The sequence below is a fragment of the Pseudomonas sp. GW821-FHT09E04 genome, assembly GCF_059416185.1.
Map to the genome: position 1 here is coordinate 996,386 of NZ_JBWKOR010000002.1, position 57,671 is coordinate 1,054,056.

Genomic DNA, 57,671 nt, shown 5'->3' on the forward strand with positions numbered 1-57,671 from the left:
TCTGTTCGTTACTGCCTCGATGATGGCGTCTGCTTCGTTTGCCGCTGACAAGCCTGCCAGCCTTTGCGATACCAATATCCAGACCATCAACAATGCCAAGGGGCAGCTGTCATCGTCGCCCGAATTGAGTCAGCGTGCCGAGGCCAGTGTGCAGAAGGCACAGGCGCTCAAGGCCCAGGGCAAGATCGACGATTGCGTTGCAGAAACCCAGCAAACCATTCTGGAACTGCGCAAATCCACCGGCACCAACAATTGATCGAAGCCGCGGCCAACCTTCGGGTTGGCCTTGACGGTCGATTGGCGTACACTGCACAGGCTTGCTGCTCTTCGAGATGTACAGAGCACCAGGCTCGGGGCCGTTTAGGATTCGACGCCGGTTGCGAAACTTTAGGTGCATGCCGACTTGGTAACAGAAGTCGTAAATCCACTGTTGCAACTACTTATAGTTGCCAATGACGACCAATACGGTGCTGCTCTCGCTGCTTAATTGCAGCTGACATGCACTCCTGGTACCTTCGGGTCCAGCAATCATCAGGGGATGTCTGTAAACCCAAAATGATTGTCATATAGAACAGAATCGCCGTGCAGTACGTTGTGGACGAAGCGGCTAAAACTTACACAACTCGCCCAAAGCACCCTGCCCGTCGGGTCGCTGAGGGTTAACTTAATAGACACGGCTACGCATGTAGTACCGACAGCGGAGTACTGGCGGACGGGGGTTCAAATCCCCCCGGCTCCACCAAATAAGCGTTAAAAATTAGGCACTTAGCGAATAGCTACAGTGCCTTTTTTGTGCCTTTCTGGGCTGTTTTGGCTGTTTTATGCCAGCTCTAGACAGCGTGTCTGCCCGCGAAGGCCATCTGTGGCTGTCGCCTTTCCAGTGCGCACCTGATTTTGTTAGGGTCGCTCTTATCGTGGCAGTCAGCACCGTAATCGCGGTTTCGTAGGAAGCCCTTCTCCATGGCAGGGATAAAAACTGCCACAACAACAGTGATCTCCGAGTTCATACCTATTTGGGAGAGCCGGCCACCTGGATTGTGACTCACTCTTCCGCGAAGTAATCACTGTCCAGCTGCTTCACTTCGTACACCTGCTTAACGCTCACACCCAGGTTGTTCTCTACCATCAACCGCGCCAGCTCAACACCATCGATCAGCACTACTTTGATATCCAGGCCCTGCGCTGCAGAACGGGCACCATCGGAAAAATCCGAAGTAGTGATAAACACGCCTTTCCGCGCCCGCTGACGAGTCAGGGCGCCGATGAACTTGTCGATCTCCGGGCGATGTACCGTGTTGGTCCAGCGTTTGGCTTGCAGGTAGATCACGTCGAGGCCGAGCTTGTCCTCCTTGATAATGCCGTCGATGCCGTCATCGTTGGTCGCCTGGGTCGCCTTACCAGCTTCCTTGCGCGAACCGCCGTACCCAATGGCAATCATCAGATCGACCACCAACTGCTCAAAGAAACTGGGTGTCGCTGCCCGGACCTGCGCCAGCAACTCGTCTGCGAGGGACTGCACAAGCGCCTGATGCGCCTCGGCCAACTGCTCGTCCGGCGTAGTTTCGGCAGTCTCAATGCCCAACTCGGCAGGTGCGTCAGGTGTTTGCGGCTTGGCGGTATGAAAGTTCGCGAACTCGGGAAACTGCTTCAGCCAGCTCACAGTGATGCGCTCGGGGCCACTGACCAAAGCGTCCCGGCCACGCGCAGTGATCTGCACCATGCCCTTGGAGGGAATGCACAGCAGCCCAGCCTTATTCAAGTAGGTGCGAGCCCAGCCCACACGGTTGTTGATCACCGTCTGATGGCCGGAGGGCAGCCGCTCCTTACGCTCGTCCTCGGTCAACTGAAAATGGTTGGCCACCCGCTCACGCAACTCATTGAGAGACAGCGATGCACCGTTCTGCACGGTAGCCAGCACCGGTCGCATGACGCTTTGAAAATCCGGAATTGCCATCATCACTCCCCAACATTATTGGCCGCTTAGATGCCGCGCGAGCCGCTCTTATCGAGCCCGGCCACCGTCTTCAGCATCTTCAAAATCACCAGCGCAAACGCACGGCTCTTGGTCTCGTTATCCAGTACCTCCAGCGACAGCTTCTCGTGGTCGGTCATGGCATCCAACACTGTATCGAGGACGCGCTTGGGGAAAAGACCGTGCATCACTTGCTCAACCGAGTGGTTGTTCACTTGAGCCATCACGTCTTCTTGGCGGCTGATGCGCTGGGCGATACCGGTGAGGAACTGCAGTTGGTCGTCGTCCCCCACCTCGGCACCGAAGATATCGTTCAGCGCCTCGATGATTTCCGACAGGAGCTTTTTCTCCGGGTCGTGGGGCTTACCGCTGCCTACATCGCTGCCGGGCTTGAGGGTGTATTCACCGTGTTCTTCGCTCAGCCGCAATTGATGCTCGGCGCGCTTGCTCAGGCGGTAGTGGCTCAGCTGCAGTTCGCCCACGTCCACGTCGTCTTGTTGCAGACGATCCACGCGTAGCAGCGGGTGTAGGTGCTTGGCGTACACACACAGCTGCTCTAGCTCGCGGTCCTCATAAGGCACGATCTGGGAGAGGAACTCGTACAGGCGCACAAAGCTCTGCAGGTTCTTGCGGAACAGGTCGAGCTGATCAACCTGCTCGCCAGCCTCTTTCAGCGCGTGCTCGGCCTTTTTCAGGCCGGCGCTGTCGCCGTTGGCTTCGGCGGTGCGCTTGTAATCCAGCGCCTGCTCGCGCGATTCGATCGAGAAAGCATAACGCTTGGCAAAGCGCTCTCTAGCCGGGGCGCAGTAGTAGCTGAGCTTGCTGGCCGCCGCCTTGGGGTCGAAGAAGGCCATGGCGAACGCTTCGACCTCCTGCCAGTGATAAATTCCCTCTGCATCCAGCGTCTTCTGCAGGTCATAAATGATCTGCGGATCAGTCACATCGGTCAGTTCGGCCTTGGTGTGGTAAGGCAAGAAGGCGTCAAGAATGTCCTGCGGCTCGTTGAAAAAGTCGAGGATGAAGGTTTGCTTGCTATCACCGAAAGTGCGGTTCAGCCGCGACAAGGTTTGTACACAGTCCACGCCTTGCAGCTTCTTGTCCACGTACATGGCGCACAGCTTGGGCTGATCGAAGCCGGTCTGGTACTTGTTAGCGGCGATCATCACGTTGAAGTCTTGGGTGTCGAAGGCGTCCGCCAAGTCCCGGCCATTGAGGCCAGCGTTGAGCAGGTTACTGTTTTCCGTCACTTCTTCGGGGATCACCTCATCCGGTAACACGCTACCGGAGAACGCCACCAGCGGGTGCACATCGCTGTAACCCATCTGCTGCACGTAAGCCTTCATCGCCAACTGGTAGCGCACGGCTTCCTGGCGGCTAGTAGTCACCACCATCGCCTTTGCCTGCCCCCCCAGCAGGCCACGGATATTGGCGCGGAAGTGCTCGACGATCACTTCGACCTTTTGGCTAATGTTGTACGGGTGCAGGCGCACCCAGCGTGCCAGCTTGATGCGCGCCTTTTTGCTGTCCACTTCGTCGTCTTCGCCATCCGGGTGGGCGATCTTCCAGGCGGTGCTGTAGGTGGTGTAGTTGCGCAGCACGTCGAGGATAAAACCTTCCTCAATAGCTTGGCGCATGGAGTACAGGTGAAACGCCTCCGGCTTATTGCTTGAGCTGGCTGGCAGCGTCGGGTCGGCCGGGCGCCCGAATAGCTCCAAGGTCTTGGCCTTGGGCGTGGCGGTAAAGGCGTAGTAGCTGATGCGCTCATTCGGTTGACGCGCCTGCACGGCGGCGTCGAGCAGCTCTTCGGCGCTGACTTCTTCCCCTTCCAGGGCATCGCTGCCAAGAATCTGCTTCAGCTTGCTGGCCGATGAGCCGGTTTGCGAGGAATGCGCCTCGTCGGCGATTACCGCATAGCGCCCGCTGGCGAGCTTGGGGTACTTATCCAGCGCGTCGAACAACGCCGGGAACGTCTGAATCGTGACGATGATGATGCGCGTCTGCTCGGCCAGTGCTTCGGCCAGTTGTTCGGATTTACTCTGGTTGCTGGTTTCACGATTGATCTGCTTGACCACGCCTTGGGCATGCTCGAACTGGTAGATGGTGTCCTGCAGCTGCTTATCCAACACGGTGCGGTCGGTAATCACGATCACCGAGTTGAACAACCGTTGGCCGGCATCGTCGTACAGCGAGGCCAGTTGATGCGCCGTCCAGGCGATGGAGTTGGACTTGCCCGAGCCGGCGCTGTGCTGGATCAAATAGCGCTTGCCCGGCCCTTCGGTGCGGGTGGTATCGATTAGCTTATTGACCACTTCCCATTGGTGATAACGCGGGAAGATCATCGTCTCCTTGGTCACCAGCGTTCCATCGAAGCTTTCACTGGTTTTCTTGTCCAAGTGCAGAAAGCGAACCAACACTTTTAGCCAAGCATCCGGCTGCAGCAGGCGTTGCCATAAGTAGCTAGTGGAGTATTGGCTGTCGTCCTCAGGTATCGGATTGCCCGCGCCGCCTTCCTCGCTGCCGAGATTAAACGGTAGGAAGAAGGTGTCTTTACCTGCCAGCTTGGTGGTCATCGCCACCTCGTTCTGACCTACGGCAAAGTGCACCAGCGCGCCGCGCTTGAAGGTCAGCAGCGGCTCGGGCTTGCGCGTGAGCGGGTCTTTGACCGGGCGGTCTTGGCGGTACTGGCGCTTGGCGTTTTCCACCGACTGCTTGAAGTCGCTTTTCAGCTCCAGCGTGGCGGTGGGGATGCCGTTGACGAACAGCACCAGATCCAGCCGTGGGTTGTAGCTTTGCCCACTGCTGCCAGCCTCACGCGCATGTGGCGAGTAGGACACCTCCGGCACCACGCGCAGGCGGTTGCATTGGTAGCGTTTGAGGGTGTCCGGGTTCATGCCGTGGTCGGGCTGGAAGCTGCACAGCTCCACCTTCACCGCCGGCAGCTTGAAGCCATGGCGCAGCACATCCAGGGTGCCGCTCTGCTCCAGCTCGCGCACCAGTTTTTGTACCAGCACATCGTCCGGGTTGTTCGGGTTGGCCTTGGCGAACTTGTCCCAACGCTCAGGCCAAGCGTCTTTGAAGTAGCCCAGCACGTCTTCGGTATACAGCGCGGTGCGCCGGTCGTAGCCGCTGGCGGTGCCGACTAGCCAGCCTTGGGCTGCCAAGGCGTGGATAATGTCTTGCTGAAACTGAGCTTCCTTGCTGTCCGCCATTACACGGCCTCTTCTGCTAATTCAGGGGACGGCGCGCTGACCGGTGACTGCCAGCCGCGTACGTCGATTTTGCCGGTGACTGCGGCGGAGATTAGGGCGGAGCGGCGTTCTTTTAAGAGCTCCATTGTGCGCCATGCTTCGCTAGACAATTGGCGTGCAGCTACGCACTGCAACTGAAGAAAATCAGCAATAAGTGCTTGCTCTTCAAGTGGAGGGAAAACGCCAACAACCTTTGTAAGATTTTGAATTGACAAGCGAGGCAAGCCCGCGCCTTTCACAAAACCGTCTACTTGCTGGGAAACTACCCAAGACTGGCACAGGAAGTCGAGATATGTTGCCAGTAATTCCTCTCTGTTGGGCCTGATAATAATCAGTGAAGACGCAACGACAAAATCTGGCGAATTTTCACCGACTACAATAGTCCGGCCTATAGTCCCATCCTTGCTAAATAGAACATCACCGGTCGCTGGCTGGCAGCCTGTTTTTACTAGGTACTCATAACTGGCAGCAGAAGTTCGAAGACAACCATCAAAGTCTATGCCTTCGTCTGATACATCTCTGGTGGAGACAAAGCAATAAACCCCGCTTTCCGTCTCAGGAGAAATATGTGCACCATCAGTAATCAGATCACACCGACGTTTAATTTGAGTGATTTCCCAATGTGCCGGTACCTCTCCCAGCCACTCCACACCGGAGTCTTTCCTCGGCACCGTTGGGTCGAGGCCTTTAGTGATGGCTTGGGAGATAACGGCTTGGCGCTTTTCCTTGAGCAGTTCAATCAAGCGCTGCTGCTCTTCTATCAGCGCGTCGATGCGCGCGGTTTCGTGGTCGAGGAAGAGAGCAATTTGGGTTTGCTCGGCTGTTGTAGGAAGCCAAGCAATACCACCGCGAAGAATTTCCTGAGTAACACTGAATACCTTGACCCCTTTTACGCCCATACGTAACTGGGTTCTGAATGCATATGACTCTAGGCAATAGGCAAGAAACCGTGAACTTACGTCCGAATCCAAGCTATAGATAATCGTGTGATAGCCCGCAAAAAGAGGCTCCAAGCCTGACACATGAGTGAAATTGCCGACGCCATCAAGGTCCTCCGAGGTATCGGCAAACACAAAATCGCCATAGCTAATACAAGATGATTGCTCTGTTTCCAGATACTCTGCAGGCACGCATTTTAGAGCCTGCATGTCCTGGTTCACCTCGAAAGGATACAAGGAGTGAACTTCACCATAGTTCAGACAAGGGATACCTGTATCAGTTAAATCTGCCTTTGTTATCGTCAACCCCTTTCTAAAGCGACCGAGATACCTGAGTGGTTTAACACCCCAATGTTCAGGTACAACCCCTAGCCACTCGACCCCAGAATCCCTGTAGTCCAAATACGCTGAAAACGTCATGCCGACAGCCCCTCAATCATCTGCTTGATACGGTCGGTGCATGCTTTCAGGTCGCTATCGATCTCGGCCAACGGGCGCGGTGGTTGAAACACATAGAAATGGCGGTTAAAGGGAATCTCGAAACCGACAATGCCGACCTCACTATCCTGCGCATCGGTTTTGCTCTCGTCGATCCAGGCATCCGGCACATGTGGAATAACTTCGCGCTGAAAGTAGTCGTACACCGATTCGCCCAGCGGCACATTCTCGTTGTCGCGCAGGCCAGCGTTTGCTTCCGGCTGCCCCTTGGTCATGCAGATATCCGCCTCAGGGTCGCGCTCGCTCAGGGCGCTCATCAGGGCTTTTAGCTCCGGCGTGCTGAGGCTGACGCTGTGCGCGGTGAGGGCTTTCTTTAGCAGCTTACTGAACTGCTCGCGATTGCGGTGCAGCACGCTGGCGTCCATCGCTTGCAGGGCAGCCAGCAGGTGCTGCTGAGCAGCGCTGTCGAGTTTCTGCAGGGCTTTTTCTTCCAGCACTTTAGCGATGCGTTCGGCGCTCGTTTGGAAGTTCAGGCGCAGCGGGCGTTCGACGGTGATGCGGCGGTAGCCAAAGGCGTCGATGGGGAAGATTTTGCTCTGTGCGGTTTGCTCGAAGCTGCCATACAGACGCACCAAATCGCTGATTTGATCCTCGGTGATGTATTGGCGTTTGCTGCCCAGCGACTTGCGCATTTTGGCGTAGTGCTGGCTGCCGTCGATCAACTGCACCTTGCCCTGGCGCGCAGCGGTCTTGTGGTTGCTGAGTATCCACACATAGGTGGCGATACCGGTGTTGTAGAACATGTCGGTCGGCAACGCGACGATGGCTTCGACCAGATCGTTCTGCAGCAGGTAGCGGCGAATCTCCGACTCACCCGAACCCGCCCCGCCGGTAAACATCGGCGAGCCGTTGAGGATGATGCCGATGCGCGAGCCACCGTCGCGTGGGTCACGCATCTTGCTGACCAAGTGCAGGAGGAACAGCAGCGAGCCATCGGACACACGCGGCAAGCCCGGCCCGAAGCGGCCGTTGAAGCCCTTCTCACTGTGCTCGTCGGCGATCTGCTTCTGTACCTTCTTCCACTCAACGCCAAACGGAGGGTTGCTGAGCATAAAGTCAAAGCGGTGTTCGGGACCGGACAATTGGTCGTAGGAAAGGGTATTGCCCAGCTTGATGCTGGTCACGTCCTGGCCCTTGATCAGCATGTCAGCCTTGCAGATGGCGAAAGACTCCGGATTGAGCTCTTGGCCATGCAGCGACACAGTGACTTTCTCGCTAATCGACTGGATGTATTCGTCGCCTTCGGAGAGGAAGCCGCCAGTGCCGGCAGTTGGGTCGTAGATGGTTACAATGTTGTTGGGCTTGAGCTTTTCGTCCTGCCCGGTGATCACCAGGGAGGTCGTCAGGTGCACGATATCGCGCGGAGTAAAGTGCTCCCCTGCGGTTTCGTTGGAGCTTTCGGCAAACTTGCGGATCAGCTCTTCGAAGATGATGCCCATGCCAAAGTTGCTGATGCGCTCAGGGCTTAGATCTGTCGCTGCAAATCGCTGGACCACCTGATACAGCAAGTCCGCCGAAGAGAGCTGTTGCACGAAGTCTTCAAAGTGGAAGTGCTCAAAGATCTCGCGTGCGTCCTTGCTGAAGGACTGCACATAGCTCATCACATCATCGGCAGTCTGAGTGTCGGACAGCGTACCCAAAGTCAGCTTGGAGGTATTGAAGAACTGCTGCCCGGCAGCCCGAAGCAACAGTCGTTCGCGCACCAGATCAGGCCGGCCTTCCTGCTCACATGACACACTGATCACCGTTTCCTTGGTGGGCTCCAGCACGCACTCCATCCGCCGTAACAGAGTGAACGGCAGGATGATACGACCGTACTGGGACTGCTTGAAGTCACCGCGCAGCAGGTCGGCAATCGACCAGAGAAAAGCGGCCGTCTGGGAATGGTTTTCCGTGTTCACTCAAAGATTCCTTGGAGTACAGGCAAAAAGGGGAGTTTAACTTTGCGGGCCGACCTAATGTTACGGCTTGGAACTCATGGGCGCCCTGAATGCCGCGCACATTAAGCCGCGGAGCGCCCAGTGCCAACACTGGATGTGCGAACAGGTAAACAATCCACTCAATTACCACTGGCGCGCCCGCCCTAGCTCGCAGGCTCTTGCGGATTAGCACGTTCGGAGAGGAGTGCATCTGTACCCATAATTGACATATCGACGAGCGGTGATACTTGGCAAATCGGACATCACTGCGCTTTCAGCACAGCCTCAAAGTCCGAAGCCTGAAGCTCCGAAGCACCACTCAACATATCTCGCGCCAACGCTCGTCGCTTACTCAGTAACTCATCCAGCGTCGCCTCAAATGTCGGCATCGCCGCATCGCGAACCGTTGGGTAGTACACATACACATCCTTCTGCTGCCCAATCCGAAAGGCCCGATCGGTCGCCTGATCTTCCTTTGCCGGGTTCCAGCAACGCGTGAAGTGAATGACGTGGTTGGCGGCCTGCACATTCACCCCGAACCCGACGGCGATAGTGGACAGGATGATGACGGCGAAACCTGGCAGCTCCTGAAATTGGTCGATCAGCCTCTGCCGGCTATTAGCGCTTTGACTGCTGGTACTGGTATCACCATTGATCACGGTCGTCCGAAAGCCAAAATGCTGCTGAATCGCGTGCTGCAACTCCCGCTGAATATCTCGCAATTCGGTAAAGACGATGACCTTATCGCCGTTGCCGGCTCTTTTGATGGACTCGAGCGTCTGCATCAACCACTGCAGCTTCGGCGAGTTGTCACGCAACCGCGTATCTGGCTGAACGCTGTAAGGATGGGCACAAATCAGCTTGAGCTTGTGCAGCAACCCAAGCATGCCGGAGGTCTTTTGATCGAGCTGTTCTTCGATCTGCTGCTTCTGGCTGTATGCCGATATTTCGGACAGGTACAGATTGCGTTGCAAAGCATGCATGCCAAGTGAACGACATGCTACGTCTTCGATTTTGGCCGGCAGGTCCTTGGCAATATCTTGCTTGGTTCGGCGCAAAGTCTGCGGATCGATAAGCCCACGCAGGCGCTCCAAGGCAATCGTGTCACGCTCCAACGCGGCTTCGATTGGGCGCTGATATTCACGACCGAACTGATTTAACCCCCCCAGAAAACCTGGCTGAATGAAATCGAACAGACACCAGAGATCGATCAGGGTGTTCTCGACAGGTGTACCGGTGCACGCCACTCGAAACCGTGCCGGGATGGCTTTGATCGCCTGAGTCACCAGTGCAGCAGGGTTCTTCAGCTTCTGAGCTTCGTCACACACGACGATGGACCATTGCTGGCGCGCCAGGGAAAACTCCTGGTCACGCAGTGTCTCGTAAGTCGTCAAAACGATTCTGGCATCGCCCATCCAACCTGGGCGCAACAGATTCTTGATGCCTTTGGTTTTCAAGTCCGCAGGGATTTCTTCTTTCTTGAACTTCACTGCACTCAAGGCTGGGCCATACAGCTTCAACACAGGCAGCGCGTCAGCAAAGAAGAACCGGTGAAGCTCACGCTCCCAGTTATCGAGCAATGAGACCGGAGCGACGATCAGTGTTGGCTGATCCTGTGGGTACTGCTCCAGGTACCAGACCAGAAAGGTGAGCAGTTGGATCGTTTTCCCAAGTCCCATGTCATCAGCGAGCAAGCAACCCGACACGTCCGTGGGGGACAAGCGGAACAAATGCTGCAACCACGCCACGCCTTGAAGCTGATGCTCGCGCAGGACAACCTCAGGCTTGAGCAAGACAGGCAACTCTGGCGTTGCATCCAAAGCGGCGCGTAACACTGCTTGACGCACTTGAACGTAGGTCGGCTCATCAATGTTGTGGCCGATTTGCAGTACGGCGCGCCCAACTTTTTCCAGTTGCTCGCCCTGACCGTTCTCGACAGGTGCGATCTTCTTCGACCAAGCATCAAACAGTTGCTCGGCAGCGGCAATCGAGAGTGGCGTCTCGGACTCTGGCAAAAAGACCGTTTCATCACCGGCCGCTTGAGCTTCGTCCAGCCTCTGCTCAAACGCTTCAAATTGAGTGCGGTCAGAAGGATCCCAACGCCCAAGGATGTCTGCATCGATGCCAAGCGCCGCTACATCCTTCGGCAACCAGTTCTCGGTCGCCTCTTTGACCAGGAAAGGCGAAGTAATTCTTTCCGCTTCTCCAATGCCAGTTACACGGTCGCCGTAGAGAGACAGATCTAGGACCGAGTCAAACTCAATACCGGCGGCTTCGTTTTGCCAACGTTTAAGCAGGTCATTGATGCCTGCCAACTGGCGCAAATCAAAATCGCTGAGTTCGAGTTCATAGCCCTGCCAGAAGCCAGCAGGCATGCCCGCGGCCAGCTTCAGTTGCAGCTGATGAACAAGCGGCGCGAGCTCATGGGCGGCTTTGAACTCAACCTCGATGGGGGCTTGCGGGGTTGGCGAGATCGGTTCGAGCGTGAGTTTTACCTGCTCGATGCGCTGCCCTGCTTCATCAAGCTCGGGCTCCAGATGAAAGCGGTGAAAGAAAATACCAGCCTCGGCGAGCTCGTCTTCATATGTCTCGGCATCCAGCACGTGCGCGGCACTTTCACCGAGTGTGCTGTAGGGGTTACGGACGAATGAAAGGGCATTGTCGCCAGCGACCCGACGTCCGGGCAACGAGCGCACGTAGTCCAATATTGATTTGACTTCAGGCTCAATCAGGACGTGGGTCAGCGATCCATCATCACCAGTTACCCGATATCGGTCCTGAACCTGCTTGGCACCATCAAAACTCTCAAGCCAGTTGTCCGGCTGGCCTTCGAAGCTTGGTTGCAGCTCGATAACCGGTGTGTCGCCCAGGGTCGACTTTCGCGGGTTAAGTCGAAGCTTTTCGGGTTTGATGACGACGGTCTTGTCCAGAAAGCCATCCATGCCAGCGCCAGCCTTGCGCGCCAGCTTCCTGATGCTGGCCCAGCCGATCTGGTTGGTCACCTCACCTGGCTCAATTTGCTGTGCCAGGTAAAGCTGTCGTACTGCACCGGTCAGCTTCCAGGAAGCCTCAGGCAGAATCTCCGTGTTTCCCTGATACTGAACGATGGCCCCCGTTCGCTGCACCTGCACATTGGCATTGGACTGCGGATCTCGCCAGCCATTGATAGAGACTTTGAAATCATCAGAGGCAAGGCTGCCCTGACTGCTCAATTGAGGGATGAGGGCTGTCTGTGGCGGCAATCCCAGTAGCGGCAGGCTTGTTACGTGCTCTGGCTCATCCAGCAGCCGGTAGAGCTCATCCCATGTCAGCAGCCAGCGATCACTCAGTTGGGAGACGAACTCCTCTTCTTCCAGCTGATCAAGATAACTCGCCAACGACCAGGATTCCGTGCTCTCCGCCAGGCTTAGGGGATAACAGATGCCCTGCTCCTCAATGGAAAAATCCGGCTCAAAATTTTCTACCGCCGAATTCGGCTGCAGGCCAATGCCTTTGAGGAAACGCTTGAGCATTACTGCCTCCAGAACCGTAGTGGCTGGTTATTGACGGGCCTGAAGCCCAGGCGTTGCAGCGCAGTTACGGCGGCCAGGTCATGGTCATCAAGCTGGACCTGAATTGCTCCGCCGCGCTCGCGCTGATCATAGACCTTGTGTTTGACCGACTTCAGGGCGTCACGGACTTGTTCTTCTAAAGGCAATGGTTTGGCTGAACCTGCTGCTGCGGTCTGGCTCTGCACACGGATACCTAATTGCTCTAGGGCATAATCGAATTTGCTGAGCCAGCCCTCTATGCGATTCGGGCGGCTAGGTGCAGGCGAATGCCGCATTCGATCCAGTGCACGGTTAGGCTGCTTCAGCTCACTCGCCAATTCGAGTTGTAACTTGTCTGGATTGAAAGGCGACTTGTCTGCTTCATACACATAGCAGGCATTACCCGTGCCGGAGAACTCCACAAAAAAGTAGTTCCCGATCTGCATGATGACGGCGTTGTTGTGACCGGGACCGCCTACCAGCCGGCTAAGGCGCCCTTTGTTCTTCTCTCGGAAGTGGACGAAGTCTCGTCCGCTGTCATGCCAGGCATCCGACCCCATGACAATCCGGGTATAATTCATCTGATTGGCAAAACGTAGCCAATAATGCAGACGTGATTGATCGACCTCTGCTTCGCCTTTGAGCAGATTGAAGAAGTGCTCCAGGTCCTCCTTCGCAAACCACGCCACGACCATCGCACAGACATCTTTTTCAACATACTGCAGCCAGCTATTTTGCCTCGAGCGGATCTGTGGGCTGCCCCAATTGTCGAGCGCGAGCTGTTTGAGCAGCGACGATGGCTTCTCTCGATAAGCTGCCAAGTGGTAACGCGACAGGCATGCACTCAGAATGTCGTTCATGTACCGTGAGTGCTGCCGGCCAATGTCGACCAGGTCGGCCAAGCGCTCAGAAAACTCGGCATCATCCAGCATGAAAATTCGAGAAATCAGTACGCTGAAGATCTTGCGCCATAGCCAACTGTTGTCAGGGATCTGCGCAATCGTCTGCAATGCCGAAAGGTCGCTGATCTCGCCCTTGAACATCTGGTCACCCAGCTTGGCACCTGCCTGCTCGGAGAAAAGCTCCTGATGTTGCTGAACGATCTGCACCCACTCCTTCTCGCGCTTCTGCTGGTCCCTGACGCATTCGAAACCTAGCTGAACGTCTTCGCGCAACAGACACCAATTGGCGTTCTGAGCAGGCGTAGCGGCGTCATACCCAAAGTAGCTGAAACACAGCGCCAGCCAATCCCGGCGGTTCAGCCTTCGCCTTTCAATACGCTGATGGACTTCTTCGTGCACCCGGGCGTAAAGCTGCTCATCGTCCAGTATCGGCCCGACTCGCTCACTCTTGTCTGAAAGGCCGGCGAACACCAAGCGCCATTCCGAGGCGTTGAGTGGCAGTACATCGCGAAACTTGCGTATCGCAGCACGACGCTTTTCTTCGGGTGGCGGCAAAGCCTTTTCAGCGCGCTCGAATCGCTCGTAAAGATCGACTCCAGCAGCTGCCAGACGGGGGAATCGCTCCAACAGTTCAGGAGCCTGCCCCGTGCGATGTGCTGACAGACTGTGGCTAATTGCGGCGGAAAGCCTCGCGATTGAGCTGGTCATCGATTCATCGCCAACTGACATTTTTCCAGATCAGTGTTAGAGAAGACCGGCACATCTGGCTTGAGATTGCCTTCCTTCTCCTTTAAGCCAAAGAACTGCATACGCAATTCCACTCGCCGGCTTTCTTCCTTGGTGTCCTTGGCATTGTTGAAGGACACTCCACCCGCCAGAAACATCGATCTGATCTGCTGTTGGTGCTCAGGCGACAAACCGACCTGGAGCGGGCTGCGACTATCGAGAAGGCTGCACATCACCCACTCCGAACGCTGCAAAGAAAGGTGCAAGTTGTAAAGGTAGGAACCGTCAGTGTCGGTCGATCCCTCGATCACAACCTGTTTGAACCACTTACGCCCCTCTTCACTGTTAGCCGCGTCCAGAATCATCGGCACGACCTCCTGAAGCGCCGATTGTCCATCGTTGCTCAGCGCATACTGGTTATGCCCAAAGCGGCCAGCATCACCGAAGCTGATCCGGTTGTCCTTGCAGTCTACGACGATGGTCTTGCTGGCAGTCTTCGCCTTGAGGCTGAGGTGCTCGCAAATCTGACTGATGTCCTTGCTACGCTGCTTCTCCCCCTGTTCCGCCTGGTTGATACGCTGCGTCACAGAACTCAACGCCGCCACCATGACCACGAGAAACAGAATCATCATTGCGGTCATCAAATCAGCGAAAGAGATCCAGAAAGGCTTCTCTCCCTCGTCTTTTGAACGGGCAGCCGAAGGCATTTGTTTACCAAACATCGACTAGCCTCCGTTACCGCTTGATGCGTTCCATGATGTCGCCGAAGTCTTCTAGACTTTCCTTGACCCCTTCCACTCCGCCAGCAAGGCTCTTGACTGCTTTATCGAGCTCGGTATCAAGACTTCCCAGGGTTTGTCTCAATACCCGATCCATGCCATCACCAAACTCCTTGAAGCCGTTACCCAGCACACCACTGATGTTTTCGAGGTATTCATACACTTCACGGTTAAGTGCCTGCATCCGCTCGCTCTGAACCTTCAGGTCCTGGAGATATTGGCTGCGACCGCTGGCTTCCCCTTCGGCACTGGCAACCACCCCTTCGATGACCGCGAGCGTTTTCGCTAACGCTTCACGATTGTTCCGGTAGTCCGCGACAACGGTATTCAGCTCACGCGACGCCTGTGCAAGTTCAGCCCCTGCGCCCTGAACTGTCCCCATCAGTCCCGCAGTCGACTCACTGGCTCGCGCAACGCTTTGTCCAGCAGTTTCAAACCGTTCAGCCGCCGCCCGCATCTTGTCCGCCCCCATCTGCATACTATGCAGATGCTGCTCTGTCTGGGCACTCAACGCATTGACGGTGTCCTGGGCCGATTTCTGTTGCTCGGAAACTGTTTGCAGCAACGCCTTGACCTGCTCATCGAGGCCACCAACCAGGTCGCGGGTACCTTGGTGCAGATCAGCCTGTGCGGCACGGGTGGATTGATCCATCTGCTGCTGACCATGCTCCAGTTGCTTGAAGACTGCCGAGAGCTGCTCACCCAGCACCTCAACGGAGCCCGCAATCTTGGCCATGGTTTCCTGTTGGCCTTGGCCGATGCTCTGTTTGATCGACTCGACAAAAGCCTGGAGATTCTCAGCCATTGCCTGTTGGCGAGCCTCGCTTTGAGCGAACAGCTTCTCCAATTGATCAGCCATTCGAGCGCCAGCCCCTTCCCCTTCGTTGCCGATACGGGCAACCGAAGCCTGAAGATTGGCGAGCATTTCGTTCATTCCCGCTTGCATGGAGTTTTGTCCGGCCTGCATGTCGGACAGAAGCTGGGCAATCATGGTCGCACTACTTTGATTCGATGATTCGCTAGCCGACCGCATATCCTGAATCAGCGTCGAGAAACCTTGCTGCATCGATTGCATGGCAGTAACCGACTGGCCCATCAACTCGTGCAGGCCATTGAACTGTTGGCCGAACGTACCTTCAAGCTTGTTCATGAAAGCAACCAGTACATCCTGAAGCAGGTTCTGTACCTGCCCGGACTGATCGCCACTGGCGGCTTGCACCGCCCCCGCGATAGCTTCAAGCGGCGACTTGAGGCTGTTCTCGATTGCGCCGCTCACCTGATCGGCCAACAGCTGCCCAGAGTCACGGTACGTCGTCGACAAGGTATCTGCCAATTTGAGGCTTTCACGGACCTGAGTATCAACGAGGTTCTGCAACATTTCCCGCAGATCGGTAACCAGGCTGTCCTTCAACTGACGGGTTTGTACCGAGCTTTCAGCGCTTGATCGCACCAGCTCGGCCAGGTATTCCTCACCGACACCACTGTCAAAAAGCCCGTCGATTGTTTCATTGAATGCCTCAAGCAGCTTGTAGCAGTGCCCCAAGCGCCACTTTTCAGTAAGAGTGACGGCGATAGAGGCCATGATTGAAATGAAAGAGCCGATGAAAGCGAACAGCACATCTTTCAACAGCTTATCGACGCTGGCGTTAACCTGCTCAGGCGTGCTCGGGTCAAAGTGCTGAAGACCTAGCATCAAGCCGAAGAAAGTTCCGACAATCCCGATACCGGTCAGGATACCAGGCAGGTGTTTGTAGAATTCGGTCCCCAGCGGGGTATCAACCACACTTTGCGGTGAGAAGAAGTGTGCAGCACCGGCGGTGGCTCGCGATCGGACGAGTACCTGTTCACCCTCCTTGAGCTCGAACTGATCGTGTAGCGTTTCAGCATACTCGCGCCAGGAATGATCCAGTCTGCTGCCACTGAGCAGACGCTCCAGCTCAGCGCGCCGGAGAGGTGGAGCGAGAGTTTTCACGTTCCGCAAGCTAACAGTCAAACGTTTCAGCTGGGCACTAAGCTTGAATGACCTGCAGAAGTAACGAACAAAATACCAAGCGCAAAGAATGGAAACGAGACCAACAACCATTGTGGGTGCGATCAGCTGCTCAGAGCTTGCTGCACCCCATAGGTGCAACAACGTCGAAAAATCCATACCTTCCGCCTTCAATTAAGCATTTTTGATTTTCAGCAAGGCCGCATTGCCAGCAGTGATGCGCCAATGACCAATCCAGTTGGATCAATGACAGCACCTTGCCAGGCGTACGTTTCGGGGGTGCCACAAACTCGGAGTGAGTGGGCGTATTATGTGCAACCAAGAACCTTCCGTGGCCAAATGCTGGAGGATAATATCCTTATGACATCACCTTAGCCTGAGCCGTAACTGTCGTAAAGCTGAAAGCTGAACCCTAGTTTCGGCATCCTGAAGCGAAGCGATTTTTCAAGTTTACCTACTTAGCCTAGAGAGCAGCCGCCGAGGCGCATCTGATCGTGGTGAAAAAACTCAGGCAAGTGCAGCGCAGGCTGATGACCGACTGTGCCGCTAGTTCAACACGCCGATACCCTAGGACATTTCCCTCAACACGCGTCGACTTCCATGAACTAGCCCCCCCCCGCCCCACCCGGTTACCCTCCATATTCGCTACACACAGGTGAACGGCACTGACTCGCCGAAGCGCAAGGATCACCCCTCACATGGAGCCCGGTCATGAAAAAAGACACCCCCGATCCATCCGAAAATTCCCCGGTTGCCGAGTCCAAAACGATCTCGACTTCCGATCACCCCATTACTGTTTCCCGCAGGCGCAACTCCCGGCTCCTCCCGGTCGATCAGATCTTGAGCGTGCGTCCCGACGTCGACCTGATCACGCTGTTGACCCACGCCAGCCAGAATCTCGCGGCGCTCAATATGATGGCGCATGATCTCGTCCATCGACCGGATGAGGTGCAACGTGCGCGGATTGTCGCGATGCACCAATTGGCGGGGTTGGCGGAGATGCTGGTCAGCAGCGCCTTGAGCAAGCTAGATCCATTGCAGCAGGCGGCCGATTCGAAGCCAGTCCTCTGCCACTGACCCTCTTGAAAGAGCCGAAATCAGCAGAGCTAGCGTCGTGAGCGAAGGTGCAGCGAGATGAATTTTTCTTCACAGCCCCTTCACCATCAAACCTGTAAAGTCCGCTCGCTCATTCAAGAAACTACGGTTCGCCCGCTCTCCTGCGGGCTTTTTTTTGCCCCGGATTTGGCGGCGAAGCGATACACATACGTGTCCTGAACGCCGTGTTGCTCCGAATGCCGGGCCTGAGGATGAACCCTGATCAACGCGAAGCCAGCCGCTACTGCCAGGTGCTGACTGCGCAGGTTGGCGGAAGACGTAGTCAGGTAAAACGTGGCATCGGGAAATCGGCCCAGCACTTGAGTCAGCGCGGCACGCAGATAACCCTTTCCCGAGTGTTCAGTGTTGGCCCAATAACCAACGACGTAACGATGACGCCCCCGCGGTTTCAAGCCAATACAACCGATGATCGCCGCCCCGTCGGCAGCAACGATGAAAAACCTGCGCTCACCGGTTTCGCTGTCAAACTCATCACGAGCCTTGTGCAAGAACTCCAGCGCCTGCTCCTCGGTGGTATGCGCACGGGCCCAGGACAAAAACTCCGAATGCTCCGGGTAACTGACGTTCAGCGCTCGCTGAAACGCAAGGTTCAACGTCGGATCCGGGGATCTGACACGCAGTGACTCGCCCCCCGCCATTAACGCAAACTCCATCGCATCCTCCCTGAAAACGCCTTCGCGCACGACAAGCCAATACCTGACTGTGCAGCGAACGCCGCAAATTTATAGAACGAGTCAAACCACCCGCGATTTGTATTTTCCTGCCTACCGCGCAATTCTGTTGATCAATCCCGAGACCCGGAGCGTCCGATGCCGCTGTTGACCCTGCCCTGCCAACGCCTGACGCTCGCGGTACTCGACCCGGATCAGGCGCCTCTGGAAAGCGATTTCTATCAACGCAACCTGCGCCATCTCGCCCCGTGGTCACCGATTCGTACCACCGATTATTTCTCCACCGAACAGATTCGCCGACGCCTTGAAGTGCAGGCCAGCGCTTTCGATGCCGGGCTGGCCGTGCACCTCGCGCTGCTGACTCCGGATGGCCAGCAGATGATCGGCGCGTGCAATTTCAGCGGGATCATTCGTGGTGCGTTCCAGGCGTGTTATCTGGGTTATCACATCGATGCAGCCCATCAGGGCCAGGGTCTGATGCAGGAAGCGCTGGAATCCGCCATCGCCTACATGTTCGAGGCCCAGAACCTGCACCGGATCATGGCCAACTACATTCCCGGCAACGAACGCAGTGCACGGTTGCTGGAACGGCTGGGTTTCGAGCGCGAGGGTTATGCCAAGGCTTACCTGAACATTGCCGGGCGCTGGCAGGATCATGTGCTGACGGCGCTGGTCAATCCGGCATTCGAAGCACCGGATCAGCGCTGGTCGCGGCGTCTTGCGTGAGTTTCACAATTTGTTAAGCATTGGCGAAGTATGCTCACGCCTCTCGCCCCTTCCGGTTATCTGAAACCTATGTCGTCGCGTGCCGCCACTTCACTGTTCCTGCTTGCCGCCCTGCTGTTTTTCTTCGCGCTGGGTAACCATCAATTGCAAGGCTCCACCGAGGCCCGCGTCGCCGGCATCGCCATGGAGATGCACCTGGACGATGACTGGGTGACGCCCCGTCTGTTCGGCGAACCGTTTCTGGAAAAACCGCCGCTGAGTCTGTGGCTGGACGCCGGCGCCATGCGCGTGTTCGGTGTTTCTCCGTGGGCGGTGCGGCTGGCGTCGGCGGTGGCCGGCCTGCTCAGCGTGATGATCCTGTACGGCATGTTGCGGCGCTTCGAACGGCCGAAAGCGATCGCGTGGACAGCGGGCATTCTGCTGGCGACCATGGCCAGTTACTGGAGCAACGTGCGCGGGGTCGGCGAGGATGCGTTGCTCGCACTCGGCGTAACCATGGCGCTGCTGGCGTTCTTCCAAGCGCAACGAGCATCGACGATAGGCAATTCGCTGCTGTTTGCCGTCGGAATTGCCATCGCCACGTTGAGTAAAGGTGTACTCGGACTGGCGATGCCGGGGGTGGTGATATTCGCTTATCTGCTGGCCGACAACCTGATGGACAAGCGCTTCAAACTGACCGAGTGGTTGCGTCCCGGTTTGCTGACAGCGCTCGGGCTGATTCCGCTGCTGATCTGGCTCGCGGTGCTCTATCAGCATGGCGGCGTCCAGGCAGTCAGAGAAGTCTTGCTGACCAACAGCGTCGGGCGTTTCAGCGGATCCTTCGTCGAAGCCGGGCACTATGAGCCGTTTTACTACTACATCGCCAAACTGCCCGAAGCGTTCCTGCCCTGGAACATTCTGGTGTATCTGGGGCTGTGGCACTTCCGTAAACAATTGAAGGCCAATCGTTACCTGCTGTTTTTCAGCCTGTGGATCGTTGCGCAGTTCATCATGCTGACCCTGGCGTCGAGTAAACGCACGGTGTACCTGATGTCGATGACGCCAGCGGCGGCGGTGATCGCGGCGGAATATGCAGCCGTACTGTTCGAGAGGCTGAAGGACCGTAACAGCGGGTTTGTCGGACGGATCGCACGTCATCGTCAGACAATCGCGGCCGGCTTACTGACGGTTGTGATCGCCAGCTATCTCGGCGCCGCGCAATGGGCCCTGCCCAACGCGGACAAGGAATTGTCGTTCCTGCCACTGACCGAACACATCCAGTCGCTGCAAGCCAGCGGCCATCAGGTCGCGCTGTTCCAGGCCAACGAACGGGTCGGCGGCGCCAGCGTGTTCTACACCCAGAGCGTCCTCAAGGGGCTGGATACCGATGCGCAATTGAAGGATTTCCTCAGCGCCTCGCCTTCTAACATCGCGGTGATGTCAGGGGACAGCGAGCCCGCCGCCCCGCTGAAAGTCCTCAAGACCATGATGGTCGGGCGCCAGGCGTACTACTTCGTAGGCTATTAATGCCGTGACGCACAAACGAAAAACCCGCCGATGATGGCGGGTTTTTCATTTCAGTGACGACGCTTCAGAGAGAAACCTCAGGCTGTGTACTGAACACCTGTCGCTCACGCTTGCTCAACACCGGCAACTCCAGACGCGCCCGCCCATAAAACGCCAGAGCCGTCAGCAAACAGGCCAGCCAGACGAAGATCCCGGCCCAGAACGTGTGGGACATGTAGTGCCAGCCTTGCAGGACGCGTGTGGTGCCGTAGACGAAACCGAGCAACAGCGATCCCCACAACAAGGCGCTGGAGAAGCGCCACTGATAACGACGCGCGACAAAATACAGCGCCAGCATGGTGAACCCGCCGGACGCATGCCCACCCGGCCAGCAACGACCGTCACCGGCTTCATGGAACAGCTGGAAATTGCTGTACCACTCGATGTGAGCCATTTTGCCGCCGTACAGCGTCGTCTCGATCGGGCAGTAAACGCTGGTGTGGGCCTTGAGGAAGTGAATCACCCCGGTACACACCGCGAAGGCCACCACCACAAACAGAAAATCCCGGCGATGGTCAGCGGTAAAACGCAGCACCGGAGCCACTTTGCTGCGCTCCAGAAACCCGGCTAGGCCCGGGCGCTTCTGCGGATTGACCAACGGCCAGACCACCGACAGCATCGCGCCGATCAGGGCGATTTCAGCGGTCCAGTTCGGAATGATGCGAGCCCACTTGTGGGTCAGCTTTTCAAAGAAGTGAATCTTGTCGAGCGGGAAGGTATTCGTCAGCGGATCGAACAGCAGGTTGCTGAAGGCGATGTCGATGTTCGTCATGTCGAACATCAGGAACACCACCGCCGCACAAAACAGCGGGATGCCGAAGTTGTAAGCGTAAAAGCGAGAAGTCATCGGGTGGTCACCGTACGCCAGTCAGAGGCCTCGATGAAGCCGAGCATCTTTGGAGCCGCCAGGCTGGCAGCGGAAACGAACAGCGAAGAACCATAACCGAGGGTCGAGGCCGGCACCTTGAGGTCTTTTTCCAGCTGCGCCATGCATTCGCTGTGGGTGACCAGGATCAGGTTACGCCCCGGGACCTTGTGCGCCAGCGCGTCCTGCAACATGCGGCCCTTGCAGCTGATTAACCAGTCCTCACCGGTCGTCGCCCGGTTGAACATGTAACCGGCGGTCTGCACGGTGCGGGTCATCGGGCTGTTATAGATATCGGCATTGTTCAGGCCCAGGCGCTCGAATTGCGCACCGACGGCGACCGCGACACTGCGCGAACGATCGGTGATGCCGTCATTGCCGCTCAGGCACGGCGCCGGGGAGTGATCGCAGCGTTCGACATGGCGCACCAGCACGATCATGTCGCCCTTGGCCCAACCGGTCGCCAACGCCTGTGCGCCGGCCACATTGCCGTGGGCGAGGTCAGGCACCGCCGCCGGGGCGAGCAGCCACAGGGTCAGCGGAATTACCAGTGCCGACACGGCCAGAACAACCCCGGCGTTTCGAAAGCGGGCCAAACCACTCAGATCGATCGAGCGTTTGACGCCGAACAGACTCAGTCTCAATTCCACAAAAATTCGCCTCGCCAGCCTATATCACTGTCATTTGATGCGGCGAAGGTACAGACGCCCCCGTGGGCAGCCAGTGAAAGTCATGTGAAAAAAGTCTTGGGATCCTTTGTTACAAATTCCGTCGGACAAAATCCTTTCAGCTCCAGGATTTGCGGCCGATACAGTCCTGCTAACACCCTTGCTGGCTCAAAAAAACAACAATCTTCCAGCCTAACCGACGATCAAGAAGCACAACGTTTCTGGAGGAATTGTGATGAATAGCTGGTTCGGCAACATCAGCGTGAACCTCAAACTGGGGCTGGGATTCGGTCTCGTCCTGGCCCTGACCTGCATTCTGGCCCTGACGGGCTGGACCAGCCTGGGCGGCCTGATTGACCGCAGCAACTGGATGAGCGACATCACCCAGCTCAACTCTGGCCTGACCAAGCTGCGCGTGGTGCGCCTGCAATACATGCTGACCAACGGCGACGAAACCGCCGCGCAGAACGTGCAGACCACCCTCGACGGTTTCGCTGCGCAACAGCAAGCGCTGATCGGCAAATTCAAGAGCCCGGAAAACGTCAAGTTGCTCAAGGCGCAGGCGGCGACCATCGCCGAATACCAGACGTCCCTGAACAAAATGCGCAACGCCTACCGCACCGGTAACACGGCGCGCGACACCATGAGCGTCAATGCCGAGACCGCGTACGACCTGATCGAATCGATCAGCACCCGCGTCCAGCAGATGGCCATGAGTGAACAGCGTTTCGAGCAGTTCCAGGCCATTACCGCCGCCAAGGAAGCCTTCATCCTGGCGCGCTACGAAGTGCGCGGTTACACCGCCACCACCAACGCCGAAACCGAGCAGAAAGCCGTCGGTCAGCTGGACGTGGCCATTGCCAGCCTCAAGCAACTGAACGCGCATTTCGCCGACACCCAGCAAGACACCCTGCGTCAGCTGGAAACCGCGCTGACCAACTACCGCAGCGCGTTGCAGGCTTACAAGAATGCCAACACCGATGCGGTGCAGGCACGCAAGGAAATGACCGATCAGGGCGCCACCATCGTGACCCTGAGCGAGCAGATGTATCAGATCCAGCTCGACCGTCGTGACATGGAAAGCGCTCAGGCCCGCACCCTGCAACTGATCAGTACCCTGCTGGCGTTGCTGGTGGGCGTCATCGCTGCCTTCATCATCACCCGTCAGATCACCCGTCCGTTGCAGGAAACCATGGCCGTGGTGGAGCGCATCGCCAGCGGCGACCTGAGCCACAACGTGATCGTCACCCGCCGCGACGAACTCGGCGTGCTGCAACAAGGCATCGCGCGCATGGGCGTGACCCTGCGCGACCTGATCAGCGGCATCCGCGACGGCGTGACCCAGATCGCCAGCGCCGCCGAAGAGCTGTCGGCCGTCACCGAGCAAACCAGCGCCGGCGTCAACAGCCAGAAGATCGAGACCGATCAGGTCGCCACCGCCATGCACGAGATGACTGCCACCGTGCAGGAAGTCGCGCGCAACGCCGAAGAAGCCTCGCAAGCCGCAGCCGCCGCTGACGGCGAAGCCCGCGAGGGTGACAAAGTGGTTAACGAAGCCATCGCCCAGATCGAGCGTCTGGCCAGCGAAGTGGTGCGTTCCACCGAAGCCATGAGCGTGCTGCAACAGGAAAGCGACAAGATCGGCAGCGTCATGGACGTGATCAAGGCCGTGGCCGAACAGACCAACCTGCTGGCCCTCAACGCCGCCATCGAAGCCGCGCGTGCCGGTGAAGCCGGTCGTGGTTTTGCCGTGGTCGCCGACGAAGTCCGTGGCCTGGCCCAGCGCACCCAGAAATCCACCGAAGAAATCGAAGGCCTGGTGGCCGGTCTGCAGAACGGCACGCAACAGGTTTCCGCCGTGATGAACAACAGCCGCGCCCTGACCGACAGCAGCGTCGCCCTGACCCGCAAGGCCGGCTCGTCCCTGGAAAACATCACCCGCACGGTGTCGAATATCCAGTCGATGAACCAGCAGATCGCCGCAGCCGCCGAACAGCAAAGCGCCGTGGCCGAAGAAATCAGCCGCAGCATCATCAACGTCCGCGACGTGTCGGAACAGACTGCTGCGGCGAGTGACGAGACCGCCAAGTCCAGCGTTGAACTGGCGCGGTTGGGTGGGCAGTTGCAGCAGATGGTTAGCCATTTCCGCGTGTAAACCCTGCACACGAAAGCCGATGTACAAAGAAGGGCAGCTGAAAAGCTGCCCTTCTTTTTTATCCTGAAATTGCCATCTTCAAGATTTGAATGAAGCGTTTTGACCTGCCTGATCCAAAAACCACCCAACCAAATTCCCAGTGAGGTGAGGGAAGGAAAGGCAGCTAAGTAAAATCACTCACCGCGTCCCCCGCTGCCGCAACGCCGACGGCATGAAATACGAATCCTCCGGCACCGGTTGCGAGAAGTCGACGGTCGAGGCCTCTTCGTTATCCAGGTTCTGCACGTAGTACCGACGGGCCTGCAAGTCGTGGAAGACGTCGAGTGCGCTCCAGGTGGTGGGCAGGTCGTAGAAGTTTTTCAGGTAGGCCATCGACACGCGCCACAGCTCCCCTCGCCCGTCGTATTGATCCACCAGCGCGGCGCCCCAGCTGTCTTCGTCGAGGAACAGCACGCGTTTGGAGTAGATATGCCGTGCACCTGGTTTGAGTGTGCCTTCGACCACCCAGACCCGGTGCAGCTCGTAGCGGGTGTATTGCGGGTTGAGGTGGCCGGGGGTGAGCAGTTGGGCGTATTTCACGTCGGGGCTGCCGACTTTGTAGTTGTTGTAGGGAATGTAGATCTCTTGCTTGCCCTTGAGCTTCCAGTCGAAGCGGTCCGGCGAGCCGTTGAACAGGTCGGTGTCGTCTGCGGTGCGCAGGCCATCGGAGGAGGCGATCGGCGTGTCGTAGGCGAGGTTCGGTGCGCGGCGGACGCGGCGTTGGCCGGCGTCGTAGATCCAGGCCTGACGGGCGTCTTTGAGCTGGTCCAGTGTCTCGTGCACCAACGCTGCACCACCGGCGAGGCGGGCCGGGCTTTTCACGAAGGCGAGGTAGTAGAACAGGATGTTTTTCAGGTCGGCGAATTGACCGCCCGGGCGGTAGTAATTGAAGAAGCCCTCTTGCTGCGAGGTCACCAGCGCGAAGCTGCCGTTGCGCTGCACAGGTGCTTCGGAGGCGCGGCGGACCACGTAGATGCCGCGATAGCGAGTGATGTGATTCCACAGCACTTCGACACCATCCTTGGGTACCGGGAACGGTACGCCGCCATAGGCATCGGCGAACCCGCTGCCGCCCTCCAGCAACTTGGCCGAGGTCGCATTCTTCAGGGTGTTGTCATACAGCCACTGCGGCGCCGAACCGGATCGGCGCGAGGGATAGACCGGCATCTGGAAGGTGTCGGGGTAGCTGTTGAACAGCGCGATCTGGCCGGGGCTGAGGTGCGCCTTGTACTGGTCGAGATTGGCCTTGGTGATGGTGAACAGCGGTTTGTCCGCCGCGTACGGATCGGGGTGATGCTGGCCGGGCTTGTAGCCGGCCGGCGCCTGGGTGATGCCGCCAGTCCAGGCCGGGATGGTGCCGGCAGCGTTGCCGGCACGCTCGGCGCCCATGGGGGTCAACGAGGTTTTCAGTTGTTCGGCTTGCTGGGGCGAGATGGCGGCCAGCGTACTTGCAGCGGTCAAACTCAAAAGCAACGCCAGTGTGGTCTTGGTCAGTCGTGATGCAGGAAACATGTTCGTTCTCCGAATTCAAAAACCTGTGAGCTCACAAGAAATACTTGAGGTTGAAACCGACGTTGTCGCGGTCGCGAATGCCGTTGTTCTGCCCGCCACCCCAGAACTCGGTGTACTGCAGTTCGGCTTCGAGCTTGTTCTGGTAGTTGGCCTTGACCCCCAGCGTGTAGGCCTTGCGACCTTCGATGGCATTGCCGGCCTGGTAGCTGTTGCCCTTGAAATCGTCCTTGTAGACGACGTAGGGCGAGACGTTGATCCCGGCGTACACGTCGTTCCAGGTACCGTTGAACATCACCGTATAGCTGTAGGAATTGCGGTTGACCTGATCGTCGCGATCACCGCCGGACACGTACGAAGTGTTGCCGGTGCCGGCGTAGTAACGGGTGCTGCCATCGTAGGCGGTGTATTGCAGGCTGCTGCCGCGCAGATGCTCGGAGGCCAGTTCGAAGATGCCGAACATCGAGTCGAACGACAGCGTCGGGCCGAAGTTGTAGATGCTGCCCAGCGAAGTGTTGAACGCTTCCACCCGCTCGGCGTTGTTGATCTGGCTGTCGAGGGTGACCATTTGCCCGCCGACGTTGATGGTCTTGCCGGACACTGCTGCGGCAGCACCGTTGGCCAGATCGCCGATCAGGTCGTTGGTGGCCGCGATGCCGATGGGCAGGTTCGGTCGATAGGCCACTTCACCGAATACCGAGGCATTGCCCAGCGTGGTGTTGAAGCTGAAACCGTACATGCGGATGTCTTCGGCATAACGCCGATGGGCCTGGATGTTGCCCATCACATCGGCGGTCGCCAGACCGTTGGCGAGGGCCCCGGCCTGACTGCCGGCAACGCTGGAGAGCATGTTGGTCAGGGCATTCATGTCGATGCCCTTGTAGCCACCGAGGTCGGCGGCGATGGTCGGTTCCTTGGCGTGGTAGTTGACCATGTACAAGCCGAATTCGGTGCTGTTGAGCTCTTCGGCGATGTAGCGAAAGGCGAAGCCGAACTGACCGTCGTTGCGCGCGTTGTAGTCCTTGCCGATCGACGCCACCTTGAGGGTGTTGCCGTAGGCCGGGGTCACGCCGTTGGCGTAGAGGCCGGTGGATTTCAGCGCCGGGCCGAGCAACGGGTTGTTACCCAGTGCGCTGTACAGACCGATGACATTGCCAAACCCCGGCACCGGCGTATCAAGCGCGGTGCCGCTGAAGTTGTTGTAAGCGGTGTTGCCGCCGTCGGCGAACAGGTCGGTCTGCGAGTAGAAGGTGCCGACCGGATCGATGCGGGTTTCTTTCCAGTTGGTCTGGTAGAAGCTCTCCATCGTCAGGCTGTCGGTCAGGCCGATGTTGAAACTGACCGCCTCCACCGGCATCAGCACTTCCTTGACCTCGGCGCCGGGCAAGCGGTACTTGGCGGCGTCCACCGGGTTGGTGGTGTTGACCCCGCCGCGATAGAAAATCCCCTCGCCCCAGTTGAACACCTGACGCCCCACCCGCGCCGTGACCGGCATCGTCGCGACGTCCCAGCTGCCGTGGACGTAGGCGTCGAGCATCTCGATCCGGCTGCCGGCGATGTCGCGGGTCTGGCTGGTGAAACGGTCGTCCTGGGGATAACTCTGGCTCGGCTGCGACGGGCTGTTGTTGTGGTAGTAGTCGTTGCGCTTGTCCATCAACTGGGTGTCGTAGAACGCGGTGCCGCGCAGGAACATCCCGTAGTTCTGGTAGTTGGCTTCCAGCTCCGAAGTGATCTTGTACACCTCGGAAACCAGCCCGGTGTCGAAGTTGCGATTGCCGTCGTTGGTGTTGACGTCATCGTTGTTCTTGTCCCGGCCCTGCACCCGCCACAAGCGGCCATAGGACAAGGTCGTGTCGAGCGAGCCGGTGACCTGATTGTCCAGCACGCTGAACTCGGCGGCCTGCACCGCGTCGACTGCGCAGAGTTGCAGCAGCCCTGCCAAACCGACACCGGGGAGCGCTACGCCAGACAGGCGCAATCGAGTGTTGATCATCTGTTCCTCCTTCCCTGTTCTTATTGTTGTGTGTTGCCGCGATGCTTAGGGCGCCAGCCCCGCACGAACATAAATCCGGCTGTGGGCGCCGAAATGGCCGAGCAATTTGAGCAATTGCCGATTGAGTTCCGGGTGCTCGAAGGTCTCGCGCTGCAACTGATTGCCCGCGCTGAAATCGCTGGTGACCGGCGCCATTTCCAGCCACTGGCCGATGGCTTCATCGAAGGCGGCAGAGTCGTCGACGGACTCGGCGCTCACCACTTCGCGCAAGTAGTCCACGGAGTACGGCGGGTAATGCGCGTCCCCGGCGGCATCGGCGTAGGCGTCGATCATCGGATGCGGCTGACCGGCGCGCAGCACACGGCGCAGCCAGGTCGACTGGTATTTCTCGACCTCCATGTGGCGGGTCGCGACCCGTTCGATGGACGCCTGTTTGTCATCCGCAAAACCGGCCAGCGCCTTGCCCTCCAGCAGCAGAAGGCTCGGCAGTTCGACGCCCGGCAACGGCTTGGCGTGATACGGCTGGGTCAGGTCCTGAACGTGGTGCAGGCCCCAACCGAGAAAGCGATAACCCCAGTAAGGATGGCCGCTGGCAAACGCCAGTCGCGCCAGCCCCATGTATTGATACGCGCGCCAGTCCGGCCAGCTGCGCTCAAGAAATCCGGCAGCCGCATACACCACTGGGCTCTCATGAAAAAAGCCCATGTGGAACGGTGCCTGGGAGCTGTACTGGAAGCGCGCATCGCCAAACGGCTGCGGGCCGAAGCCATACAGCGCGGCGACTTCACCGGGGTTGTCGCTGAACAGATTGATGTCGTGGCCGTAATCCGGCTCATCGGCGGCGCTCGCCAGCACGGCCAGGGGCGCGACTTTTTCGTGATCGGCTACGCGAATGAAACGCTGGCGATTCCACGGTGAAAGCGTCTGCTCGACCATGACCTGATCGGCCTGCAGATGCTCGCGCTCCGGCAGGTCTTTGCCCGGCAGCGGCTGGATGACCATCGCCAGATGAATCTGCGGATTGATCCGCAGCGCGGTGAGGAAGTCGTGGCGCAGATTGTCGCTCGGCTCGACGGGCAACTTGAGGTTGTCGGGGCGCGGCGGGTATTGCTTGAAGTGTTCGCGGGCGAAGCCTTCCTGCTCATCGAGCAACGCGACGATGGCCGGGTATTGCTCGGAGAGAAACTGCTCCAGCGGTTCAACCTCGACGGGCGGCGCATCGCGCAACGCCGGCAGGTCCTGCAACGCCAGGTAGCTGCCTACCGTATGATTCGACCAGCCCCACGCCGTCGGGGCTATTGCGCAAAGCAGCAGGAGGGAGATCAGCTTCATTGCTTCTGGTTCTTGTTATGTGTGCCGTGGGGATCGAGCCTAACAACCGACCCCGCCCCTGACACTGTCCGATCTCACCAGAAAAGTTCTCCGATAGCGCCACATGCGCTGTTCTTTCAGGCCGGGTAACCGGTGATCTTGCGGATGCTCTGGTACAACGGTTTGAGCTGCCGATACATGCGCAGATAAACGTCCTTGTACAGTCGCTCGTAGACCTGCTGCGCCTCGGGTTGCGGCTGGAACACCGCGCCGACCCGGGTCATCGTCGCTATTGCCGTGGGGAAATCTGCGTGCAGCCCCAGCCCCACCGCGCAGCAAATCGCCGCGCCCAGACCGGACGCTTCATAGACGTGCGGACGCTCCGCCGGCAGACCGAAAATGTTCGCCGTGAGTTGCATCGCCGCATCACTTTGCGAGCCGCCGCCAGCAACACGTAAACGGGTGACGGAGATCTTCGAGCGCTTCTCGATTTTCTCCATGCCCTGACGCAACGCATACGCCAGACCTTCAAGGATCGCCCGGTAAATGTGCGCACGGGTATGCACGTCGCCGAAGCCGATCATCGCGCCTTTGGCCTCCACACCCGGCTCGCGAATCCCCGGCGACCAGTACGGTTGCAGCATCAACCCCATCGAGCCCGGCGGCACCGCATCGACCAGCGCATCGAACAGTTGTTCAGGCTCGATACCCTGCTCCTTGGCCTGCTGCATTTCCCGCAGGCCGAACTCGTTCTTGAACCAGCTGACCATCCAGTAGCCGCGATAAATCATCACCTCGCAGTTGTACTGATCCGGCACCGCCGACGGGTACGGCGGAATCAACGGGACGATTTCCAGATAGCGCGAGCGGGTGCTGGTGATCGTCGCCGTGGTGCCGTAAGACAGGCATACCGTGCCCGAGTCGACGACGCCGGAACCGAGCACTTCACAGGCCTTGTCGGCCCCCGCCGCGATCAGCGGAACGCCTTCGGGAATGCCGGTGTGGCGACTCGCTTCGGCGCTGATATGGCCGAGGGTTTCACCGGGTTTGTGCAAGGTCGGCAGTTGCTCGGGACGCACCGCCAGCGCCTGCCATTTCCAGTCACGCGGCGCGGCCCAGCGCAGGCGTTTGAAGTCGAACGGCAGGTAACCGACGCAACAGCCCACCGAGTCGACGAAGCGCCCGCACAGGCGATGCGTGAGAAACCCCGAGAGCAGCAGAAACTTGTCGGTCGCCGCCCACACGTCAGGCTGATGGCGAGCGATCCAGTTGGCTTCGGCCTGGGCGCGAAAGTAATCCACGGTGGCCTGCGCGCCGGCCAGTTTGAACAGCCAGCCCCACGGTCCCTTGATCCCGCCTTCGACTTCGCTCTGGCGCTGATCGAGCCAGAGAATCGCCGGGCGCAACGGTTTGCCCTGGGCATCGACGTTGATCACCGTGCCGCGCTGGGTGGTCAGGGAAACGCCGGCAATCTGCGAACGATCGATGCCGGTTTGCGCCCACACCTGCTGGCAGGCCTCGCCCAGTTTCGCCCAGTAATATTCCGGATCCTGCTCGGCCCAGCCCGGCTGCGTCGAGTAATAGGCCTGCAATTCAACCTTGCCCTTGCCGAGCAGATTGCCCTGCAAATCGAAGAGCAGCGCGCGCACGCTCTGGGTGCCATTGTCGATGGCCAGCAGGTAACGCTTGTTCGGGTGGTTGTCCATGGAGCTCTCTTCGAGGGGCATCACTGCGCGATTTCCGGCAGGCCGTGATGGCGTTGCCATAACGCCTGATAGCGTTGCTGTTCCTGTTGCCAGCGTTCGTCGTTCCAGCCCAGTCGCGGCTGGCAGAGTCGGCGAATGGCCGGGAAATACTCCGCGCCGCCATGGGGCAGCAACAGGCCGAGACGGGTTCGGCGCAGCAGCAGGTCATCCAGGTGCAGGACCATTTCCGCTTCGCAGGCGAAAGCCAGTTCCGCCCACAAGGTGTCGGTGGCGCCGACGGTGTCGTGGCCCAGTTCGGCGAGCAGTTGCGCCAGCCTCGGCAAATCACGGCCATGTCGCCCGGCCAGACGTCGCCACTGACCGGGGCTGAGGCCGGGGATTGTCAGTGGTGGCACGGCGGCAAATACCGGCGCGGCATCGTCATCGAAGGAACGGCCGAGCATGTCGGCGCACGCCTTGAGCACTTCGATGGCTTGCGGGCGGAACGTCGTGAGTTTGCCACCGGCCAACGTGACGCAGCCTGGTTCCTGCCACAGCACATGTTCACGGGTTTCGTTCGACGGTTTGTCTTGATGCTCACCCGCCGCACTGCCCACCACCGGGCGCACGCCCGACCAGGTTGAAAGCACGTCGGCTGCAACCACTTCAGCGCCGGGAAACTGCTGTCGGCAGGCGGCCAGCAAATAGTCGAGTTCTTCGCCGCTGATGCTCGCGCTCTGGTCCAGATTCTCGCGATGATCAAGGTCGGTGGTGCCGACCACTGTGGCGCCTTCCCAAGGGAAAACGAACACAGGACGCCGATCCTGCTCGTGCATAAACGTAAAGGCCTGCGCCACCGGCAAGCGCCAGCTCGGCAGCAGCAAATGACTGCCGCGCAACGGACGCAACTGGCGCGGAGCCTCGGGCGGACGCAAGCGTTCGGCCCAGGCTCCGGTGGCCACCGCCAGCACACCACATCGTAATTGCAGCGACGAGCCGGCCTCGCAATCTTCGACCTGAACCCCGCACACCCGCCCGTTTTCACGCAGCACATGTTCGACACGCACGCCGTTGAGCACCACCGCGCCGTCGGCCCGTGCTTCGCTCAACACGCGCATTACCAGTCGCGCGTCATCGGTCAGCGCATCGACAAAACAGGTGCCGCCGAGCAGGTCATTTTCTTTTACGCCCGGCGCGAGATAACGCAGTTGCTGCGCGTCATGGAAACGATGATCACGCCGCCCGGCCAATGCGTCATAAATCGACAACAGACCACCCAGTACCCGAGGCCCGGGAAAGCCGCCGCGATAGTGCGGCATCATGAAACTCATCGGTTCCACCAGCCCCGGCGCTTCGTCGAGCAGACGCTGGCGTTCGCGCACCGAATCGCGGGTCAGTCGCCACTGGCCCTTGGCGATATAACGCAAACCGCCATGGACCATTTTCGAGGATCGGCTGGAGGTGCCCCAGGCGAAATCACGCTGCTCCAGCAGCAGGCAACGCCAGCCACGGCGCGCGGCTTCACGCAGGATGCCGGCACCGCTGATGCCGCCGCCGATGACGATCAAATCCCAGGTTTCACCCGCCAAGGTCGGCAGGACCTGCTGGCGCCATTCGGCGTTCCAGTCCGCGCTCATGGCGGTCACTCCTGCAACAGCGTGCCGGGGTTCAGGCGCCCGGCCGGGTCGAAGTGCCGGCTCAGCGCCTGCAAAGTGTCCATCGCCAAAACGCCTTTTTCACGCAGCAGGTACGGCGCGTGATCCTTGCCCACGCCGTGCTGGTGGCTGATGGTGCCGTGGTTGTCGACGATGGTCTGGCTGGCCGCGTGTTTGAGTGCTTTCCAGCGGGCCAGCGTCGCGGGATAGTCCGCTGCCGGACGAAACACGTAGGTGGTGTAGATGCTCGAACCTTCGCCGTAGACGTGGGATAGATGCGTGAACACATGCACCCGCTCTCCTTCAGCCGCGAGAGCATCGCGCAGGCTGTTTTCGATCAGGCTGAGCAGGTTGTCGACATTGCTCCAGTCGGTGGCGGTTTCGAGGGTGTCCACCACATAACCGGCGTTCCACAGGTTCTCTCGCAGATACGGAAAACGGAAGCGGTTCTGCGCCCACTTCTTGCCGAGCAGTGTGCCGGTGAACACCCCGCCGAATGCCTTCAGGTGCTGGCGTGCCTGGCTCAGGGACAACGCATTCTGCCGGCGATTGCCGGTCACGCCGAAGGTCAGCAGGCACTTACCTTCCCCCGCTCCGCGCAAACTCAGATACTTTTCCAGCCAGGCGATCTGTTGCGGATGGCCGGCCAGCGCCAGTTGGGTTTCGGTTTCCACTGCGTTGGACAAACGCAGCATCGACAGCGGCACTCGTGCTTGCGCAAGTTGCTGAATGGCTTGCAGTGCCTTGCTCCAACTGGGCAGAAACACGCCGTAGAAACGCTCATCGGCCGGCAGCGCGCTGACCCGCACCTTGACCTCGGAAATGATCCCGAAACGCCCTTCGCAACCCAGCACCACTTCACGCAGATCCGGGCCAGCCGCCGACGCCGGGAAAGTTGGAATTTGCAGGGGCCCGGCAAAGGTTTCCAGCGTCCCGCCGGCGAACAGTTGCTCGATCCGCCCATAACGCAGCGATTGCTGACCACTGGAACGACTGGCCACCCAGCCGCCCAGCGTCGACAGCTCCCACGACTGCGGGAAATGCCCCAGCGTGTAGCCTCGGGCGCGCAGTTGGCTTTCCACCTGTGGGCCACTGGCGCCGGGACCGAAAGTCGCCAGCAGGCTTTGTTCATCGAGGTCGAGCAGACGATTCATCCGCGCCAGAGACACCGTCACCACGGGCCGCGCAGAGTCGGGCGGATTGATGTGCCCGGCCACCGACGTGCCGCCGCCATAGGGAATCAGGCACAGGTCTTGCGCCTGGGCGAGCGCCAGCAACTGGCGAATGTGTTCGGCGGTTTCCGGGAACGCCACGGCGTCGGGATAGTTGCCCAGCGCCCCCTCGCGCAACGCCAGCCAGTCCGGCAGGCTCTGCCCTCGGGCATGCAGCAGACGGTCATGGGCATCGATGCTGTACAGCGCGTGCTCCGCCAGCCGCGAGACCGGTACGCGGGCCATCGCCGCTTCAAGCGTCGCATCGGGCAGCGCTCGGCCCTCCCCTAGTCGCTCATGGAGAAAACTTGCGCCCTGGGCCGGCAGTTCGACCACCGTTGTTGCATCTCCCCAGCCGTTCCAGCGTCGCATGCGTGTGTCCTTCTGTGCAGTCTGATCAGTGAGATTTCAGGCCCTCATACTAGTCAGCCGGCCGAAAGTGTCACGGTCGCATCCGGCCAGTTCGAGTAGCCAATTGAGTCAAACGTCGCGCAAGCGTCAGCCATTTACTTTAGTCGTGGATTCAAATTACCTTTCAGGGCGCTCATCCGCCCACGGCGGCCTCGATCAAGGGAATACGGTCATGCAATCGCTCGGCTTCACCTCCGTTCCGCCGCTGCTCAAGTACCTGCGCCATGCCGAACATCTGGGCATGGCCATCGAGCCTGCATTGACGGCGGCCGGGTTGCAGGCGCAGCAGTTGAGCGACAACAGCCTGCGCCTGCCGGGTGAAACCCATGAACGGTTGCTCGATTATTTCTGCGAACACTCGGGCGATCCGCTGTTCGGCCTCAACGCCGCGAATTTCGTGCTGCCCAACTCCTGGAGCGTGCTGGGCTACATCACCATGAACTGCGCGACACTGGGCGACGCCATGAGCCGCATCATGCCGTTCGAAAAACTGGTGGGCGACATGGGCGTCAGCCGCGCCGAGGTTCAGGACAGCCATGTGCACCTGATCTGGAGCTGCCGCTTTGAGCGCCCGCGAATTCGCCGGCACCTGGTGGAAAACGTGCTCGGCTCCTGGCTGCAATATGCACGCTGGATCGCTGACACCCAATTGTCGCCGGCCGCTGTGTGGCTGGAGCACTCAATCCCGGCGGACACAACGCTGGCGCAGTACGAGCAGTTTTTCGAATGCCCGGTGCTGTTCGATCAGCCCTATTCCGCGCTGATCGTGCCGCTACCGTATTTGCAGTTGCCGTTGCGTCAGGCCGATGCGCATTTGCTGCGCACGCTGGAAGAGCACGCGCAGAGCCTGATGGCGACGCTGGAGGATGCGTCGCTTGAGCAACGGGTCAAAAGCATCCTGCGCCAGTTGCTCAAGGAAGGTCTGCCGCGCAAGGAACAGGTGGCCGAACATCTCGCCGTCTCCGTGCGCACGCTGCAACGCCAGTTGCATCAGGCCGGCACGTCGTATCAGCAGATCCTCGATGACTTGCGCCAGGAACTGGCCGAGCATTATCTGTTGAACAGTACGTTGCCGATTCAGGACATCGCCCAGTATCTGGGCTTCACCGAACCGCGCTCCTTTCACCGCACATTCAAGAGCCGACGCGGGATGCCGCCCGGCGAGTTTCGCCAGACTCACCGGGTATCGAACGACAGTTAGAGACTGATCGCGTTGGTGAACACCAGGCGATTGCCGAACGGATCGGCGATGGTCATGTCCTGACTGCCCCACGGCATGGCCTGAATCCCCGGGTGCGAGAACTTGTAGTTCTTGGCGATCAACTGCTGCTGGAAGGCCTCCAGCTCATCGGTCTCGATCCGCAGGGCCGAACCCGGTGTTGCATCGCCATGATGCTCGGACAGGTGCAGCACACACTCGCCCCGGGAGACTTGCAGGTACAACGGGAAACCGGGTTCGAAACGATGCTGCCAGTCGATCTTGAAACCGAGGAAGTCGACATAGAACTCCAAGGCCTTGGCTTCATCGAAAATCCGCAGGATCGGGGTGGTTTTGCCGAAGCTCATGGGGTGCTCCCTGACTGATTGGCCCCAGAGTGTAGCCGGGGTGGATGTCAGCAATTCGGCTTGGAGATGGCTTTCTTTAATTGCAATGTGCCATCACCGTGACACAGTCAGCAAAATTCAACGAAAGCCGTCGCGCAGATCGCCTTGGCGTGCCAGAAAACGCCCCTCGCGTCGGCCATTCGCCTGACCGTCCTTGTAGCTCAGCACGCCGTTGATCCACACGCCATCGATGCCTTGCGCGGCACGTTGCGGGTCGGTGAAGTCCGCCACGTCATGCACGGTTGCCGGATCGAACAACACCAGATCCGCCCAGTGTCCTTCGCGAATCTCGCCCCGCTCCTTCAAGCCGAAGCGCGCCGCCGAAAGACCGGTCATCTTGTGCACGGCGGTGTGCAGCGGAAACAACCCGACGTCGCGACTGAAATGGCCGAGCACCCGAGGGAAAGCGCCCCACAGGCGCGGATGGGGGAACGGGTCTTCCGGCAGGCCGTCGGAACCGACCATCGACAGCGGATGGGCGAGGATCCGGCGCACGTCGTTCTCGTCCATGCCGTAATACACTGCGCCCGCCGGTTGCAGGCGTCGGGCCGCATCGAGCAGTGGCATCGTCCATTCGGCAGCAATGGCGGTCAGGTCGCGACCGCTGACTTCCGGGTGTGGCGTCGACCAGGTGATGGTGATGCGGTGGGCGTCAGTGACCTGTTTCAGATCCAGTGTCGAGGAACTCGCCGCGTAGGGGTAGCAATCACAGCCGACCGGGTGGGTTTTCGCCGCCTCTTCCAGCGACGCTAGCAACTGCGGACTGCGCCCCCAGTTGCCTACGCCGGCACACTTGAGGTGGGAAACGATCACCGGCGAACGGGCATGGCGGCCGATGCGGAAAGCTTCGTCCATGGCCTCCAGCACCGGTTCGAATTCACTGCGCAGATGGGTGGTGTACACGGCGCCGAACGCGTTCAATTCTTCAGTCAGCTGCATGACTTCATCGGTGGATGCCGAAAACGCACTGGCGTAGGCCAGACCTGTGGATAAACCAAGGGCGCCCGCCTCGAGGCTTTCACGCAACTGCTCGCGCATCGCGGCGATTTCATCGTCAGTCGCGGTGCGAAACAGATCATCAAGGTGATTGCTGCGCAACGCCGTGTGCCCCACCAGTGCCGCGACGTTCAGCGTGGTGTTGGCTGCTTCGACCGCCGCGCGGTAATCGCTGAAACGTGGATAGACGAATGCGGCGGCAGTGCCGAGCAGGTTCATCGGATCCGGTGGATCGCCCTTGAGACTGACCGGCGCGGCGCTGATGCCGCAGTTGCCGACAATCACCGTGGTCACGCCCTGGCTGAGCTTGGGCAGCATCTGCGGCTGGCGGATCACCACGGTGTCGTCGTGGGTGTGCACGTCGATGAAGCCCGGCGCCAGCACTCGGCCGGCGGCGTCGATTTCATCGGTGGCGCTCACATCGCGCAAGTCACCGATGCGCGCGATGCGGCCATCGAGGATTGCCACGTCAGCGGTATAGCCGGGGCTGTTGCTGCCGTCGATGACCAGGGCGTTGCGAATCAGTGTGTCGTACAGCATGTCAGTCTCCGGCGGCAGCTCGGCGTCAGTGTCTGCCTTTGATCAAATGGTGATCGAATCCTTGTTCGATCAGGTAGCGCCAGGCTACCTCGACTACCTCGGGAATCACCTGCTCGACCTGAAAGCCCAGCGAAGGGTAAACCATGATCCGGTGCACATCCCCGACCATTTCGTCGATCAGCCCCAGAACCCCGATCAGGTTGCTGACCTCCCCCGGAAAACTGAAGGACGGCGCATCCACCCAAGCCTCAAGCCCTGGCCATTGAACGGGCAAGGTCAACGCCACGCGCCGGATCGAATTCGGTTTGGTCAGGAACGTCGCCCGGCGCACGTCCGGGAACAACGCTCGGGCAAACGCGATGTTCTCGGCGAAGTTGGTGGCACGGGATTCGAGGGTGAACTGATCCGCCGAAACGCCTTGCACCATGGCCCGTTGCGCAAAAATATCGGCTTCGGTCCGTTCCCACAAATGCTTCGTCCAGTTACCAGTGTTGCCGGTAAACAACAGATGCGGGGCGACGCCTTTTTTCAGCAACTGGCAGGCGTAATCGCAGACGCGAAGGTCGTAGGAGCCGCACACCACGATCAGCTCACAATCGCTGTGTTGGCGCCCCGCCCCCAGGAAATTCCACAGGACGGTCGCGTGTCGCAAGGTCGGTGTCATGAGCGTGCGAACCTCTGGGCAAGCTGCCCGCTGATAAACAACCCACCGTCGGCATAGAGGTGTGTATCCACCCTGCCCTGCGAGACCGGGAGCGCCGTGAAATCCGCGTACGTCCGCAGTGCCCCATGAGTGGTCAGCGTCGGATCGTCGCCGATACCGATACACAGCGCGCCGCTGCTGACCGCCGACTGCACGCCGCTGACGGAATCTTCGAAGACCAGGCATTCATCGCTCTGACGCTCCAGTCGGGCGGCGGCCAGGCGATAAGGATCGGGAGCCGGTTTGCCACTGCGCACATCGTCGCGGCAGATGATGCAGTCGAAAACCGACGTCAGGTCGTGTTGCTGCAAGACGTGGTCGACTCGCGCTCGCCAACTGCTGGTCACCAGCGCCAGCGGCACGCGCCCATTCAATTGGGCGATGAACGCTGCGACACCCGGCACCAGCGGACAGATCGAAACCTCTTCGATGGCGTCGACTTCTTGCTTGATGGTCACACGCGTCTGTTCGTCGAACTGACCAAACAGGGCCTGCAGGGTGTAGCCGCCCGGGCGGCCGTGAATGTGGTCGTCGATGAACGCCTGATCGACGGCAACACCGTAGTTGCGCGCCACCGTGGTCCAGGCGAACTCGATGACCTCGCGAGACTGGATAAGCACGCCGTCCATATCAAAGCAGACGGCTGTAAACGTTCGTTGTGGCATCGGTTGCACTTCGCATTTTCTGGTGAGCAATGAATGCCAGCACGGTTCCCATCAGGGCAAACAGCGCCATGACATACCAGGACCATTGTGGCTGCGTCTCGTACAGATACCCGGCAAAGGGTGTGGCCAGCCCCATGGGCAAGGCAACCGCCAGCGAGTAATAGACACCCTGGGTAAACACCTGGATATCTGGCGGGGCGTGATCGCGAATGCAGCGCATGATCGCCGAGTGATACGCCGCGAAACTCAAGGCGTGCAGGCATTGCCCCAGCAGGATCACCGGCACAGCATCGCTGTCGGAAAACAACGCCCAGCGCGCCGCCGCACAGACACTGGAAGACATCACGATGGTCAACGGCGAACAGAACGACAGGACTTTGTTGGAGAACGCGAAATACGTGATTTCCGCGATCACCGCCACTGACCAGAACACCCCGATGGCGGTTGAAGAATAGCCCTTCACGCCCCAGCCGATCGACGCCGTGGAAAAGTACAGGGTGTGACTCAGTTGAATGAAGCTGGCCGCCGCAATCGCGATCAGCAGACTTTTTTGCGCGAACAGCGCCTTCCAGTCGGGCCGTTTCGTCGCACGCTCGGGCGGTTGCAGATGCGCCAGCGTGACCTGACGCTTCAGCCACAGGCATGCCAGTGCGGTGAGCAACATGCACGCGGCAATCACCACCGGCACCCATGACTGGCTGTACTGCGCAAACAACAGGCCGCCGAGGGTCGAAGTCAGGATAAACGCTGAAGAGCCCACCGCACGGACCCAGCCGTAGTTCTGCAGGGCTTGCTTGTCACGCTTGAGCAGATAGGACTCGGACAGCGGCAACACCACCATCCACAGCCCGCCGAACAGGATGCTCAGGCACACGAATCCCCACAGGTGCACCGGCATGAAATAGAACAGCAACGTACACAACGCTGCCGAGAAACCGAGAAACGCCGCGAGCCGCAATTGGTCCACGCGCCAATCGGCCACGTAAGTGATCAACACTCCGGTCACGACTTGGGGCCAATAGACCGCCGCGATCAGCAGGCCAATCTGGCTGGCGCTGAAACCCAGCGAATTCAGCCAGGTCGGCCAGAACGGATAGATGATCCCTTCTGCCGCAAAGAACCCGAAAAAGATCAGATACATGGGTCAACCATACGCTCGATACTCCTGAGCAGGGCTCCAGCGGAGCCCTGTAACCATCCATCCATTATTCGAAGCGTTGTTGGGTGAAGCTGTTTTTGCCTTTGCGCCAGACAATCAGTGATTCACTCATCACCACCAGATCGACCATCCCTTCTTTCAACGCATCCAGTGCATCCTGAGGCGAACACACGATCGGCTCTTCGTGCCGGTTGAACGACGTGTTGATCAACGCTGCCTGACCGGTCCGCTCATGCCAGGCATTCAACAGACGATGCATGAACGCATCGCGCTCCGGGCGAATGATCTGCGGCCGCGCCGTGCCGTCGATGTGCACCACCGCCGGGCTCGCTTCGCTGAACTGCGGATGACAATCGTAGGTCATGGTCATGGTGTCTGCCGCCACTTGATCCTCGTCCCAGCCGATGTAACAGGCCGCCGCCTGTTCGATGGCGGTGACCGGGCCGAAGGGCATGAACTCCGTGCGGTGCATGCGTTTGTTCAGCCAGTCGTTCACTTCGCCATCCTGCGCGTGATAGACGATGCTGCGGTTGCACAGTGAGCGCGGGCCGAACTCCATCTTGCCCTTGAACATGCCCAGCACCTGATTTTCCATCAGCGCGTCGGTCAACACGTCGATGATGTTCGACGGGGTGTGGTAACCGAGTTCAGGGTAGTCGCGATGGATCAGGTTGATGTTCTGCGAAACGCTGCGCGATTCCGGCCCGAGGGTCATTGCCGGGTTCTTGAAGCGGGTGCCGTTCTCCAGGTACGCCGCCCCGACAGCCGCCGCCAGTGCCAGCCCGCCATCGCCCATGCACGGCAGCACATAAACGTTTTTCACGCCGGGAATCTCGCGCAGGCGCTGGTTGAGCTTCACGTTGCCAAACACACCGCCGGCCAGGCACAGGTTGGTGCTGCCGCGTTGTTCCAGGTGATGTTTGACGATCGCCACCAGCAAGTCTTCGGAGTGGCGCTGCACGGCGGCGGCGATGTCCTCTGGGGTTTCCCGGGAGAAAAGGGTTTCCAGTGATTCGCTGTAGTGGTTGTAGGACGGCACGAACAGGTCGCCGCAACGGGCCTTGATGCGCCCGTCTTCAAAACGGATCATCTGCTGCATCACCCCCAGCAACTTCTGCGGATCACCAAAAGCGGCCAGCCCCGTGACCTTGCCTTCATGCCGGTTCGGTTTGTAGCCCAGCAAATGGGTGATCCGGCCGTAGAAATAACCCAGGCTGTCGATGCTGGTTTCGCGTTGCAGCACCGTGGTTTCGGTCGGGCTGTACCAGGTCACGGTCAGCGACTGGAAGTCGCCGCGCCCGTCACAGGTCAGGGTCAAGGCCTCATCGAACGGCGAGCAGACATAAGCACCGAGGGCGTGGCATTCATGGTGGTCGATGTAATACGCCTTGCCGGCCAAGCCATTGGCGACAATGTATTGATCGAATTCGGCGCGCTTCTCTCTGTCGTTTCGGACTTCATCGGTGACACGCTGGCGGAACTGCGCCAGGCCTTCGGGGTTGTTCCGGACTTCCTCGACGATTCGGTCGAAATACAACTCAAGGTGTTTATCTGCGTTGAAACCGGCATTCCATCCGTAAGCCACGTAGTCGATATCTTCCAGTGATACGCCAGCCTGGCTCAACACAAACTCGATGGACTTGGCGGGCCAGATCTTGTGATCCTTAATGCGGGTGAAACGCTCTTCGCTGACTGCCGAGAGAATCTGACCATCGCGTACCAGGCAAGCGCCCGACAAATCGTTATTGGTAATGCCCAAAATGACCATAACTACTCCTTGTTCTTGCCAATTTCGCGGATGAGTGTGCCCACGACCGAAGAGCGCAATGCTCCGGCCAAGGCGCTTGGCGCCGTGTCATGAACCGTGAGGAGGCGAAATCGTCTGGTTCGCCCGGGATGTGCCTTTACGTGCAGGCAGCAGAGGTGCGTATTGCCATCGCAAATTCCTTTTGCAAAAAAATTCCACGGGCGTTACCCACCGACCTGGCCTCGTGGCCAGACAACCAGTGGGTGCCCGCTATCCTACAAACCGGCCAACTGCGTTGGCCATGCCTGTGCGGGGATCAGACTAGTAGGAAATTTCTGAACGTCTCGATAAACAGCCGCCTAAAAATCAGATCCCGCCTGCATGTCCTGAATTTCCGGGGCACAAAAAAACCTGTGAGAGCACGATGCTCCCACAGGTTTGGCAAGGCCCGGATGCGCGGATGGGCTCACACCATTTCGTTGCGAATCCACTCGACCACCGACGTGCGCTTCGGTACCCAGCCCAGCAGCTCACGGGTGTGTTTGCCACGTACCCGGCTGTTGGAGCCCAGGCCGTAGTTGGCCATTTCGTAGCCCCACTCCGCTTCGGCGTCTTTCAGTGGCCAGTCCTGTGGCTGGCCCAGATTCAGGGCCTGGGCCATGGCGGTGGTCATGTCGATGAACGACGCTTCGCCGCTTTCGACGAAGTAGAACGTGCCCGGGACATTTTTGGTCAGCGCCAGCAGGTACAGAGACACCACGTCTTCGATGTGCACGTTGGACCAGATGTTCTGGCCAGTGCCGACGTGACGCACCACGCCGCTTTTGCGCGCCTGTTTCAGCAGGCGCGGCAGTTGCACGCTGTCGCGATTGACGCCCAGGCTGTGGCCGTAGATCAGGGTGTTGCAGATGACGGCCGAGTTCACGCCGTCCTTCGCTGCCGCGAGGATCAGGTTGTCGATGGCCACCCGTGCGGCTTTGTCGACAGTCGGCTCCGGCAGGTTGTCTTCGAAGTAGATGACATCGCTGGATTTGCCGCCCGACGCATCGCCGACGATGCTCGAACCGCTGGTGTGCAGGAACACTTTGTTCGAGCCGCGCAGGGCATCGAGCAAGGCTTCGACCGCGCCGCGATGGTCGCTGCTGGCGGCGTTGATCACGGCGTCGGCGGCGCGGGCCTGTTTGGCCAGCAGTGCCTTGTCGTCGAGGGTGCCGATCACCGGGGTGATGCCCAGTGCTTTCAACTCATCGGCCTGCTCGGCGCCGCGCACCAGACCGGTGACGGTATGCCCGGCCTGGACCAGACCAGTAGCGATGGAGCCGCCGATAAAACCGGCAGCGCCGGTAACGAATACGTTCATGGAGAAACTCCCTGCGTGAATAAGTGATGCAACGAGTATCGACCGCCGAGTCCGGTGGAAAAACCCGCCCTCAGCCAATTCACTCTTGCGCAGGAGTCACGAATCAGCCTTTGAAATCGGCGCTGGCGTAAGCCGCCAGTTTGCTCTGGATGAAGTCCAGGAAGCACTGGATCCGCAGCGCCAGTTGCGAGTTGCGGTAGTACACCGCGTTGATCGGTTGGCGATAACCGCTGTTGAATTCCGCCAGCAACACCTTGAGGCGCCCGGCGCGAATGTCGTCGATGGTCATGAAATGCGAAAGGCAGGCAATGCCCTGGCCTTCCAGCGCCAGATGCCGAACCGTCTCGCCGCTGGAGGCGCTGATCACCGGGGTGATCGGCCAGCGATCGCCGTGCACGTAGCGCAGCGGCCACTGGTTGAGGCCTTCGTTCTGGGTGAAGCCGAGCAAGGTGTGTTCGCTGAGGTCGGCCACTTCCAGCGGCGCGCCGTGTTTTTCCAGATAGGCGGGACTGGCAACGATCAACAGCGGACTGCAACCGAGCGAGCGGGCATGCAACGTCGAATCGGCGAGGGTGCCGATGCGGATGGCGACGTCGGTGCTTTGTTCCAGCAGGTCAATGATCAAGTCATTGCTGTTGAGTTCGAGCTGGATGTCCGGGTACAGCCGCCGGAATTCGTCGATGTACGGCACGATGGCGTGGAGCATGAACGGCGATGCGGCGTTGATTCGCAGCCGACCGGACGGCGTCTGCTGGCGCGAAGAGAGGCGCTCTTCGAGCTGGTCCATCTGGTCGAGGATCAGCTTGGCCTGCTCGAAGAAATACTTGCCCTCCTCGGTCAGGTCCATGCGTCGGGTCGTGCGGTTGATCAGCGTGGTGTCGAGCTTGGCTTCCAGCCGCGACAGCGTGCGGCTGACGGCCGACGGCGTCTGTCCGACCTGCTCGGCGGCGGCGGAGATCGAACCGCATTCGATCACGCAGACGAAAATCTGCAACTCATCGGATCTGGCTTTCACGGGTGTCCTCGAATCGAAAGGCCTGCTGCGCAAGCTCAGGCCTTCGATAGTAGCCGAGCGTCAGGCCTTGAGGCCAAACACCTCGGTCAGATGCTGCTCGTAACGCGCCACATCCGCTTCGATGTTCGGGCGCTTCATCACGTCCACGCAGAGGAAGGTCGGCAGGCCGGTCATGCCGAGGAACTCGTTGGCCTTGTGGAACGGGAAGTAAACGGCGTCCACGCCTTTGGCTTCGAAGAAGTCGGTCGGGTCATCGAACGCCTGCTGCGGCGCGTTCCAGGTCAGCGACAGCATGTATTGCTTGCCGTGGATCAGACCGCCGCTGCCGTACTTCTGCGAGGAATCGGAACGGGTGCGACCGTCGCTGGCGTACAGACTGCCGTGGCCTTCGGTGAACACTTCGTCGAGGTACTTTTTCACGGTCCATGGCGCGCCCATCCACCAGCCCGGCATCTGATAAATGATCACGTCGGCCCAGAGAAATTTGGCGACTTCTTCGGCGATGTCGTAACCCTCGTCGATGAAGGTGGTCTTGACGTCGACACCGCCGCGATCCAGCACGCTCAGCGCCGCTTCGTGCAGGGTGGCGTTGTAGCGACCGTCGGAGTGGGCGAATTTTTTACCGCCGTTGAGCAACAGCACTTTTTTCATGGGACAGCCTCGATCGGATTCCGATGCGCAGCGCAGAGCGCTGGATGGAGAAGGGGAAAAATTGAATGGCGGCAGATTAACGATGCGCCTCGCGCGGAATAAGCCGCGGTTGCGCAAAATTCATTTGAGTAAAACGCACGAATCGAATGCCGATTGTTGCCTTAGGATTGGCCGCCATCTGAATCTGAGGAGTTTTTTACGATGAGCGAACGCCAGGGTTTCATCCTGTACGCCAAGACCCGCCCGGAAAAAGCCGAGGCCTTCGAAGCGTTTTTCCGCGCCTACGTCGAGCCGAGCCGCGCCGAACCCGGCTGCATCGAGTACCACATGCTGCGCGACAAGGAAGATCCGGGCCTGTTCATTTTCTACGAGATCTGGGAAACCCAGGCGCACCTGGACGTGCACTCGAACCTGCCGCACATGCAGCAGTTTCTCGCTCAGCGCATGGAGTATCTGGAGCGGGATTTCGACATCCGTCCGATCGACATGCTCAGCGATTCGTCCGCTAGCCGCTGATCAACAGATGGGCGCCGAGCGCGCCCAGACCGATGAAGAACACTCGCTTGAACAGCACGGCGCTGATGCGCTGGCGCAGCCATTGGCCGAACAGCATGCCGAGCACCGCCGGGATCAGCGCCAGCAACGAGGCGCTCAATTCTGCGCCGCCGAGCGACCCGCGCCAGAGCAATCCACCGGCCAGCGCCAGGGTCGACACGGTGAAGGACAGGCCCAGCGCCTGCACCAGTTCGTCGCGGTTCAAACCCAGCGCCTGCATGTAGGGGACGGCGGGAATCACGAACACGCCGGTGGCCGAAGTGATGACGCCGGTGACCACGCCACACAGCGGTCCCAGCCACGGTTCATGGCGGCGACTGACACTCAGCGTCGGCAGGAACAATCCACTCAGCGCATAGAGCAACAGCGCCGCGCCAAGTCCGCGCACCACCCAATGCCCGCCTGCCATGCCGATCCACAAAGTGCCGATAGCCGTGCCGAGGAAGATCGCCAGCAGCATCGGCCACAGCCGTTTCACCAATACGCGCAAATGCCCGCCGAACGCCAGTTGCCAGACGTTGGTCAAGGTTGCCGGAATGATCAGTAACGCCGCAGCCTGCGACGGTGCCATAGCCAGACCGAGCAGGCCCATGGCGACAGTGGGCAGGCCGAGACCGATCACGCCCTTGATCAGGCCGGCGACGACGAAGGTCGCAATCACCAGCAATGACAGGGCCAGACCGAGGTTTTGATAAAAATCTGCGAGTGCGTTCATGGCGATACTGTGCGCCTGCGCGGATGAGCTGAAAATCTGTCATACACTGAGGCAGCCTCTCTCTCGGCAAGAGCCACGCGTCATGCACTTCGACCTCACCGACCTGCGCCTGTACCTGCACATCCTCGACAGCGGCAACATCACCGCCGGCGCCGCACGCAGTCATCTGTCGCTGGCGGCGGCCAGTGCGCGGATCCGGGCGATGGAGGCTTCGTTGGGCACCGAGTTTCTTGAGCGCGGGCGCCGTGGTGTCACGCCGACGCCGGCCGGCAAAGCTCTGGCGCAACATGCGCGGGTGTTGCTGCAACAGGCCGACCGCCTGCAGCAGGATCTGGCCGAATACGCCCAAGGCGTCAAAGGTCAGGTGCGTCTGTTGTGCAACACCACGGCGCTCAGCGAATACCTGCCGGAGGTGCTGGCGGATTTCCTGCGCGAGCACCCCAACCTCGACATCGATTTGCAGGAGTTGCCCAGCGCTCGCATCACCCATGCCTTGCGCCAGAGCGCGGCGGATCTGGGCATTGTGTCCGACGCGATCGACACCTCCGACTTGCAGACCCGAGCCTTTCGCGATGATCCGCTGGTGCTGATTCTGCCTCTGGAACATCCACTGTCTGATGCGACCGAAGTCAGTTTCAGCGACGCCCTGCGCCATGACTTCGTCGGCCTGCATGCCGACAGCGCACTGGCGGTGTACCTGGAAGAACAGGCCCTGCACAGCGGCTCACGGATGCAGATGCGCATCCGCGCCGATGGTTTCGACGGCGTGATGCGCATGGTGGCCCGGGGCGCCGGCATCGGCATCGTGCCGCTGGCGGCGGTCCAGCGTGCCGCACCGCAGGCCTTCAAGTCCCTGCCGATGAATGAAGCGTGGGCCAGGCGCAAACTGTTGCTGTGCGCCCGGAATTTCTCCACGTTGCCGGCCTATGCCACAGCCTTGCTGCAAGCCTTGGCACTCCCCTGAAATTTATCTTTTCATCTGCAAAATAAGCACAAGGAATAGCTTGCAAGGTACGGATACATACGTACTATATCGCCAGAGCGAACGTGTTGCCCGATACCCGTTTTCGCACAACGACAACGGACAAGGAAGAACGGATCGGCTCCATTAAACCTACATGGAATGAGGTGACGCGATGGTTGATTCAACGGAGTTTCGTAATGCAATGGCGATGCTGGGGAGTGCCGTCACCATCGTCACGACCGATGGCCCTGCGGGGCGTTTCGGCTTTACCGCGTCAGCGGTGTGCAGCGTGACGGACTCACCGCCCACGCTGCTGGTGTGCGTCAATCGCTCGTCGTCCAATCACGAGCATTTCAAGACCAATGGCGTGCTGTGCGTGAACGTCCTGACCGGCGACCACCAGTCGACCTCCGGGGCGTTCGCCAATCGGCAGTTGAGCATGCAGGAGCGCTTTTCCAGCGTGAATTGCCAGACGCTCAAGACCGGCTCGCCGGTGATCGAAGAGGCGCTGGTGAGCCTCGATTGCCGGGTCAGCAAGGTCGACGAGGTCGGCACTCACAGCATCTTCTACTGTGAAATCCTCGAGCTGCAGCAACACAGCGAGGCCACGGAAGGCCTGGTCTATTTCAACCGCAGTTACTACCGTCTGAACGACGAACTGCGCCTGGCACCCGAGCAGTGATCCAGACACCCGCCGGCATCGCAGATTGCTAGCCGGCGGGTCATGACAGGGATGTAACCATGCTATTCAATGAAGACAACTTCGCGGATATCGACCTGAACCTGATCATCATTTTCCTGGTGCTGTTCCGCGAACGCAGCGTGTCACGCACGGCCGAACGCCTGCACGTCAAACAACCCGCCATCAGCGGATCGCTGGCACGGCTGCGCAAGCGGTTCGATGATCCTCTGTTTCTGCGCTCATCCAGAACCATGCGCCCGACCTCGAAAGCCGAGGAGCTGGCGCAGGCCCTGACGCCGGCAATCAAGCAGATCGAAGCGGTCATCCGGCTCTGAACAACTTGCAAAAAAAAACCTGCGGGAGTTCGCTCCCGCAGGTTTTTTTCATCAGGCCGACTTGAGCGCCTGAGCGTACTCGACCCGTGCCCAGAACGCCGGCAGGAAGCACTCGCTGACCAGCAGCGCCGAACCATTACGAGTGAAACGCGAACGTCGGGCCAGCAACCGTTTGGCCTGCGGCGCGTAGCGATAGGACAGCGCCGCCAACGGTGCGCCGGGGGACAACAAGGCGCATTGGAAGGGTTCACGCAGGGTCTGATCCGACGTGTAGAGAATCTCGGCCAGCGGCCGGCGACCATAGCCATTCAGATCCGCCCAGTCGCCGTTCAGCGCCGGCATGCTGGTCAGGCTGCGCGCGGTGACGCAGGCCTCGCCATCGAGCTTCATCACCACTTCACGCACCCAGCCGATGGTCGCCGGTGGCACGTTCAGCGCTTGCGCTTCTTCAGAATTGAGCGGGCCATGGGACTGCTCGACCACTTCGATTGAATAGTCGCCCATGGCTTTCAGACGCGGGGTCAGTGCCCCGGGCAAAAACAGCCAGTGATGCTCGGAGCCGGTCAATTCCGACAGGGGTCGCGACGACCAGTAATGACTTGTATCCATACCCGCACACACCTTCCTGGTGATGGTGAATTGATTGGTTGCCGTGGAAGGCCAACCCTTCACCGGCGGTGTCTGTCACTCGGCTCCGTTTTCTTCGGTCACTTCGTGTTTGCTGATCACGCTGATGGTCTGTTCATCGGTCTTGACCGCCGACAGCAGCGAGTCGAGAAGCCCCGGGAAGCGCACGTCCATGTCTTCACGACGCAAGGACAGCAGGTTTTCCCGGCCGTAGGGGCGTTGCCAAATCAGACCGCTGTCGCGCAGAACCCGCCAGTGATGGGTCATGGTCGACTTCGATGCGCCCTTGAGGATCCGGCCGCAAGGATGTTCCTGGCCATCGGACAACACTTTCAACACGGTCAGGCGTAGCGGGCTTCCCAATGCGTTCAGCACATTTTCCAGAAGGATCTGATCCTGATTGGGATGATTCGGGACGTTCATAGGTAGGTACCCTTGATGATATAGGCGGGAATAATCCGGCTTGTATTCGTCTATACGAGAACAGTAAGACTATACACAAGATGCCTTTTTCCCGCGACAGCCGCCCCGAAGGCGGCGTCCCGAAAAACACTACAGAGCACTGCTCTGTGCCGTCTCCAGCGCGGGGGCCTGGAACCCGCCGCCCAGCGCCGCCATCAACGAAACCGAACTGTCGATGTGCTTGCTGTTGAGGAAGGCCAGGCGCATTTCGTCCTGAATCAATTGTTGCTCGATATTCAGGGCATCGAGGAACGTGTCCTCCCCGGCCTTGTAGCGCGACTGCGACAGATCGTAGGACGACTGCGCAATCGAACAGGCATCGCGCTGCACGACGATTTGCTGTTCGAAAGAACGCAACTGCGTCACCGAAATCGCCACCTCATGCAACGCCGAATTCAGCACCCGGTTGTATTGCGCGATAGAGCTGTCGAGTTCAGCGTTGCCGGCCTTCAGATCGGAGCGCAGACGCCCGGCATCGAAGATCGGTAGCGACACCGTCGGCGCCACATTCCAGAACTTGCTGACCCCGGCGAACATCGCATCACCGATCAAGGCATGCGAACCCGCCGCCGCCACCAGGTTGATGTTCGGGTAGAACGTGGTCTTCACCGCCTCGACGTTCTTGGTCTCGGCCTCCACTCGCCAGCGCGCCGCAACGATGTCCGGGCGACGACCGAGCAACTGGGCCGGCAACTGCGCCGGCAATGCCACCACGCTGGCCTGCAGATTCGATGGACGCTCGAGCGTGTGCGCGCGGTCGACGCCCTTGCCGATCAGCGCCGACAATTGCAGCCGAGCGATTTCGATGTCTTCGTTGGCGCCGATCAGGGTTGATTCCGAACGTGCCTTGAGGCTCTGCACCTGCTTGAGTTGCGACAGGTTGTCGAGGCCCGAGCCGTAGCGCGAATCCGTCAGCTCCACCAATTTGCTCAAGCGTTCCAGATCGCGCTGGTTGAGCTCCGACACCTGCCAGGCATACGCCAGTTGGTTGTAAGCCTTGACCACGTTGGTCGCCAGAATCAGCCGCGACGATTGCAGGTCGACTTCCGCAGCTCGTGCGCTGTTGAGCGCCGATTCCCAGGCGGCACGCTGGCCGCCCCAGAGGTCGAAGGTGTAGCTGAAGTTCACCGCCAGATTGCGTGCGGTGAAGTACTTTTCACCCTCGCCGCTGTAGTCCTCGAAGCGCGACAGCCGGCCGCGAGTGACACCCGCCGACGCATCCATTTCCGGGTAACGCTCGGCATCGCGCAGGTCGAGAAATGCGTTGGCCTTGGCGACCCGGGCAGCGACTTCCTGCAAGTCCGGGTTGCTGGCATACGCCTCTTCGATCAACGCGCCCAGACGCGGATCACCCAGCGATGTCCACCAGTCCGCACGCGGCCACTGGGCCGGTGGCAACTTGTCTTTCAGGCTGTCGGACGGCGCATCGCCGACCGCCAGCAATTTGCCCTGATGATCGATCCCGGCGTAGTTCACACAACCCGCCGCCAACAGGATGGCCGCCGCCAGGGGCGCCAGCATCAAACGTGTAATCGAATACATGTCACGTCCTCACAGGATGGGTTGCGGCACACCGGCCGGTTCGGCTTCGGGTGCGTGGCTCGGTTGCTTGATCGAACTGAGCAGCGTGTACACCGACGGCAGAATGAACAGCGTGAACAAGGTACCGATCAGCATCCCCACCACAATCACCAGGCCCAGGCCGAAGCGGCTGTTGGCACCGGCACCGCTGGCGAACAACAGGGGCGCGAGGCCGACCACCATGGCAGCGGTGGTCATCAGGATCGGCCGCAGACGCACCTGCGCGGCGTGCTGGATCGCTTGCACGCGGTCCATGCCTTGCTGGCGCTGCAACTCGTTGGCGAACGCGACCATCAGGATCCCGTGCTTACTGATCAGACCGATCAGCGTGATCAGGCCGATCTGGGTGTAGATGTTCATCGAAGTCATGCCCAGCGCCAGCGGCACCAGGGCCCCGCAGATCGACAGCGGCACGCTGATCAGAATGATGAACGGGTCGCGGAAGCTCTCGTACTGCACGCTCAGCACCAGATAGATGATCACCAGGGCCAGGCCGAAGGTGAACGCCAGGCTGTTGCCTTCCTGCACGTATTGGCGGGCATCGGACTGCCAGTCGAAACTGAAGCCGGCCGGGAAATTTTCCGATTGTTTCTGCAGGAAGCCCACCGCATCACCCAACGTCACGCCCGGCGCCGGAATGGCCTGGAACGTGGCGGAGTTCTGCTGGTTGAACTGGGTCAGGCGATTCGGCTCGACCTTGACGCTGAGGGTGGCCAGCGTCGACAGCGGCACCGGGTTGCCCTTCTGATCCTTCACGTAATACAGCTTGAGGGTTTCCGGGGTCAGGCGATCCGCCGACACCGACTGCGGGATCACATCGTAGGAACGACCGTGGAACGAGAACCGGTTGACGTACTTCTCGCCGATCAGGCTGTTGAGCGTCTCGCCGATGTCCTGCATGCGGATGCCCAGGGCGTTGGCCTTGGCGCGGTCAACCTGGATTTCCACCACTGGATTGTTGAAGTCCAGATCACTGTCGACCACCGCGAACAGGCCACTGGCCTGAGCCGCTTTCTTGAGCTGATCCATCACGTTGTACAGCGCCAGATAATCCTGATCGCTGCGGATCACCATCTGCACCGGCAGACCACCGGTAGAGCCCGGCAACGGCGGCATCTGGAACACGAAAATGCTCGTGCCTTCGATCTGGTTCACCCGCGCCTGCAAGTCAGGCTGGATGGTGTTGGCATCGCGGCCACGCTTTTCCCAGTCCACCAGGTTGATCCCGCCGACGCTGTTGGACAGACCGTCGGAACCGTTCGCCACCCAGTTGCTGTAGCCCTCGGGGATTTCGTTAAAGGTCTTGTACAGCTCGTGTGCGTAGGCTTCGAGGTAATTCAGGTTGGCGTGCTGCGGCGCCTTGATCGCGGTCAGCAGGATGTTCTGGTCTTCCAGCGGCGCCAGTTCGGTCTGCGCCGAGCGATAGAGGAACGGCAAACTGAAGAAGATCACCAGCGCCACGCTCAGGCTGATCCAGCGACGTGCCAGCGAACCGCCGAGCAGCGCGCCATAACGACGGGACAGATACTGGAAGAAACGGTCCGCCTTGACCGCCATGAAACCTTCGCTGGTTTTCGCGTCCAGCAGACGGGTACTCATGATCGGCGACAGGGTCAGGGCGACAATGCCGGAAATCACCACGGCACCGGCCAGGGTCAGAGCGAACTCCTTGAACAGCGTGCCGGTGAGGCCGCCCATCAGACCGATCGGCGCGTACACCGCCGCCAGGGTGAAGGTCATCGCCACCACCGGCCCGGCCACTTCCCGCGCACCGATCAGTGCAGCGTCGAACGGCGTCTTGCCCTCTTCGATGTGACGGTGGACGTTTTCCACCACGACGATGGCGTCGTCCACCACCAGCCCGATGGCCAGCACCATCGCAAGCAAGGTCAGCAGGTTGAGGCTGAAGCCGAACATCTGCATCAGCATCGCCGCACCGAGCATCGACAGCGGAATCGTCACCAGCGGAATCAGCACGGTGCGGAACGTGCCCAGGCACAGGTAAATCACCAGCACCACGATCACCAGTGCTTCGAGCAGGGTGTAGCTCACCTCGTCGATCGACGACTGAATGAAGTGCGCCACTTCGAACGGGATCTGCACGGTCACGCCCGGTGGCAGGGTTTCCTGAATCTGCGGCAGCAATTCGCGCACACGTTTGACGATGACCAGCGGGTTGCCGGTCGGCGCGGCGTCCAGACCGAGGAACAGCGCCGGTACGTCGCTCATCGCACCACTGGTGTCGGTGGAGGCTGCGTTCAGTTCCACCGTGCCGACGTCACGCACACGGATGATGTGGCCGTTGTCGTTGCGCAGCACCATGTCGCGGAAGTCTTCAACGCTGTTCAGGTCAGTGTTCACCCGCAGGTTGCTGACCACGTACAAGCCTTTGACCTGGCCCGGTGCCGCCTGGAAGTTGTTGCCTTCGATGGCGGCCGAAACGTCCTGCCCGGTCATGCCGTAGCCGGCCAGACGCTGCGGATCGAGCCACAGGCGCATGGACAGTTTCTGCTCGCCCATGATGTTGATCTTGGCCACGCCTTCGATGCCGGCGAACATCGGCTCGACGACACGGGAGATGTAATCCGACATCTCCGGAATGGTCAGGTTGGAACTGGCGAACGCGACGTAAGCCACGCTGGTGAAACCGCCGGAAGTACGTTCAACCACAGGGTCGTAGGCGTCCTTCGGCAAGCGATATTTGATCTGGTTGACCTTGGCCATGACCTCGGTCAGCGCCGCGATGGAATCACTGTTCAGTGCCATGCGGATCGTCACCTGGCTGCGACCCTGGGTCGAGGCCGACGACAGATAGTCGATGCCTTCGACCGAGGCCACGGCCTGGCTGATCGGTTGGGTGACGAAGCCTTGCATCAGTTCCGAAGAGGCGCCGGGATACTGGGTGGTGACCGTGATGGTCGACGTTTCCAGCATCGGGTACTGACGGATCGGCAGGTTCATCAGCGCACGCACCCCGAACAGCAGGATCAGCGTGCTGACCACCACGGCCAGCACCGGGCGGCGAAGAAAGAGGTCGGTGAAATTCATTTTTCCAGCCCACTGAGTTTAAGAGCAATCGTGTCCGGGACGCCTTCCACCGCCACACCGTCGTGGAGTTTCAGCTGACCGGAAGTCACCACCTGCACACCTTCGATCAAGCCCTTGTCGACCACCGCCCAGCCGTTGCGACGCTCGCCGACTTTGATCGACTCACGCTTGACCTTCTGCACGCCGGTCTCGTCGGTGTAGACCGAGAACACGCTCTCGCCGTAGGCGTTGTAGGTGATCGCGGTTTCCGGAATCAGCAGCTCGGCGGTCTGTGGCAGGGTCACCGAGACCCGTGCATACATGCCGGGACGCAGGCGTTTTTGCGTGTCGGTGATGACCGCTTGAACGTTGATGGTGTGGGACTGGTTGATCTGCGGGTCGACCGCAACGATCTTGCCGGCGAAGGTCGCGTCACCCCAGGCATCGACCTTGGCCTGCACGGTCTGGCCCAGTTGCACTTGCGAGCCATCGCGTTCGGCGAGGGTGAAGTTGACGCGCAGCAGGCCCGGATCCGTCAGGGTCGCTACCGCGCTGCCGGCTTGCAGGTACTGGCCCAGATGCGCCTGGCGAATGCCGAGGGTGCCACCGAACGGCGCACGAATGTGCCGTTGGGCGATCTGCGCCTGCATGCGTTCCATGTCGCCCTTGGCCGCGTCGTATTGAGCGCGGGCACTGTCGAAGGCGCGACGGCTTTCGGCGCCGGTCTTGGCCAGTTCCTGGACACGGGCAAACTGTGCCTTGGCCGATTCGTACTCGCCTTTCAGGCGAACCAGTTCACCTTGCTCGGGTGCGTCGTTGAGCTTGAGCAGCACCTGCCCCGCCTTCACTTCATCACCGGACTCGAAATCGATGTCCACCACTTTGCCGCTGACTTCGGCCGACACCAGCACCTGACGCTGCGCTTCGAGTTTGCCGATGGCTTCGAGGTAGTAGGTGTACGGTTGTTTCTTGACCACGGCCAGACCGACCCGGGTGCTGGGAATCCGTTGCTCGGCCGCAGCCGGTTGCGGCGACCAGAAACGCCAGCCCAGCGCGGCGGACAGCACCACGACCAGAATAATAAACACCAGCGACTTAATAATATTTCGAGCAAGCATGTGGCACTCCCTTGACTCTTTACTGCGAGCACAAAAGTTTGAGATTTAAGAAAATAAAGGTGCAACTTGAAACGGGCGCGCTATTGATCCCTGTGAACATTCACTGATAACGCACCCGTTTTTTTATTTATCGACTATTACGCCGCGGCCAGTACGTTGGTTTTATCCAGGTAATACTTGCCGATACCGTGCAAGTTCAAAGGCGACAGGGTGAAGTGCTTCGAACCGGTATGAATATCGCGGAAGCAACGCTCCAGGAAGTGCGACTTGTAGACGGCTTTGGAACCGGCCATCGAGTAGATCTGGTTGACGGCGTTGACCGAGTTTTCAGTCAACACCGACGCTGCCAGACCGACGCGGGCGCTGACCGGTTCGCCGATGGTTTCACCGCGGTTGATCACCTGATGGATGGCATCTTCAAGCAACAATTGCGCGGTGTGTACCGAGGAGATGGCGCGGCCGGTCTTCTCGAAGATCACCCCTTCCAGGCCCGGGTCGGTGTTGATCGCACGGTCGTTGCGGAAGTGATCCACGGCGGCCCGGGCCACGCCCAGCACGGTGGACATTGCTGCCAGGGTGCCGAACTCGTAGTAGCCGGTGGCGTAGGCACGGGAGCTGCGCGCTTCGGGGGATTTCTTCAGGGTTTCGACGTCCAGCGAGAACGCCTTGTTGACGATGACGTTGGAGCACTGGAAGTGATGGCTGCCGGTGCCGCGCATGCCCAGGGTGTCCCAGGTCGACAGGATGGTGCACTGGCTGGCGGGGACGAAGAACATCCGCACTTCCGGGGTGGTGTTGTTTTCGGTGCCTTTGACGGTGGCGGTGCAGACCAGCCAGTCGGCGTGGGCCGAGCCGCTGGCGAAGGCCCACTTGCCGCTCAGCAGGTAATCGTCACCCATTGGCAGCGCTTCGCCACCAGAGTGGATGGCGCCGATCACGAAACCGTCGCAGTGGTTGTAGATCGCTTCGGAAGTGGCTTCCGGCAGGTAGTCCGAGAGGCGCCCCATCGCCACTTGAACAGCCAGCTGCCAGGACAGCGAGGCGTCATGCCGGGCAAATTCCAGCACCAGCGCGGAAGTGGTCTGGATATCGACCTGGGAGCCGCCGAACGCCCGGGAGACCGACGTACGGCCAAAACCGTCCTTGAAGAAGCGGGACATCACATCCTTGTGAGTCGCATTGGTCTGCTCGCTGTACTCGCGGTGCTGAACAATCAGCGGATTCAGTGCACGCACCTTCTCGAGCCATTCATTGGATTCGGAGGGAAGGCTGTTCCATTGCATTAGATTTTTCATAACGGCTCCTAGCTATTATTTATTTACGATCAGCAGACGAAAAAACAGACGAACTTTTATTGTTGTTAAACCCCGATAAAAATGTACGTCTACAGTCGTACATTTGACAAGCATTATTCTCAGACTTCTTTCACTTTTCAGTAAAAGGCAAATAGCTGTCCGACAATAATTAACAGCGCAAGATTCCAACCGAACTAGCAAGGCAAGTTACGGCGTTTAAATCCGATTGATTACTTCACGCCGGCACGCCGGTCACTGACCCGCGACAGCGATGCCCAGTCCTGATCGGCCTGACCATGGGCCATGCCGTCCAGCAAGTTGTCCTTCAACACGCTGGCAAACGGCAACGGCACCTGGGCAGCCTCACCGGCCTCCAGCACCAGGCGCACATCCTTGAGGCCCAGCGACAATTTGAAGCCGGCCGGCTCGAATGTCTCATCGGCCATCTGCTTGCCGTAACCCTGATAGACCGGAACGGGAAACAACGTCGAGGTGATCATGTCGACGAACGCCGCACGGCTGATGCCGTAGCCACCGGCCAGGGTCGAGGCTTCGGCCAGGGACTCGATCGCCGAGGCGACCATCAGGTTGGCCGACAGTTTGGCGGCGCACGCCACGTCGGCGGCTTCACCGAAGTGCCAGGTCTTGCGCCCCAGCACATCGAACAGCGGCTGCACCCGGACCAGTGCTTCGGCAGGCCCGGAGGCGAGAATATTCAGATTGCCGGCGGCCGCCACATCGACCCGCCCCAGCACCGGTGCCGACACGTAACCGACGCCGCGCGCCTCGTGCAGGGCCGCCAGTTCTTTGGCCAGCGCCACGGACACCGTGGACATGTTGACGTGAACGCTGCCGGCCTGCAGACCGTCCAGCGCCTTGGCGTCGAGGAACACCGAGCGGATCGCCGTGTCATCGCCAAGCATTGAAATCAGCACGTCGGCCTGCGCTGCCAGCGCGGGGGTGTCGACAGGTTCGGCGCCAGCCCTGACCAGCTCTTCCAGCGGTGCCGACGAGCGATTCCACACGCGGACCCGATGCCCGGCCTTCAGCAGGTTCAGCACCATCGGCGCACCCATCGTGCCCAGACCGATAAATCCCAGTTCCATGTCGTGTTCCTCTCTCGATGAGGTCTTCAAATCCGTTTGTACAATGCCCCACGATTGCGATTGTACGTGTACAGGCGTACATTTCAAGTGCCACGTTGATTCATTCTTCGCGGCAAGGGTTTCAAACACACCTTTACCCAAGGCAAGGAGGCTTTATGCAATTCGGGATCTACACCGTTGGCGACGTCACACAGGACCCTACCAACGCCCGTACCCCCAGTGAATCCGAGCGCATCCAGGCCACCCTGCAAATTGCGCAGAAGGCCGAAGACATCGGACTGGACGTGTTCGCCACCGGCGAGCACCACAATCCCCCGTTCATCACCTCCTCTCCCACCACGCTGCTGGCGTACATTGCAGCGAAGACCCAACGCATCATTCTTTCGACGTCCACCACCCTGATCAGCACCAACGATCCGGTGCGGCTAGCCGAAGAGTATTCGCTGTTGCAAAACCTCTGCGGCGGACGCATGGATCTGATGCTCGGCCGTGGCAACACCGCGCCGGTCTATCCCTGGTTCGGCAAGAGCATCGCTGACGCCCTGCCGCTGGCGATGGAAAACTATCGCCTGCTGCACCGGCTCTGGCGCGAGGAAGACATCAACTGGAGCGGACGCTTTCGCACACCGCTGAACCACTTCACCTCGATCCCGCGACCGCTGGACGACTTGCCGCCCTTCGTCTGGCACGGCTCGATCCGT

At 59.5% G+C, this 57,671-nt stretch carries 45 protein-coding genes, 1 other RNA gene and 1 pseudogene (2 of these 47 running past the window's edge); 13 read left to right on the forward strand and 34 right to left on the reverse strand.

Annotated features, from left to right (window positions below):
• Together AC07N4_RS11015 and ssrA are read left to right on the forward strand one after the other, a co-directional pair.
• Window positions 1–256, forward strand: partial view of a PA2433 domain-containing protein gene (locus tag AC07N4_RS11015; RefSeq protein WP_102619387.1) — the 3' portion only. The gene continues 23 nt to the left of window position 1, outside the view; 256 of the gene's 279 nt are visible here — the last part of the coding sequence; its start codon lies off the left edge, out of view; it ends in the stop codon at window positions 254–256.
• 96 nt (window positions 257–352) lie between these two features.
• Window positions 353–742: a transfer-messenger RNA gene (gene ssrA, locus AC07N4_RS11020) on the forward strand.
• 300 nt (window positions 743–1,042) lie between these two features.
• On the opposite strand, the gene AC07N4_RS11025 is transcribed toward ssrA, so the two are convergent.
• The 8 genes from AC07N4_RS11025 to zorA1 all read right to left on the reverse strand — a co-directional run bounded on the left by AC07N4_RS11025 (window position 1,043) and on the right by zorA1 (window position 16,661).
• Entirely contained in the window at window positions 1,043–1,954 is a 912-nt protein-coding gene (locus tag AC07N4_RS11025) for a restriction endonuclease (protein ID WP_493065244.1), read from the reverse strand.
• Between the two features lie 26 nt (window positions 1,955–1,980).
• On the reverse strand, window positions 1,981–5,181 hold the full coding sequence (locus tag AC07N4_RS11030) for a type I restriction endonuclease subunit R (protein WP_493065243.1): 3,201 nt from the start codon (window positions 5,179–5,181) through the stop codon (window positions 1,981–1,983).
• Window positions 5,181–6,578 (reverse strand): restriction endonuclease subunit S, encoded by a 1,398-nt coding sequence (locus AC07N4_RS11035; RefSeq protein ID WP_493065242.1) that lies wholly within the window; start codon window positions 6,576–6,578, stop codon window positions 5,181–5,183. Before AC07N4_RS11035 ends, AC07N4_RS11030 begins: the two co-directional genes overlap by 1 nt.
• The gene (locus AC07N4_RS11040) at window positions 6,575–8,557 is read right to left on the reverse strand and encodes a type I restriction-modification system subunit M (RefSeq protein ID WP_493065241.1); all 1,983 of its coding nucleotides are present in this window, start codon (window positions 8,555–8,557) and stop codon (window positions 6,575–6,577) included. Before AC07N4_RS11040 ends, AC07N4_RS11035 begins: the two co-directional genes overlap by 4 nt.
• 281 nt (window positions 8,558–8,838) lie before the next feature.
• Window positions 8,839–12,087, reverse strand: coding sequence for a type I Zorya anti-phage system protein ZorD (gene zorD, locus AC07N4_RS11045; protein WP_493065240.1), 3,249 nt, complete (start codon window positions 12,085–12,087; stop codon window positions 8,839–8,841).
• The gene (gene zorC, locus AC07N4_RS11050) at window positions 12,087–13,715 is read right to left on the reverse strand and encodes a type I Zorya anti-phage system protein ZorC (protein WP_493065239.1); all 1,629 of its coding nucleotides are present in this window, start codon (window positions 13,713–13,715) and stop codon (window positions 12,087–12,089) included. Before zorC ends, zorD begins: the two co-directional genes overlap by 1 nt.
• On the reverse strand, window positions 13,712–14,455 hold the full coding sequence (gene zorB1, locus AC07N4_RS11055; RefSeq protein ID WP_493065238.1) for a type I Zorya anti-phage system protein ZorB1: 744 nt from the start codon (window positions 14,453–14,455) through the stop codon (window positions 13,712–13,714). Before zorB1 ends, zorC begins: the two co-directional genes overlap by 4 nt.
• A 13-nt stretch (window positions 14,456–14,468) precedes the next feature.
• Window positions 14,469–16,661, reverse strand: coding sequence for a type I Zorya anti-phage system protein ZorA1 (gene zorA1, locus AC07N4_RS11060; RefSeq protein ID WP_493065237.1), 2,193 nt, complete (start codon window positions 16,659–16,661; stop codon window positions 14,469–14,471).
• A gap of 552 nt (window positions 16,662–17,213) precedes the next feature.
• On the opposite strand from zorA1, the gene AC07N4_RS11065 reads away from it, so the two are divergent.
• Entirely contained in the window at window positions 17,214–17,579 is a 366-nt protein-coding gene (locus AC07N4_RS11065) for a DUF6124 family protein (RefSeq protein WP_493065236.1), read from the forward strand.
• 113 nt (window positions 17,580–17,692) lie between these two features.
• On the opposite strand, the gene AC07N4_RS11070 is transcribed toward AC07N4_RS11065, so the two are convergent.
• Window positions 17,693–18,271, reverse strand: coding sequence for a GNAT family N-acetyltransferase (locus AC07N4_RS11070; protein WP_493065533.1), 579 nt, complete (start codon window positions 18,269–18,271; stop codon window positions 17,693–17,695).
• Window positions 18,272–18,427: 156 nt separating this feature from the next.
• Between AC07N4_RS11070 and rimJ the strand changes: the two genes are divergently transcribed.
• Entirely contained in the window at window positions 18,428–19,015 is a 588-nt protein-coding gene (rimJ, locus tag AC07N4_RS11075) for a ribosomal protein S5-alanine N-acetyltransferase (RefSeq protein ID WP_493065235.1), read from the forward strand.
• A 30-nt stretch (window positions 19,016–19,045) separates the two neighbouring features.
• The gene (locus AC07N4_RS11080) at window positions 19,046–20,521 is read left to right on the forward strand and encodes an ArnT family glycosyltransferase (protein WP_493065234.1); all 1,476 of its coding nucleotides are present in this window, start codon (window positions 19,046–19,048) and stop codon (window positions 20,519–20,521) included.
• A 64-nt stretch (window positions 20,522–20,585) separates the two neighbouring features.
• On the opposite strand, the gene AC07N4_RS11085 is transcribed toward AC07N4_RS11080, so the two are convergent.
• Both AC07N4_RS11085 and pmrG read right to left on the reverse strand, forming a co-directional pair.
• Window positions 20,586–21,407: a phosphatase PAP2 family protein gene (locus tag AC07N4_RS11085; RefSeq protein WP_493065233.1), complete on the reverse strand. Its 822-nt coding sequence runs from the start codon at window positions 21,405–21,407 to the stop codon at window positions 20,586–20,588.
• Window positions 21,404–22,075 (reverse strand): lipopolysaccharide core heptose(II)-phosphate phosphatase PmrG, encoded by a 672-nt coding sequence (gene pmrG, locus AC07N4_RS11090; RefSeq protein WP_273538895.1) that lies wholly within the window; start codon window positions 22,073–22,075, stop codon window positions 21,404–21,406. The genes AC07N4_RS11085 and pmrG overlap by 4 nt, the downstream gene beginning before the upstream one ends.
• Window positions 22,076–22,463: 388 nt before the next feature.
• Between pmrG and AC07N4_RS11095 the strand changes: the two are divergent.
• Both AC07N4_RS11095 and AC07N4_RS11100 read left to right on the forward strand, forming a co-directional pair.
• Window positions 22,464–23,342: pseudogene (locus tag AC07N4_RS11095) on the forward strand (methyl-accepting chemotaxis protein); the annotation flags it as partial.
• Window positions 23,343–23,543: 201 nt separating this feature from the next.
• A complete protein-coding gene (locus AC07N4_RS11100) occupies window positions 23,544–24,248 on the forward strand; it encodes a methyl-accepting chemotaxis protein (RefSeq protein ID WP_404943081.1) in 705 nt (234 codons plus the stop codon).
• 177 nt (window positions 24,249–24,425) lie between these two features.
• Here AC07N4_RS11100 and AC07N4_RS11105 read toward each other — a convergent pair whose 3' ends face one another.
• The 6 genes from AC07N4_RS11105 to AC07N4_RS11130 form a co-directional block, all read right to left on the reverse strand.
• Window positions 24,426–25,799 (reverse strand): DUF1329 domain-containing protein, encoded by a 1,374-nt coding sequence (locus AC07N4_RS11105; RefSeq protein ID WP_192559727.1) that lies wholly within the window; start codon window positions 25,797–25,799, stop codon window positions 24,426–24,428.
• A 31-nt stretch (window positions 25,800–25,830) separates the two neighbouring features.
• Window positions 25,831–27,789, reverse strand: coding sequence for a DUF1302 domain-containing protein (locus AC07N4_RS11110; RefSeq protein WP_493065232.1), 1,959 nt, complete (start codon window positions 27,787–27,789; stop codon window positions 25,831–25,833).
• 45 nt (window positions 27,790–27,834) lie between these two features.
• Window positions 27,835–29,121 (reverse strand): phospholipase, encoded by a 1,287-nt coding sequence (locus AC07N4_RS11115; RefSeq protein ID WP_493065231.1) that lies wholly within the window; start codon window positions 29,119–29,121, stop codon window positions 27,835–27,837.
• Between the two features lie 116 nt (window positions 29,122–29,237).
• A complete protein-coding gene (locus AC07N4_RS11120) occupies window positions 29,238–30,806 on the reverse strand; it encodes an FGGY-family carbohydrate kinase (RefSeq protein WP_493065230.1) in 1,569 nt (522 codons plus the stop codon).
• A gap of 20 nt (window positions 30,807–30,826) precedes the next feature.
• Entirely contained in the window at window positions 30,827–32,422 is a 1,596-nt protein-coding gene (locus AC07N4_RS11125; protein WP_493065229.1) for a glycerol-3-phosphate dehydrogenase/oxidase, read from the reverse strand.
• Between the two features lie 5 nt (window positions 32,423–32,427).
• The gene (locus AC07N4_RS11130) at window positions 32,428–34,023 is read right to left on the reverse strand and encodes an FAD-binding oxidoreductase (RefSeq protein WP_493065228.1); all 1,596 of its coding nucleotides are present in this window, start codon (window positions 34,021–34,023) and stop codon (window positions 32,428–32,430) included.
• A gap of 211 nt (window positions 34,024–34,234) precedes the next feature.
• Here AC07N4_RS11130 and gliR point away from each other — a divergent pair, with 211 nt between their 5' ends.
• Window positions 34,235–35,263 (forward strand): AraC family transcriptional regulator GliR, encoded by a 1,029-nt coding sequence (gene gliR / locus AC07N4_RS11135; RefSeq protein ID WP_493065227.1) that lies wholly within the window; start codon window positions 34,235–34,237, stop codon window positions 35,261–35,263.
• Here the strand turns inward: gliR and AC07N4_RS11140 are convergent.
• The 9 genes from AC07N4_RS11140 to mdaB form a co-directional block, all read right to left on the reverse strand.
• Window positions 35,260–35,628 (reverse strand): glyoxalase superfamily protein, encoded by a 369-nt coding sequence (locus AC07N4_RS11140; RefSeq protein ID WP_114881352.1) that lies wholly within the window; start codon window positions 35,626–35,628, stop codon window positions 35,260–35,262. The genes gliR and AC07N4_RS11140 overlap by 4 nt on opposite strands.
• Before the next feature lie 117 nt (window positions 35,629–35,745).
• A complete protein-coding gene (locus AC07N4_RS11145; protein WP_493065226.1) occupies window positions 35,746–37,203 on the reverse strand; it encodes a D-aminoacylase in 1,458 nt (485 codons plus the stop codon).
• 25 nt (window positions 37,204–37,228) lie between these two features.
• The gene (locus AC07N4_RS11150; protein WP_493065225.1) at window positions 37,229–37,867 is read right to left on the reverse strand and encodes a YdcF family protein; all 639 of its coding nucleotides are present in this window, start codon (window positions 37,865–37,867) and stop codon (window positions 37,229–37,231) included.
• Window positions 37,864–38,535 (reverse strand): HAD family hydrolase, encoded by a 672-nt coding sequence (locus AC07N4_RS11155; protein ID WP_493065224.1) that lies wholly within the window; start codon window positions 38,533–38,535, stop codon window positions 37,864–37,866. The genes AC07N4_RS11150 and AC07N4_RS11155 overlap by 4 nt, the downstream gene beginning before the upstream one ends.
• A 1-nt stretch (window position 38,536) precedes the next feature.
• Window positions 38,537–39,712 (reverse strand): MFS transporter, encoded by a 1,176-nt coding sequence (locus tag AC07N4_RS11160; protein ID WP_493065223.1) that lies wholly within the window; start codon window positions 39,710–39,712, stop codon window positions 38,537–38,539.
• A gap of 64 nt (window positions 39,713–39,776) precedes the next feature.
• Window positions 39,777–41,498 (reverse strand): carbamoyltransferase family protein, encoded by a 1,722-nt coding sequence (locus AC07N4_RS11165; protein ID WP_493065222.1) that lies wholly within the window; start codon window positions 41,496–41,498, stop codon window positions 39,777–39,779.
• A 445-nt stretch (window positions 41,499–41,943) separates the two neighbouring features.
• Entirely contained in the window at window positions 41,944–42,837 is an 894-nt protein-coding gene (locus tag AC07N4_RS11170; RefSeq protein WP_493065221.1) for an NAD-dependent epimerase/dehydratase family protein, read from the reverse strand.
• A gap of 103 nt (window positions 42,838–42,940) precedes the next feature.
• Window positions 42,941–43,852 (reverse strand): LysR family transcriptional regulator, encoded by a 912-nt coding sequence (locus tag AC07N4_RS11175; RefSeq protein WP_096818727.1) that lies wholly within the window; start codon window positions 43,850–43,852, stop codon window positions 42,941–42,943.
• A gap of 60 nt (window positions 43,853–43,912) precedes the next feature.
• The gene (gene mdaB, locus AC07N4_RS11180) at window positions 43,913–44,503 is read right to left on the reverse strand and encodes an NADPH:quinone oxidoreductase MdaB (RefSeq protein WP_096818724.1); all 591 of its coding nucleotides are present in this window, start codon (window positions 44,501–44,503) and stop codon (window positions 43,913–43,915) included.
• A gap of 201 nt (window positions 44,504–44,704) precedes the next feature.
• On the opposite strand from mdaB, the gene AC07N4_RS11185 reads away from it, so the two are divergent.
• The gene (locus tag AC07N4_RS11185) at window positions 44,705–45,019 is read left to right on the forward strand and encodes a putative quinol monooxygenase (RefSeq protein WP_493065220.1); all 315 of its coding nucleotides are present in this window, start codon (window positions 44,705–44,707) and stop codon (window positions 45,017–45,019) included.
• Here the strand turns inward: AC07N4_RS11185 and AC07N4_RS11190 are convergent.
• Window positions 45,009–45,773 carry a sulfite exporter TauE/SafE family protein gene (locus AC07N4_RS11190; protein WP_493065219.1) on the reverse strand — a complete coding sequence of 255 codons (765 nt, stop codon included), beginning with the start codon at window positions 45,771–45,773 and terminating at the stop codon, window positions 45,009–45,011. The genes AC07N4_RS11185 and AC07N4_RS11190 overlap by 11 nt on opposite strands.
• 82 nt (window positions 45,774–45,855) lie before the next feature.
• On the opposite strand from AC07N4_RS11190, the gene AC07N4_RS11195 reads away from it, so the two are divergent.
• From AC07N4_RS11195 to AC07N4_RS11205, 3 genes are all read left to right on the forward strand, one after another.
• Window positions 45,856–46,737 carry a LysR family transcriptional regulator gene (locus AC07N4_RS11195; RefSeq protein WP_493065218.1) on the forward strand — a complete coding sequence of 294 codons (882 nt, stop codon included), beginning with the start codon at window positions 45,856–45,858 and terminating at the stop codon, window positions 46,735–46,737.
• A 172-nt stretch (window positions 46,738–46,909) separates the two neighbouring features.
• Window positions 46,910–47,419, forward strand: a complete 510-nt coding sequence (locus AC07N4_RS11200; protein ID WP_007953834.1) for a flavin reductase — start codon at window positions 46,910–46,912, stop codon at window positions 47,417–47,419.
• Window positions 47,420–47,478: 59 nt separating this feature from the next.
• Window positions 47,479–47,754 (forward strand): helix-turn-helix domain-containing protein, encoded by a 276-nt coding sequence (locus AC07N4_RS11205; RefSeq protein ID WP_085713206.1) that lies wholly within the window; start codon window positions 47,479–47,481, stop codon window positions 47,752–47,754.
• Window positions 47,755–47,805: 51 nt separating this feature from the next.
• Here the strand turns inward: AC07N4_RS11205 and AC07N4_RS11210 are convergent, their stop codons facing one another.
• The 7 genes from AC07N4_RS11210 to AC07N4_RS11240 form a co-directional block, all read right to left on the reverse strand.
• Entirely contained in the window at window positions 47,806–48,363 is a 558-nt protein-coding gene (locus AC07N4_RS11210; protein ID WP_102619364.1) for a chorismate--pyruvate lyase family protein, read from the reverse strand.
• A 75-nt stretch (window positions 48,364–48,438) separates the two neighbouring features.
• A complete protein-coding gene (locus AC07N4_RS11215; protein WP_007953843.1) occupies window positions 48,439–48,804 on the reverse strand; it encodes an ArsR/SmtB family transcription factor in 366 nt (121 codons plus the stop codon).
• Window positions 48,805–48,933: 129 nt separating this feature from the next.
• Complete coding sequence (locus tag AC07N4_RS11220) at window positions 48,934–50,385, reverse strand: efflux transporter outer membrane subunit (RefSeq protein WP_273538200.1); 1,452 nt, start codon at window positions 50,383–50,385, stop codon at window positions 48,934–48,936.
• A 9-nt stretch (window positions 50,386–50,394) separates the two neighbouring features.
• Entirely contained in the window at window positions 50,395–53,472 is a 3,078-nt protein-coding gene (locus AC07N4_RS11225) for a MexW/MexI family multidrug efflux RND transporter permease subunit (protein ID WP_096818710.1), read from the reverse strand.
• Entirely contained in the window at window positions 53,469–54,569 is a 1,101-nt protein-coding gene (locus AC07N4_RS11230; protein ID WP_096818709.1) for an efflux RND transporter periplasmic adaptor subunit, read from the reverse strand. Before AC07N4_RS11230 ends, AC07N4_RS11225 begins: the two co-directional genes overlap by 4 nt.
• A 137-nt stretch (window positions 54,570–54,706) precedes the next feature.
• The gene (locus tag AC07N4_RS11235; protein WP_096818707.1) at window positions 54,707–55,864 is read right to left on the reverse strand and encodes an acyl-CoA dehydrogenase family protein; all 1,158 of its coding nucleotides are present in this window, start codon (window positions 55,862–55,864) and stop codon (window positions 54,707–54,709) included.
• Between the two features lie 230 nt (window positions 55,865–56,094).
• Complete coding sequence (locus AC07N4_RS11240; protein ID WP_493065217.1) at window positions 56,095–57,099, reverse strand: NAD(P)-dependent oxidoreductase; 1,005 nt, start codon at window positions 57,097–57,099, stop codon at window positions 56,095–56,097.
• 26 nt (window positions 57,100–57,125) lie between these two features.
• Here AC07N4_RS11240 and AC07N4_RS11245 point away from each other — a divergent pair, with 26 nt between their 5' ends.
• A protein-coding gene (locus tag AC07N4_RS11245) for an LLM class flavin-dependent oxidoreductase (RefSeq protein ID WP_493065216.1) crosses the window boundary here: on the forward strand, window positions 57,126–57,671 show its beginning. It continues 600 nt past the right edge of the window; only the first 546 of its 1,146 coding nucleotides appear in the window; the start codon lies at window positions 57,126–57,128; its stop codon lies off the right edge, out of view.

Coding starts and splice junctions, on each gene's coding strand:
- AC07N4_RS11025 (WP_493065244.1), bottom strand. CDS start 1,954: ATGGCAATTCCGGATTTTCAAAGCGTCATGCGACCGGTGCTGGCTACC.
- AC07N4_RS11030 (WP_493065243.1), bottom strand. CDS start 5,181: ATGGCGGACAGCAAGGAAGCTCAGTTTCAGCAAGACATTATCCACGCC.
- AC07N4_RS11035 (WP_493065242.1), bottom strand. CDS start 6,578: ATGACGTTTTCAGCGTATTTGGACTACAGGGATTCTGGGGTCGAGTGG.
- zorD (WP_493065240.1), bottom strand. CDS start 12,087: ATGCTCAAGCGTTTCCTCAAAGGCATTGGCCTGCAGCCGAATTCGGCG.
- zorC (WP_493065239.1), bottom strand. CDS start 13,715: ATGACCAGCTCAATCGCGAGGCTTTCCGCCGCAATTAGCCACAGTCTG.
- zorB1 (WP_493065238.1), bottom strand. CDS start 14,455: ATGTTTGGTAAACAAATGCCTTCGGCTGCCCGTTCAAAAGACGAGGGA.
- zorA1 (WP_493065237.1), bottom strand. CDS start 16,661: ATGGATTTTTCGACGTTGTTGCACCTATGGGGTGCAGCAAGCTCTGAG.
- AC07N4_RS11065 (WP_493065236.1), top strand. CDS start 17,214: ATGAAAAAAGACACCCCCGATCCATCCGAAAATTCCCCGGTTGCCGAG.
- AC07N4_RS11070 (WP_493065533.1), bottom strand. CDS start 18,271: ATGGAGTTTGCGTTAATGGCGGGGGGCGAGTCACTGCGTGTCAGATCC.
- rimJ (WP_493065235.1), top strand. CDS start 18,428: ATGCCGCTGTTGACCCTGCCCTGCCAACGCCTGACGCTCGCGGTACTC.
- AC07N4_RS11080 (WP_493065234.1), top strand. CDS start 19,046: ATGCTCACGCCTCTCGCCCCTTCCGGTTATCTGAAACCTATGTCGTCG.
- AC07N4_RS11085 (WP_493065233.1), bottom strand. CDS start 21,407: ATGACTTCTCGCTTTTACGCTTACAACTTCGGCATCCCGCTGTTTTGT.
- AC07N4_RS11100 (WP_404943081.1), top strand. CDS start 23,544: ATGACTGCCACCGTGCAGGAAGTCGCGCGCAACGCCGAAGAAGCCTCG.
- AC07N4_RS11105 (WP_192559727.1), bottom strand. CDS start 25,799: ATGTTTCCTGCATCACGACTGACCAAGACCACACTGGCGTTGCTTTTG.
- AC07N4_RS11110 (WP_493065232.1), bottom strand. CDS start 27,789: ATGATCAACACTCGATTGCGCCTGTCTGGCGTAGCGCTCCCCGGTGTC.
- AC07N4_RS11115 (WP_493065231.1), bottom strand. CDS start 29,121: ATGAAGCTGATCTCCCTCCTGCTGCTTTGCGCAATAGCCCCGACGGCG.
- AC07N4_RS11120 (WP_493065230.1), bottom strand. CDS start 30,806: ATGGACAACCACCCGAACAAGCGTTACCTGCTGGCCATCGACAATGGC.
- AC07N4_RS11125 (WP_493065229.1), bottom strand. CDS start 32,422: ATGAGCGCGGACTGGAACGCCGAATGGCGCCAGCAGGTCCTGCCGACC.
- AC07N4_RS11130 (WP_493065228.1), bottom strand. CDS start 34,023: ATGCGACGCTGGAACGGCTGGGGAGATGCAACAACGGTGGTCGAACTG.
- gliR (WP_493065227.1), top strand. CDS start 34,235: ATGCAATCGCTCGGCTTCACCTCCGTTCCGCCGCTGCTCAAGTACCTG.
- AC07N4_RS11140 (WP_114881352.1), bottom strand. CDS start 35,628: ATGAGCTTCGGCAAAACCACCCCGATCCTGCGGATTTTCGATGAAGCC.
- AC07N4_RS11145 (WP_493065226.1), bottom strand. CDS start 37,203: ATGCTGTACGACACACTGATTCGCAACGCCCTGGTCATCGACGGCAGC.
- AC07N4_RS11150 (WP_493065225.1), bottom strand. CDS start 37,867: ATGACACCGACCTTGCGACACGCGACCGTCCTGTGGAATTTCCTGGGG.
- AC07N4_RS11155 (WP_493065224.1), bottom strand. CDS start 38,535: ATGGACGGCGTGCTTATCCAGTCTCGCGAGGTCATCGAGTTCGCCTGG.
- AC07N4_RS11160 (WP_493065223.1), bottom strand. CDS start 39,712: ATGTATCTGATCTTTTTCGGGTTCTTTGCGGCAGAAGGGATCATCTAT.
- AC07N4_RS11165 (WP_493065222.1), bottom strand. CDS start 41,498: ATGGTCATTTTGGGCATTACCAATAACGATTTGTCGGGCGCTTGCCTG.
- AC07N4_RS11170 (WP_493065221.1), bottom strand. CDS start 42,837: ATGAACGTATTCGTTACCGGCGCTGCCGGTTTTATCGGCGGCTCCATC.
- mdaB (WP_096818724.1), bottom strand. CDS start 44,503: ATGAAAAAAGTGCTGTTGCTCAACGGCGGTAAAAAATTCGCCCACTCC.
- AC07N4_RS11185 (WP_493065220.1), top strand. CDS start 44,705: ATGAGCGAACGCCAGGGTTTCATCCTGTACGCCAAGACCCGCCCGGAA.
- AC07N4_RS11190 (WP_493065219.1), bottom strand. CDS start 45,773: ATGAACGCACTCGCAGATTTTTATCAAAACCTCGGTCTGGCCCTGTCA.
- AC07N4_RS11195 (WP_493065218.1), top strand. CDS start 45,856: ATGCACTTCGACCTCACCGACCTGCGCCTGTACCTGCACATCCTCGAC.
- AC07N4_RS11200 (WP_007953834.1), top strand. CDS start 46,910: ATGGTTGATTCAACGGAGTTTCGTAATGCAATGGCGATGCTGGGGAGT.
- AC07N4_RS11205 (WP_085713206.1), top strand. CDS start 47,479: ATGCTATTCAATGAAGACAACTTCGCGGATATCGACCTGAACCTGATC.
- AC07N4_RS11210 (WP_102619364.1), bottom strand. CDS start 48,363: ATGGATACAAGTCATTACTGGTCGTCGCGACCCCTGTCGGAATTGACC.
- AC07N4_RS11215 (WP_007953843.1), bottom strand. CDS start 48,804: ATGAACGTCCCGAATCATCCCAATCAGGATCAGATCCTTCTGGAAAAT.
- AC07N4_RS11220 (WP_273538200.1), bottom strand. CDS start 50,385: ATGTATTCGATTACACGTTTGATGCTGGCGCCCCTGGCGGCGGCCATC.
- AC07N4_RS11225 (WP_096818710.1), bottom strand. CDS start 53,472: ATGAATTTCACCGACCTCTTTCTTCGCCGCCCGGTGCTGGCCGTGGTG.
- AC07N4_RS11230 (WP_096818709.1), bottom strand. CDS start 54,569: ATGCTTGCTCGAAATATTATTAAGTCGCTGGTGTTTATTATTCTGGTC.
- AC07N4_RS11235 (WP_096818707.1), bottom strand. CDS start 55,864: ATGAAAAATCTAATGCAATGGAACAGCCTTCCCTCCGAATCCAATGAA.